Here is a 56,967-nt window from a genome sequence, read left to right as displayed (position 1 = left end):
GTGACAATCACGCCACCTTGCTCGGCACGAACGGCGGCTACCTCTGGAATTCGTTCCACGTGAACCCGGGCATGGCCGCCATCTGGGGCATCTTCGGCGCGCTGCTCTTCATCGGCGGCCTCGGCACCGTGCTCGGCGCGCGGGGCATGAACCTGCTCGTCGGGATCGTCTGCCTGTTCCTCGGGGTCTACGGATTCGTGTTCATGACCACCGGTGCGAACATCTTTGCGGCGAACGTCACCGACTGCGTCTTCCACCTCATCGTCGGTGCGATCCTCGTCCTCACGGCGCTCGGCGCCGACCGCCAGTACCTGCGAGCCATCCGCGGGGAGGCGCGCGTCACCCGCCACGTCTGATTCGAGCGACGGGGCACCCGGGCGGTGCCTCAGGCGCGGTCTGCGGGCCGCTCGAGCGCGGTCGCGACGATGCGCGGCGCCTCCGACATGAATCGGCGGACATCGGTGTCCACGATGATGTCGCTCGGTCGGAGCGGTCGCGACATGTATAGGCCGCCGAGGTTGGTGAGGCGGCTCAGCGCCACATACGTCTGACCGGCGCTGAAGACCCGGTCCCCGAGTTCGAGCATCGCCCGGTCGTACGTGCTGCCCTGCGACTTGTGGATTGTCACCGCCCAGGCGAGCCGGAGCGGGAACTGCTGGAACTCGCCAACCGTGTCCTTCCGGAGCTCCTTCGTCGACGCGGAGTACGAGTACTTGATCTTCTCCCACACGCTCGGCTGGACCTCGAACTCTTCGCCGTCGACCTCGACCCAGACGGTGTCACGAATGGTTGTGACCACCCCGATCGTGCCGTTCACCCAGCGCTGGTCCGCATCGTTGCGGAGGAACATCACCCGTGCGCCCGGCTTCAGCTCGAGCGCTTCGTCAGCGGGGAAGGTTCGACCGCCGAAGTCGCCCGTGACCTCCGCACGCGCGGTCTTCACGCGCCCGGGGAGCCGATCGAGCGCGGCCTTGTTGATTCGGGACACCGTGTCGTTCCGCGTGGCGAGGGTGATCGCATCGTCCGGGGCCGTCCGCGCACCGGCTCGGTTGAGCTCCTCGGCGATCTCTGCGGTCACGCGTCCGTGCCGCACGGCGGTCAGCATCGCCGCGAACCGTGGATCCTTCTGCCGATGCACCGTCGCGAGTTCCACGATGTGCAGTGGGGCGTCCAGCCACACCTTCGCGTCGAAAAACCACATCGAGCGGTAGTGGTCGTGAAAGTATGCGCGCTCGTCCGCGTCGCCGGGCACCGGCGGTAGCTGATACGGATCGCCGAACATGACGATCTGCGCGCCGCCGAACGCGTCGAGAGCGCGTCCCCGCGCCTTGCGCAGCACCCGGTCGATCGCATCGACGAGGTCGGCATTCACCATCGACACCTCGTCGATCACCACGGTGTCGATCGTGTTGAGCAGCTTCCGGATCTCCGCGTTCAGCGAGATGTCGCTGTCGGCGATCAACCCGATCGGCAGCCGAAACAGCGAATGGATCGTCTGTCCACCGACGTTCAGCGCGGCGACACCGGTCGGCGCGCAGATGACGACCTGCTTGTCGGTGTGCCAGGCCAGGTGATTGAGCAGCGTCGATTTCCCGGTTCCGGCCCGGCCGGTGATGAAGACATGCTCCTTCGTCGACTCGATGAAGTCGAATACCGCCTGCTGTTCCGGCGTCAGCGCCAACGTCATGGCTCGCCCCGTTCGAACACGCCGTGCGTTGGCGCGCGCCGCACGAAGACGACCGCAAGGGTCGTGAGGACGACGAGTCCGCCCACCACGATCAGCACTGCCCCTGCTGCCGCCTGATCGGCGACCGGAGGCGCACCCCAGGTCCGCCCCATCGCCCCGTACCAGCCCGGTTCCAGCAGCCCCTGTGGACCCGACAGACCGACACCGAGCGCGATGAGTGTCCCGCCGGCGATACCGCCCGCAAGGACTCGCTCAATGCGCTCCACAGCCGCGCGGCGTGCTCCCGCGCGGAGACTGTCCTCGGTTCGTCGCGGAGCTGTCCGGAGGGACGGCGTCGCGGCGAGGACGCCCGCGATGACGGCGGTGCCAAGGGCGAGAAGCAGCACGTCGACCACGCCCCGAGCGATCCAGTTGGCAGCGATAGCGCGCAGCAGCGTCGTGTCGATCGACATCCACCACAGCAGGCCGAAGAGCACCGCCGCGGCGACTGGCGACCGAAGCGTGCGCCGGCTCCGGGACTGGGGCGACGCACGGACGAGCGGGCGCGTGCGGACCGGCCAGGACGCCACGAGCAACGCGGGCACGACGAATCCGAATGCGATCAGATCGATCACGGCGCCCGAGATGAGCACGCGACTGTACGCAACGCCGGGACCGATTGCCACCACGACCACGACGAGCACCGCGACGATGAATGGAATGAGACGGCGCGCGGCGACAGGCTGACGAGTCGTGCTGCGTTTTCGGATGATTCCACCAGCCATCACGAGCGCGATGATGGACGCTGCGATCCAACCGGGCGCCAGGCTCCAGGTGCCGACCAGTGCGTCGAACGATGGTGCGGGCGGAAGCGATCGCTCGGTGAGCACCACCGCCGGCGGCGTGTGCAGTGTCAGCGTCGGGACGGAGACGGTCGGTGACCGAACCAGCGCCACTGCGAACCCGAGCGCCGCTCCGGAGAGTGCTGGTCCCCCCGAGCGCATCAACGACCCTGCCGACCCTGCCGACCCAGCCAGCCCCGCCGACCGCGCCGATTCCGCCGACCGCGCCGAGAGCAGCCACGCGGCCACCGCCGTGACTGCGGTCGCAACGCCGACGACTGCTCCGCCGGCACTGCTCCCACGGACGATCAGTGTCGCGGCGAGCAGGACCGCGACGATGGCTGCCCACAGCGCGCTCGTCGCTCGAACCGGGTGAATCCGGGCGTCGATCGTCGCGTGCGCTGTCCGCGGGCTCCACTGCGCCGCAACCGAGCGCCCGATGACAATGCCTGCTCCGACAGCGATACCGACGAGCAGCAGCGTCCGCGCGGCTTCGACGGGATTGATCGCTGCCTTCGCGCTCGCGCCGAGCGCGAAGCCGCCGATGAGCGCGAGCGCGAGGCCGCCCACGGCAGCCGACCGGCTGCGTGCGGCGAAACAGAGGATCGTCAGAACTGCAGCGACGATCGCCGAGACGATCCACGCGGAGCCGCTGCTCGAGCCGAGGAACCGGACGAACATCTGCTCAGCAGCGGCCTGGGTCTTCGGCGCCGCTGCGGCCGCGTCCGTGAGAAATGCAGCCGCTCCGCCAACAACTGCCGCGACTGTCCACAGAGCCGACCCCGACGCTGCGGTGGCGAACAGATGGTCGCGGGCACGGCCTCCGGATCGGGCGGCGAGCACCACCACGGCGAGACTCCCGAGCACGGCCGCGACCCCGAGCCACGTGGCGAGCGTGGCGAACGCGGCCACCCACGCGGAGACGCTCCCAACGCCAACGATCGCGCCGCCCACAAGAACGGCCACGATCGACGAACCGACGAGCGTCGGAACGGCGCGTCGGCGGGAGATGTCACGGCCGGTCACCCGACAAGCCTACGGGCGGGCCATGGGCCGGCGACGCTGGGCATGCGCGCTGTGCACGGTGAGCCCCGGCGACGACGAAGGGGACGGCCGCAGCCGTCCCCTTGTCGTTCCGCCGACGCAGCGTCGGACGGGCCGAACGCCTTACTTGACAGCGGCCTTGAGCTTGCTGCCGGCGCTCACCTTGACGGAGTCGCTCGCGGCGATCTCGATCGCGTCGCCCGTCTGCGGGTTGCGACCGGTGCGCGCTGCGCGGTGGGTCTTCTCGAAGGCGATCCAACCGGGGATGGTGACCTTCGTGCCGTCGCTGACGGACTTCGAGACGACAGCGAAGAGCGCGTCGACAACGCCGTTCACGGCGGCCTGGCTCTGGCCGGACTCCGCGGCGACGGCGGCAACGAGCTCGGTGCGGTTCAGGGACTTCTCAGCCATAGGTGTCCTCCTCGGACTCTGTACGGTTTCGCCCGCCCGCTCGATGCGTTCGGACGCCGGCCGCAGACCGCGACCGGACGGAGCTCACCACGAGGCCGAGGGCCCGTGGAGCCGCAGTCAACGTACCAGCCGCATGGAGGCCCGGAGCCCGACTCGCCCGTATTTCCGGGCTTCTTTCGGGGTCAGAGTGATCTACGGGGCGGGCGTGACCAGTGATACCGGGCGACGGAACCCGTGTCACCAATGAGCTCACCCCATGGGGCTCCCCCTGAGGCGCCACCCCGCTGTGCGGAGCGCCTGTGCGGAGCGCCTGTGCGGAGCGCCTGTGCGGAGCGCGAAACGCGGCGCGCCAGACGCGACCGCGAGACGCGGAACGCCCCCGGCCAGCGGGCCAGGGGCGTTCGTTCTGTCTCGGCAGTGTCGGAAGACCTACCAGGAGCTCTTCGTGATCCCGGGAAGCTCACCGCGGTGGGCCATGTCGCGGAAGCGGACACGGCTGATGCCGAACTCGGTGATGTTGCCGCGGGGGCGACCGTCGATGGCGTCGCGGTTGCGGTAGCGTACCGGCGACGCGTCGCGCGGCAGCTTCTGCAGTCCAACGCGAGCGGCCTCACGCGACTCGTCGGTCCCGTTCGGGTCGACGAGCGCCTTCTTCAGCTCGAGGCGACGCGCGGCGTAGCGGGCGATGACCTCGGCGCGCTGGTTGTTCTTGGCGATCTTGCTCTTCTTGGCCATGCTTAGCGCTCCTCGCGGAAGTCGACGTGCTTGCGAATGACCGGGTCGTACTTCTTCAGCACCAGGCGGTCGGGGTTGTTGCGGCGGTTCTTCTTGGTCACGTACGTGAACCCGGTGCCCGCCGTCGAGCGGAGCTTGATGATCGGACGAATGTCCTGACCCTTTTTGGCCATCAGATCTTCTCCCCACGGGCCAGGATGTCCTTGACCACGGACTCGATACCGCGGGCGTCGATCACCTTGATGCCCTTGGCGCTGACGTTGAGCGTGACGTTACGACGCAGCGACGGCACGTAGTACGTCTTCTTCTGCACGTTCGGGTCGAAGCGACGCTTCGTCCGGCGGTGCGAGTGCGAGATGTTGTGCCCGAAGCCGGGAACGGCGCCGGTCACCTGGCAGACTGCTGCCATGGTCTCCTCCTGAAACGGTTACCGTGCAGCCGATCGGCTGCACCCAAGATCACTTGCCTGGTGCGAACGCGGGGGGCACGGACGCACCGCCCCGAACGGCATCCGACGAGGTCGGCCACCGAGACGGGGCGAAACAAACGAGTTCGCTGCGCGGGCGCAGAGAACCAGGCGTCTACGTTACGCGAGCGATAGCGCGCACGCAACCCGGGCCTCCGAGGCGGAGGCGCACCCGACGCCCGGCAGGTGGCCTGCGGATGTCCGCACCCGCCGTTCTCAACGCCGCAGCCCGGTCGGACGCACCAGCGTGAACTGCTCCTCGCGGATCCAATACAGGCCGGTATCTCGACGCTCCTTTCGCGTCGCGAACCGATACAGGAACATCCGCGCCCGAACCCAGCGCGGGGCCTCCCCGTCGAACGGGTCGGCCGCGAGGAGCCGGAGCGTCGGGCGGTCCGCCTCGAGCAGGCGCATCAAGAACACGCGGAACCATCGGTCATCCGCGCCGAGGGCAAGAAACCACATCAGCCAGTCGAGCCGCAGATGGTAGGGCGCGAACTGGCGAGGACGCCGACGTGGATCGCCCGGTTTGCCTTTGAAGGCGTACTCGACCCAATCCTCCGGCCCCGGCGCTGCGGCCAGCGTTCCCTCCACGACGACCTCGCTGCGCTGCTGCGTCACGCTCCCGAATGCGCCATACGCGTTGACGAGACGCCACCGGTTGAATGACGCGTTCATGAGCTGGCGCCGCGACAGCAGATTCAGCACCGGACGCCTCGACAACCACAGCAGCAGCACCCCCACGCCGACGCAGACGGCGACGAACGCGACCGGCGTCTGCGTCGGACCATGCACGAGCACCGGGCCGAGCGGCGGGATCACCGCGCTCACCGCGCTGTCCGAGACGGCCGAGAACGCGAGCACGAGGGTCAGCCAGTTCAGCCAGGCGAAGTTGCCGGTCACGACCAGCCAGGCCTGCGTCAGCAGCACGAGCGCGGCCGCGATGGATGCGACCGGCTGTGGCGCGAACAGGAAGAACGGGACCACAAGCTGCACGAAGTGACTGCCGAGCGTCTCCAGCCGGTGGACAGGTCTTGGCAGGAGGTGCGCGGTCCGGCTCATCGGGTTCGGCATCGGCTGCGTCTCGTGGTGGTAGTACAGCGCCGTGAGATCCCGCCAGGAGCGGTCCCCGCGCATCTTGATCGTCCCGGCACCGAACTCGAGGCGGAACACGATCCAGCGCATCGCCATGATCGTGATCACCGGCGGCGCGACCCGGTCAGACCCGAGAAACGATGCGGTGAACAGCGACTCGACCAGGAGCGATTCCCAGCCGAACGCCCAGAACGTCTGCCCCACGTCGCTGATCGACAGATACGCCAACCACATGAAGAGGAAGCACAGCGCAGGCACCCACCACGGGCCGAGCTGCGGCGCCCCGACAACGAGGGCCGCGGACACGATCACCCCGCTCCAGGCGAGGATGCGGAATCGGCGATCGGAGTAGCGGACCCATCGCCACACGACCGGGAGTGATCGCGCGACGCCACGGTCGAGGAATCGCGGCACGGGCAGGAGGCCGTGCTCACCCACCAGCGCAGGGAACTGCGCGAGCGCCGACAGCCAGGCGACGCACGCAATCGCGGCGATGCCGCGCTGCAGCACCTGCCGTGCCGCGTCGGCATCACCCGACGCCGCCCAGGCAGTGAGCACCGAAGCGTCCATGGCCCGGCAGCGTACGCGCGGGCGCCCTGGTCAGGGCTGCGGATGCCCGGGTCAGGACTGCGGAATCGCCTCGGCGATCAACGCAGCCAACTCCCGCGGTCGGGTGAGCATCGCCCAGTGTCCGGTGTCGAGGCCGACGATGCGCAGCGGATCCGACGCGCCAAGCTCTGATGTCCACGGCGCACCACTCGCGATGGCAGCCGTCAACGCCTCCGGAGGCATCTCGCTGATGATCACCGTGCTCGGGATCCGGTGTCGAGCCGGATCGTGAAACCGAAACGACGTCCGAGCGATGCCGCCGGGCACCGGTCGAGCAAGCGCGACAAGGCGATCCCAGGCATCGCCGTCGGTCTCGCGGAGCATTTCCGCACTGAACCCACTCCGTGCTGGGAACGGAATGACACCATCGGTCACGGGGAACTCGTCGTTCTCGTAATCGCCCTCGGGGAACGGGAAGCTGTCGACGTAAATGACTGCGCCGATTCGGTCCGACCGTCGGTCTGCCGCGACCGACACGACCGCACCGGCCGCCGAATGGCCGACCAGCGCGACGGGGCCGTCCGCGGCGTCGACCTGCGCGACGACCGCGTCGACCCAATCGTCGAAGGTCGTCTCCGCCTGGGCCGCCTCGGCGCTCTCTTGACCGGGAAGCGTGATCGCGCGGGCGTCATGGCCGGCGCCCTGGAGCAGCGGGATCACGTCCTGCCAGGCATCGGCTGCCAGCCACATGCCCGGGACGAGGAGGGTGCGCATGCGGCGAGGCTAGTCCGCCTCGCCGACACCCGCTAGCACGCTGCAGTCTGCGCAGAGCCCGAACACGTCGACCACGTGATTCGGCGCCGTGAACCCGTGGGCGGCTGCCACATCCGCGGCCCACGCCTCGACGGCGTCGGCCTCGATTTCGACCGTTGTTCCGCAGTTCCGGCAAATCAGATGGTGGTGATGGGTTCCCGGGGTGCACGCGCGGTAGAGCGACTCGCCCTCCTGCTGCAACGAGTCGGCAGCACCATCGGCGGCGAGATCCGCGAGCGCCCGATAGACCGTGGCGAGCCCGATCGTCGAGCCTTCGTCGCGCAGGTGGGCGTGCAGTGACTGCGCGCTGACGAACCCTTCGGTGTGGCCGAGCGCGGTGCGGACCGCATCGCGCTGCCAGGTGTTCCGACGAGCGCGCTGGGTGTCGTTCATGCATGCACCTCCGGGTTCGCCTCCATTGTCGCAGGGACCGAGGGCGCAGCGCCGGTCGCAGTCGCAGTGTCGGTCGCGGGAGCCGCATCCGCCAACGTGCGGGTCGACCCGTCGCCCCGGTGCGAGGCCCGAACCCCGCCCCGGCGATCGCGGCGGCCGCCGATGAGCCTGCACACGACCCAGATGAGGAACGAGATGGTCGTCACATACGGGCTGATCGGGAGGCCTCCGCCAAGCGCCAACAGGATGCCACCGACGACGGAGACGACCGCAAAGGTCATCGAGAGCACGGGCACGAGCACCGGTCGGGATGTCAGCCGAAGCGCCGCGGCCGCAGGCGTGACGAGCAGGGAGAGGACCAGCAGCGCTCCCACGATCTGCACGGAGACCGCCGTCGCAGCGCCGAGGACGAGCATGAACCCGATGGACAGGCTGCGCACTGGCACGCCGGCGGCAGCAGCGACATCAGGATCGACGCTCGAGAACATGAGTGGACGCCACATCGCGATGATCGCGACGATGACCGCAGCGCTCACGGCGAGCAGGAATCCGAGCTGCGGGTTGTCCACGGACACGATCTGCCCGGTGAGCAGCCCGAACTTGTTGGCCGCGCGTCCGGAATACAGCGCGAGCGCGAGGATCCCGAGCCCGAGTCCGAACGGCATGAGCACGGCGATCACGGAGTTCCGCTCGCGCGCCCGGGAGCCGAGCAGCCCGATGATGAGCGCTGCGACCATCGATCCGACGAGCGACCCCGTCACGATATTCACGCCGACGAGCAGCGCGATCGACGCGCCGGCGAACGACAGCTCGCTGATGCCGTGCACGGCGAACGGGAGGTTCCGCGTCACCACGAACGGACCGACGAGACCGCCGACGATCCCGAGCAGCGCTCCGGCGATGATCGAGTTGTGCACCAGGGCGACGAGCTGCCAGAAGTCCTGGAAGGAGAAGATGCTCGAAAGCACGCTCATCAGATGTGACCTCGATCCTCGTGATCGTGGGGTTCGACGGAATGGTGGTGGTGCTCGCCGAGGTGATCGTGCGTGTCGGTCGAGCCGACGATGACGATGCGTCCCATCGTGCGGACGACATCGACGGGCGTGCCGTACAGGTCGGACAGCACCTCGGGTCGGAGGACCTCGTCCGGGGTTCCGATGCGATACCGGCCGCCCGCGATGTACAGCACGCGGTCCACGACGTCGAGGATCGGGTTCACGTCGTGCGTCACGAACATGACGGCCGCGCGGCCATTGCGTCGCTGTCGGTCGATGAGCGCCGTGACCTCGCGCTGGTGTCGGAGATCGAGCGCGATGAGGGGCTCGTCACACAGCAGGAGGGCCGGGTCGGACGCGATCGCCTGGCCGACTCGGACGCGCTGCTGCTCTCCCCCGGACAGCTCCGCCACGGGGGCGTCGGCGAACGCGGTCGCTCCGACCTCGGCCACGATCGCGTCGATACGCCGACGCTCGTCGGCGCGTTCGCGCCCGATCCCCCACCGATGCCCGGTGACGCCGAGCGCGATCATGTCGCGAGCGCGGAGCGGTGTGCCTGCCTCCATGAGCCGCTGCTGCGGGATGTAGCCGATCCGGCGGTGCCCACGGTGTACCGGCTCCCCCAGGAACGAGATGGTGCCGCCGGTGAGCTGCTGCTGCCCGAGCACGGTCTTCAGCAGGGAGGTCTTGCCGGCTCCGTTCGGCCCGAGGACGGCGATGAACTCGCCAGGGCGGAGGTCGAGGTCGAGTCCGGACCACAGCCTCCGGGCACCGAAGGCAAGGTCGGCGCCGTGGAGCGACAGGACGGGATCGGTCTCGGCCGATGACGACGGGAGCGCGAGGGGGGCGGGAGCGGTCACTGGTGCAGCGCCTCCTTGACGTGATCGATGTTGGACTGCTGCCACTCGACGTAGTTCATGCCCACTGGCAGCGTCTCCGTCACGCCGACGACTGGGACTCCCGACGCGGCGGCGCGCTTTTTGACGAGCTCGGCCTCGACGCTCGATGCCTGCTCGTTGTATGCGAGGAGACGGACCGTCGAACGGCTGCTCACGAGATGCAGCATGGTATTCAGCGCTGCCGGGGGCACGTCATTGCCGTCTTCGACCGCGTGCGAGAACGCGGTCGGTGTCACGTTGACGAGCCCGATCGCGTCGAAGAGATATCCGGGCACCGGCTCGGTGTAGGCGACGGGATCGCCGTGAAACGACGCGTGCATGGCGCCCGTCTCCGCCTCGAGGTGCTGGATCTGCTTGGTCAGCGCAGCCGCATTCGATCGGAACGCTGCTGCGTGCGTGGGCTCCGTGCTTGCGAGGACCTGTTCGACCCGATCGACGAGCTTGAGCATGGTCGGATAGTTGTAGAACACGTGCTCGTTGAAGTCGGCGCTGCCGTGATCGAGCCCCGACAGCTGCACCACGTTGATCACCGGCGCCGAGGAGTGCAGCGATGACCGGAGGGTGTCGATGAACGTGTCGTAGCCGCCGCCGTTCTCGATGATGAGCTGCGCCTTCGAGAGCGCCAGCTGCACCTGAGCACCCGGCTGATACGAGTGCGGATCCTGGTCAGGCTTGGCGATGACGCTCGTCACCTGCACGTATCGGCCGCCGATCGACTCGACGATGCTGCCGTATTCACTGACGGAGGCGACGACGCGCACCGGTGACGATCCTCGGGATGCGGAGGCTCCCGCCCCACCCGTCGGCAGCCCGCTCGTACAGCCAGTCAGGACAAGTGCCGCTGTCACTGCGCCGAGTGTGATGCTGATGACGGATCGGAAACCCACAGTGGGAGGCTACGCGTACATGATAATGATTGTCAAGATCGACCGTCTCTGAACGTGCGTAGCGCATCCTGAAGCAGCGCGGCGTCGTCACGGGTTCGGCGCGACAGAAGAAGCGTGTGCCCGTTGAGTACCCGAGCGACCGGTGCTGCAGTGGGGACGCCGACAACCATCCGCAACCCTGATCGCCACGCGGCAACAAGGGAGCCGACGGCGCTGGGCTCCCAGGCAACGTCGTCAGGCCGAGTTGCCTGGACCCATGCCTGAAAGACCTCGGGCTCCCAGAACTCTGGAAAGCGGTGTTCCCAGCTCGCGGGTGCCGATTGGACCCAAGCGAGCATGGACGCGCGCGAACTGGCCTCGTCGAGGTCCAGGACCGCGGGCAGACGAGCGGCTGCCAGGATCGCTTCATCCCACGCGGAGATCCATTCGAGCGATAGCGATGGAGTATCCGGCGGACCGGGCGTCGGCGGCGGAGGCGGAACCGGTTCACCCGCTTCGCATCTCGCACCGATACCCCAGGCGGAGTTCGCGTACAGGAGTGCGAGCAGACGCTCGTCACGCCACTCCTCAACGATCAGCATGCCCTCCGGCCATGCTGCGAACCCCTCGACAATAGGACCATTCACGAGCGTCAGGACCAATTGCTCGTGGCTCGGCCCGCGAAGCAGGTAGCGCCGTTCTCCGAAAGGGCAGCCGCGCTCGCGACGGCAAGGGTGGCGCTGAACACTTTGGGGCGGGCGGACATAAGGCATCTCCTGTCGTCAGAGATGCAAAGTATCAGATTATGAGTCTGGCGCTCTAGTGTCAGTCGAGCAGCAGCGCTGGCTCCTCGATCACACTTGCGACATCGTGCGCGAACCGCGACGCGACATCTCCGTCCACGACCCGGTGGTCGAACGAGGCACCGATCGTCGTGACCATCCGCGACCGAACCTCGCCGTCGACGACCCACGGCTTCGGCTTGATCGTGCCCATCGCAACGATCGCAACCTCGCCCGGGTTGAGGATCGGCGTTCCGGTGTCCATTCCGAAGACGCCGATGTTCGTGATCGTGATCGTCCCGTCGGCCATCTCCTCGGGGGTCGTGCGACCCTCCCGGGCGGTGAGGGTGAGCTGCTCGAGCGCCTTGGCGAGTTCGAGCAGCGACATGTCCTGCGCATCCTTGATGTTCGGCACGATGAGGCCTCTCGGCGTCGCGGCAGCGATCCCCAGGTTCACGAAATGATGCACGATGATCTCGCGCTCGGCCCAGGTCGAGTTCACCGAGCGATTCCGGCGCACTGCCCAGATCACGGCCTTCGCCATGATGAGGAGCGGCGAGACCCGGACGCCTGCGAACGTGGGCGACTCCTTCAGCCGCTGCACGAACTCCATCGTGCGCGTCGCGTCGACGTCGACGAAGAGCGACACGTGGGGCGCGGTGAACGCGCTCGTTGTCATTGCGGTCGCAATCGCCTTCCGCACGCCCTTCACCGGAATCGTCTCCCGGCGGACATCGCCCCACTCGGGCGTCTCCAGGTTCCGGAACACCGTCGCCTGCGTCGCATGCCGGAGGACGTCGTCGCGCGTGACCTCCCCCGCGAGGCCGGTGGCGATCACCGTCGACAGATCCACGCCCAGATCCTTCGCGAGCTTCCGGATCGGCGGCTTCGCGACGATGGGCAGGGCCGCGATCACGGGCCGCTGCCGCGCGGGACGCCCCGGGTCTGCAGCGCCAACGACCGCAACGCTCCCGGCGCCGACACTGTCCTTCGACGTGCCTCCTTCCGCAGCGGCTGCCGCGGCGAGCGCTCGTTCGGACTCGTCACGGGTGGAGGCGCGGTCCGCCTCCGCAGCGAGGGCCGCGGCCCGTCGAGATCCGGGCTTCCGGCGCGACGGCGACGTCGTTGCCGAGCCGTAGCCGACGAGGACCGCTCCCGACGTCTCGTCGACGCCGACGATCTGTGCGGTGTCGGAGGCGACCGGGATCGAGGCGGTGACCGCTGCTCCAGTCGATGCGGCGCCGGTCGCGTCTGCACCGTCGCCGCTCGAGTCGGACCTGGCGCTGCGCGCGTCGGCGCCCTCGCTCCTCAATGGCTCGTCGGTACCGCTCGCCGCCGCATCGTCACAGTGCACCCTGATGATCGGGCATCCGACCTCGACGGTGTCGCCCTCGGCTGCCAAGAGGTGGGTGACGCGACCCGCGAACGGCGACGGCAGTTCGACGAGCGACTTCGCGGTCTCGATCTCTACGAGCACCTGGTCGACGCTGATCTCGTCGCCGAGAGCGACGCGCCATTGCACGATCTCGGCCTCGGTCAGGCCTTCGCCAACGTCAGGCAGCGGGAACTCTGCGATGGGCATGCGGACTCCTTCAGTGCCGACGGATGTCGGTTGCGGCGGTGGAACGGTCAGTACGCGAGGGCGCGGTCGACGGCCTCGAGGACGCGGTCGGCGTCGGGCAGGTGTAGATGCTCGAGCCGTGACTGCGGGAACGGGATGTCGAACCCGGACACGCGAAGCGGTGGAGCCTGAAGCGTGTAGAACGCGCGCTCCGCGATGGTGGCGCAGATCTCCGATCCGACGCTGACAAAGCCGGAGGCCTCCTGTGCGACGACCAGGCGACCGGTCTTCTGGACCGAGTCGACGATCGGGTCCCAGTCGATCGGCGAGATCGACCGCAGATCGATCACCTCGGCACTCGTACCTTCCGCCTCCGCGAGCTCGGCGGCCTGGAGGAGCGTGGCGACCATCGCGCCATGACCGACGAGTGTGACCTCGGTACCGGGTCGTGCAACCACGGAGAGGTGCATCGGAACCGCGCCCCCGACCGCGTCCACGCGCCCCTTCGGCCAGTACCGACTCTTCGGTTCGAGGAACACGACCGGGTCGTTCCCGGCGATGGCCTCCTGAATCATCCAGTACGCGTCGTTCGGCGTCGACGGACTCACCACACGGAGGCCGGGCGTGTGCGCGAAGTAGGTCTCCGGGCTCTCCTGGTGGTGTTCGACCGCGCCGATATGGCCGCCGTAGGGGATCCGAACGACGACCGGCAACGCGGCCTGGGCAGGCAGCCTGTTGAGCATCTTCGCGAGCTGCGAGGTGATCTGGTCGAACCCGGGCCAGACGAATCCGTCGAACTGGATCTCGACGACCGGCCGATATCCGCGGAGCGCGAGCCCGATCGCCGTGCCGATGATGCCTGACTCCGCGAGCGGCGTGTCCCGGACGCGGTTCGCCCCGAACCGGTCCTGCAGCCCCTCGGTGATTCGGAACACCCCGCCGAGGGTGCCGATGTCCTCACCGAGCAACAGCACGCGCTCGTCCGCGGCGAGCGCTGCCGCCAGTCCGGCGTTGAGCGCCTTCGCCATCGGCATGTCGACCGGGTCGGTCGGCGTGGTGGCTGCGTCGGGATGTGCACGAAGGGTGTAGTCGAACAGCTCCTCGGGAGTCGGCACCGACTGCGCTGCGCTCATGATGACGCTCCGAACGACGCCTCGTACTGCTGGAGCCACGCCCGCTGCTCGTCGATGCGCGGATGCGGATCGCGATACACGTGGTCGAACATCGCCTCGAGCGGCGGGTCGACGAGTGCTGGTGTTCCGGCTCGCACTTCGTGCGCGAGCTCGTCCGCTTCGGCATCGATCGCGGCGAACTCGGCGTCGCCGACGCCCCGCGATCGGAGGAAGGCCTCGAATCGGAGGATCGGATCGCGTCGCACCCATGCCTCCAGTTCGTCGTCGCCCCGGTATCGGGTTGGGTCGTCCGACGAGGTGTGTGCGCCGATCCGGTAGGTATCGGCTTCGATGAACCGCGGGCCCGACCCGGCGCGCGCGGCTTCGGCCGCGATCCGTGTCGCCGCGTAGGAGACGAGCACGTCGTTGCCGTCGATCCGGGCACTGGGGATGCCGAAGCCGCGCGGGCGGTCGACGAGCGGAGTGGGCGACTGCACTGCGACCGGCACCGAGATCGCCCAGCGGTTGTTCTGGAGGAAGAAGACGAGTGGCGCGTCCGAAGAGCGGGCGAACACCATGGCCTCGCTGACATCGCCCTGGCTCGTGGCGCCGTCCCCGAAGTAGACGACGGTGCATTCGTCGCGCGCGGGGTCGCCGGTTCCGACCGCGCCGTCGAGCTGCTGTCCCGTTGCATAGCCCGCCGCGTGCAGCGTTTGCGAGCCGATCACGAGCGTGTAAATGTGAACGTTGCCGCGTTCGTCCGGGTTCCAGCCGCCGTGTGCGAGACCGCGAAAGACGCCGATGATCTCCAACGGCTCGACGCCGCGAACGAGCGCGACAGCATGCTCCCGGTACGACGGGAACAGGTGGTCTTGCGGCCGCAGCGCGTGCGCGGAACCGACCTGGGCGGCCTCCTGACCGTGGCTCGGCACCCACAGGCCGAGCTGACCCTGCCGCTGTAGGTTCGCCGCGGCGTGATCGAAGCGACGGGTGCGAACCATGTCGCGATGCATCGAAAGCAGCATCGTCGTGTCGAAGCTGTCCACGATCGCGTGGAACTCGGCGTTGTCCTCGTTCTCGACGAGAACGCCATTCGGCTCGAGGAGGCGGATCGGGGTCGTCGCGGGGTCCGCGGCGCGGAAAGGCATGCGGGCCAATGTAATGGCCCGCACCGCCCCTACCTTGTGAGGCTCCCGACAAGACGCCGAGCGGTCGACAGGAGCTTCTCCACCGACTCGTGCTCACCGATCGAGACTCGGATGCCTTCCGGCGGGAAGGCACGCACCATCAGACCGGCCTCCTCGAATGCGTCGGCGGCGCGGGCCGTGTCGGCTCCCGTGGGCAGCCAGACGAAGTTGCCCTGCGCAGCCGGAACGTCCCAGCCTTGCTGGAGCAGGGCCTCCCGAATGTGATCGCGGCGTTGGACGATCTCGGCGACGCGGTGCAGCAGTTCGTCCTCGTGGTGAAGACTCGCGATGGCGGCCTGTTGCGCCTGCGCTGTCACGGACAGCGGAATCGCGACCGCCCGGGCCGCGTTCAGGATCCGCTCGTCGCCGATCGCGTACCCGATGCGGAGCCCGGCGAGCCCATACGCCTTCGAGAATGTACGGAGCACGACGAGGTTGGGATACCGCCCGATCAGCCCCTCGCCGTGAACGGCTGCGGGGTCGGTGACGAACTCGGCGTACGCCTCGTCGAGCACGACGAGGACGCTGGGTGGCACGGTGGCCATGAATGCCGAGAATTCTGCCGCGGTGACGGTCGGGCCGGTCGGGTTGTTCGGCGTGCAGACGACGATCATGCTCGTGCGGTCGGTGATCGCGGCGACCATGGCGTCGAGATCGTGCCCCCCATCCGCGCGGTTCGGAACCTGCACACTCGCGGCGCCGGCGACGGTGACAATGCCCGGGTAGGCCTCAAACGACCGCCAGGCGTAGAGCACCTCGTCGCCAGGGCCGCTCGTCGCCTTGGCCAGCTCATGGAGGATCGACACGCTTCCCGGTGCGACGTGCACGTTCTCCACCTGCACGCCGAACCGTGCGGCGAGGGCGGAGCGAACCTCCAGGGCGGACGCGTCCGGGTACCGGTTGTAGGCCGTCTGCGCCTGTACGGCGGCGATCACGCCCGGCAGGGGCTCAGCGGGGTTCTCGTTGCTGGAGAGCTTGAAGGCGTTGGCGGGAGCCTGTCGCCCCTGCCGATAGGCGGGCAGGGCGGCGATCTCGGGCCGGATTCGCACGGGAGTCTCGGACACGATCGTCATCGTACGGGCACTATGGGCGCATGCGCTTCTTCTCCCGCTTGGTCATCAACGCGATCGCGCTCTGGGTGACGACGCTCATCGTGCCGGGCGTGAAAGTTCTCGCGTTCGGCAGTCACTCCACGATCGACACGGTGCTGACGTTCCTGTTGGTCGCGTTCATCTTCGGTCTGGTGAACGCGGTCATCGGCACGCTCATCCGGATCGTGGCGTTCCCGATCTACATCCTGACGCTCGGGCTGATCTCGTTCATCGTGAACGCGATTCTGCTGATGATCGTCGCGGGGATCTCGACAGCGATCGGCTTCGGCCTGCAGGTGACGAGCTTCGGGTGGGGCGTGGTCGGCGCGATCGTGCTGGCGATCCTGGCCTGGCTCATCGGGCTCGTGCTCCGACCGGTGCTTCGGCAGGCGCGCGCCTGACCGACAGGGATTGGTCGGGCAACCGGCCCACGCTTCGGTTGCAGCCGCCGGTCGCGCGTCGCCGTTCGGTGCGCCATGATGTGCGCATGACCTCCGGCGCCGCTGCATCCGCGTCGTCGCCGTTCCGGGTGTCGTTCGTCTGCAGCGGGAACATCTGTCGGTCGCCGATGGCGGAGATCGTCTTCCGCTCACTGGCGGACCAGGGCGGTGTGGGTGATCGCTTCGTCATTCAGTCCGCCGGTACCGGCGACTGGCATGTGGGCGAACCGGCGGATGAGCGGACGATCGCAGCGCTCGCTGCGCGCGGATACGATGGTTCCAGGCATCGCGCCCGCCAGTTCGACCCGGACCGGTTCCCGGATCTCGACTTGGTGGTCGCACTCGACCGCTCCCACGAGCGCATCCTGCGTTCGTGGGCACCTACGATGGACGACGCCGCGAAGGTGACGCTCCTGCTGCGGTACGACTCCGCCTGGCCACAGCACGTCGACGTGCCCGACCCGTACTATGCGGATCGGCGTGAGTTCGATCGCGTTCTCGGAATCGTCGAACACGCGTGTGTGGCCCTGTTCCAGCAGATCGAGCCGGCCGTCCGCCAGGGAGTCTGATGTCACCCCTTCCTCCGCAGCCGATCAGCCCGCTCGACGGTCGGTACTTTCCCGTCGTGCACACGCTCGGCGATCACCTGTCGGAGGCGGGCCTGAACCGGGCACGCGTTCGCGTCGAAGTCGAGTGGCTGATCTTCCTGACGGATCACGCGATGTTCACGACGTCGCCACTGGCTTCCGACGATGCGGCCGCGCTGCGCCGCATCGTCGACGAGTTCGATGCATCGAGCATCGCGGACCTCGCTGAGATCGAAGCGACGACCCGACACGATGTGAAGGCGGTCGAGTACTTCGTGCGAGCTCGCCTCCACGATCTCGGCCTCGACTCGATCGCCGAGCTGACGCACTTTGCCTGCACCAGCGAGGACATCAACAATCTCTCGTACGCCCTGACGATCCGCGACGCGGTGCAGGGGGTGTGGTTGCCGGCATTCCGCGCCGTGATCGAACGTCTGCGCGAATCGGCGCTTGCGCTTCGGTCGGTTCCGATGCTCGCGCACACCCACGGCCAGCCGGCGACGCCCACGACGCTCGGCAAGGAGCTCGCCGTCGCGGTGTACCGACTCGAGCGTGTGCTGGGGCAGATCGAGGACAGCGAGTATCTCGGCAAGTTCTCCGGCGCGACGGGCACGTTCTCGGCGCATGTCGCGGCCGATCCGGAGGCGGACTGGCCGGCCCTGTCGCGGGCGTTCGTGGAGTCGCTCGATCTGACCTGGAATCCGCTGACGACCCAGATCGAGTCGCACGACTGGCAGGCCGAGCTCTATGACCGGGTGCGGCACGCGAACCGGATTCTGCACAACCTGGCGACGGACGTGTGGACCTACATCTCCATGGGGTATTTCACGCAGATCCCGCAGGCCGGAGCGACGGGGTCGTCGACCATGCCGCACAAGATCAATCCGATCCGGTTCGAGAACGCGGAGGCGAACCTCGAGATCTCGTCTGCACTGTTCTCGACGCTCTCCGAGACGCTCGTGACATCGCGACTGCAGCGCGATCTCACCGACTCGACCACGCAGCGGAACATCGGGGTCGCATTCGGGCACTCGCTGCTCGCGCTCGACAACCTCCGGCGCGGCCTCGGCGAGATCGCCGTGAACGAGTCCCGGTTGGCGGAGGATCTCGATGGCAACTGGGAGGTGCTCGCGGAGGCGATCCAGACGGTCATCCGCGCGGAGGTCACCGCCGGTCGCTCGCACATCGCGGACCCTTACGCCATGCTCAAGGAGCTGACGCGCGGCCGCCGGGTCGGCGCGAGCGAACTCGCATCGTTCGTGAACGGCCTCGACATCTCCGACGGCGCCAAGGCGCGGCTCGCACGGCTCACGCCGGCCGCATACACCGGCGTGGCGGACGAGTTGGTCGACCACCTCGACGTCTGACCGCGGGAGTCCGCTCGGCGCGCCGTGGTGAACGTGGAAGTGCACCGTGCCTGAGGCGGGTTGGCCACGCGTCTGAGGCGGCAATGCCGCGCCTGAGGCGAGTTCGCCGGGTCTGAGGCGAGTTCGCCGGGTCTGGGGCGAATTCGCCGGGCCTGAGGCGGCAAGGTGGTGCCTCAGGGGCGGCCTGCCGCGCCTCAGGCGGCCTCGCCCGACCTCAGTGGTCGTCGGGCGATGAGTCCCGGTGGCCGCCGAGCATGTCGTTGTCGTCCTGATCGCTCGCCGATGCGAGCTGCAGCATCGCCAGGACCACGACGACGACGATGAAGGCGACGCACATGAAAATGGTGCCGAGGTTGATCTGTCGCGTGGACATCAAGACCACGACGCCGACGAACACGGCGATGATTGCGGAGATGCCGAGCAGTTCGACGGGGCGGAGCCGGTCGCGGCGGGTGGGTGCGGTCATGCGGGCGGAGCTCCATTCGGGGAGGACGGCTGCGTCGCTGCCGTTCCCCACTTGTGCGAGAGACCGGCGATGATGTGGAACACCGCGGTCAGGGCGAGATAGGCGCCGAGAAACCCGACGACGATGACGGACGCGTCAAGGGTTCCCTGCACATGTTCGATGCCGCCGAGCGCCTTTCGGTATCCGGTGGGAGTCAGTGCGACGACGATCGCGAGCAGGATTCCGAGACCGCCGATCGTCTGCCAGTCGCGCGCGAAGGGGCCGTCTCGACGGCTTGCAAGTCCGTTGGCGAGTTCGAGGCCGCCAACGACCAGTCCGAACACGACGGCCACCCATTTGAATCCGGCCACCCCGGCGCCGATGAGGAGCACGGCGACGATCGCGAGGACGATCTCGATTGCGCCTTGCACGCGGTTGTTGAGTGCGTCGCGACGCGTCGGCACGCGTCCGGCCGCGACGAGTTCGAGGATCAGGCCGTCGACCACTGCGAACGTCGCGAAGAGGACGAGACCCAGTCCGGCGGCGTGATTCGCCGAGAAGGTGATGATGAGCGCGACGACCGCTGCGGGGACGGCGCGGAGCACCGGGACCAGCCAGTACCGCGATCGCGGTTCGGCGGCATCCGCGGGGTTGGTCACAAAATCTCTTTCGGGTCGATGCGGGAGGCCCGTCCATGGTACCGCCGCCGTGCTCCCTCCCAGATTCGGTCGCGTTCCGATGCTGTGCGTGCGTGCAGCGCCGCGTGATCGCACGCGCTCGCCCCGGACGAGGTCGCATGACACCGGCCGGGGCGAGCGCTTCGCCTACGAGACTCGGCGCCGCGCGCTCCATGCGAGGGCGAGGCCGATCAGCACGGCGCTCGCGGCGATCCCCCCGAGTGCGCCGAGCCCGCTGGCTCCGGTATAGGCGAGCGCGGAGGGCCGTGCTGGGGGCCGCGGATTCGTGCCTCCGTCGACGACGGGAGTGGTGGGCGTCGGCGATGGCGCTTCGGTCGGCGGCTCGATGGTTCCACCACCGTGCTCGACGGGCGGGAGCACGACCGGCTCGGACGGTTTGCCGTCGTCCGGGTCGGTCGGCGACGTGGCGGTCGCGATGTTCTCGACGTCCGACCCGTCGCCTCGGTACTCAGCATCGAGCTGCGCACGGAACCGGAACTCGTGGCGCTCACCGGGTTGGAGCGTGACATCCGACGTGCAGGTCACGAGGCGGCCGGCCGCTTCGCAGCCGCTCTCGGAGCTGATGAATGTCATCTCCTCCGGAAGCGGGTCGTGCGCGCCGACGCGCTCGAGCGGAACGCCTCCGACATTGATCGCTCCGATCGCATATTCGACCTCGTCTCCCGGGTGCAGCACCGCCGCGTCGCCGACGAGCGACACCGACTTGTCGGTCTCGAGGGCTGGTCCGGCTGTGACTGACGCGGTGCCGCGCGACACGTTGTTCGTCTCGTCGGTGTCCGCCCGCGACGGCGGGGTGGTGATAGAAGCCACCGCGTTCACGTCGGTCGACTCGGGATCGACCGTGCCCGTGACAGTAAACGTCGCGCCACTGTCGTTCTCGAGGTCGACCGTTGTCATGATCGAAGTCGAGGAGCCCAGCGCGCCGGAACTGGCCCCGCAGGAGGCGCCACGATCGGCCTGGCAGGTCCAGTGCACGTCCGACAACTCGGCCGGTGGCTCGATCTCGACGGGCGCACCGGCGGCAGCGTTCGGCCCGTCGTTGTGCACCACGACGTTGTACGAATACTGTCCGCCGGCCACGGCTTCTGGCATCACATGCTCGGACCGGAGGTCCGTCGGGACCCAGACGCTCAACTGCGCCACCTCGTGACGATTCACGAACGAACCGGTCGACGCCGACAGCCCGACGCGAAGCGTCTCGGGCAGGAGCGCCTGATCGGCGCCCTCGATCGGCACGTTGTCGAGCACCGTGAGGAGATCGTCACTGGAGGCGGATGTCACCCGGACGGTCAACCGGATGTGACCCGTGCCGTCCGGAAGCAGTGAGACACGGACAACGCGGGCGTTCGCGCGATTCTGTGTGTCGACCCCATCTGGCAGTGCCCGATTCGTGAGGAACCGATAGCCGTTCGTGCCGTCTCCACTGCCGCGAAGCGCGACGTGGTCGGGAGCCTGCCCCGGACCCGACCCGTTCAGCGACCGGGAGAAGTTGCCGTACCTGTCGAAGGCAAGCCCGAGGTACGCGCCGGGCAGGCCCGGGGTGTCGCACAACCCGAAGTCGCCGGAGGAGTCGGAGCATCCATAGCCCATCGACGCGCCGTATTCTCCGACGCCCTGCGGAGCGTCTCCGTCGGAAAGGGACAGCAGGATGCCGTCCGCGCCTTTATCGCCGCCCCACATCGCGTACCGGAACTCGATCTCGAGCCCGAGCGAGGTGGGAAAGACCCCATCCGTGGACCAGGCACCCGCCTGGTTGTGTTCGGCACCGGTGAGGAGGAGCCACCCGTCCTCCGTCCGGGCGTCGCCCGACAGCGAGCCGCCCGAGGCATCGTCGAACGTGGTCGTGAAGGGAAAGGTGAGCGCTTCGGCGCTCGCAGGTTCGACGGAACCGACCAGTGCGGGCGCGAGAACCGCAGCAGCGGCCGCCCAGGCGATGATCAGGCCCCGACGACGGCGCCGCTCGCGGCGACGTCGTGTGGTTCGTTCCGGTGGCCGTGGAGATGGGTGTGGGGTACTCATGCGCCCATGCTCGGAGACCCTCGAGGAGGGTGCGCCGGGGGCGAGGGAACATGCGGATGCGTTGCCGCGCCTCCAGAGTGTGGAGGAACAGCGGAGCGGGCTCGTCGCTAGTCGACCATCCAGACCGTCGTCTCACCCGGGAGGAGGTTGCCGACGACGGGGCCGGACGACAGCGCCACGCGACCGGGTGGCAGCGGGACGGGGTTCACCCCGAAGTTCGTGTAGCTTCGCCAGCCGTCGTGCCGCGCGAACGCGACGACCTGGGGATCCGCGTCGAGCCAATGCAGCTCCTCGCCCCGCTGCAGCTCGCGTCTCAGCGCCAGCGCGGACCGGTAGAGGTGCAGTGTCGAGTGCGGTGACTGCTCCTCCGCCTCGACGCTGCTCCGACCGAAGTCCGCGGGCTGCGGGAGGTGCGGTGCGACCGATCCGAACCCGAACGACGGACCGCTGCGAGTCCACGGGATCGGCACACGGCAGCCGTCCCGCCCCTTGCGCTGATGCCCGGTGCGGATCCAGATCGGATCCTGCAGATCCGCGGGTGGGATGGCGGCCGCCTCGTGGAGACCCAGCTCCTCGCCCTGATAGTGGTAGGAGGACCCGGGGAGCGCGAGTTGCAGCATGGACGCCGCCCGGGCGCGCCGCAGGCCGCGCGCCGCGTCCACGGGCGGCACGGTTCCATCGGAGAGCAGCCACGCCGTGGTGTCCGTCCCCTCGGGCAGGCCGTACCGCGTTGCATGGCGGATGACATCGTGGTTCGAGAGCACCCACGTCGTCGATGCGCCCGACTGCTCGGCCATCGCCAGATTCTGCGCGATGATCGTCCGGAATTCGGAGGGATCGAACGGCGCCTCGAGCAGATCGAAGTTGAACGCCTGACCGAGCTCCGTCTTCCGTGCGTACAGCACTCGGCGTGGCGCCGGCACCCACGCTTCCGCGACAGCATTGCGAGGAGGCTCGTACTCGTCGAACACGCGCCGCCACGTTGCGAAGATGTCATGCACCGCGTCACGGTCGTACAGCGGGTCCGTCCCGTTCAGCGGCAGGTGGTCTTGGTCGGAGGGGCGATAGGGAACGGTCAGGTCCTTTGCCAGTCCGTGCGCCACATCGACTCGGAATCCGTCGACGCCACGATCCGACCAGAACCGGATCGTCTGCTCGAAGTCGGCCCTGACTTCCGGGTTCGTCCAGTCGAAGTCGGGCTGCTCGGGTGCGAACAGGTGCAGGTACCACTGACCGTCCGGCACCCTGGTCCACGCGCTCCCGCCGAAGTTCGAGACCCAGTCCGATGGCGGCAGACTCCCGTCGGCTCCCGCGCCGTCCCGGAAGATGTAGCGGGCTCGCTCCGCCGAGCCGGCTCCGGCGGCGAGCGCCTCCTGGAACCACGCGTGCTGATCCGACGAATGATTCGGAACGACGTCGACGACGACGCGGATGCCCGCTTCGTGACACGCGGAGACCATTGCGTCGAAGTCGTCGAGCGTCCCCAAGCGGGGATCGACGTCACGGTAATCCGCGACATCGTACCCACCGTCCGCAAGCGGCGACGGGTAGAACGGGCTCAGCCAGATAGCGTCCACGCCGAGCGCCCGCAGATACGGGACACGACTGGTGACCCCGCGGATATCGCCCAGTCCATCCCCGTTCGCGTCGGCGAAGCTGCGCGGATAGACCTGGTAGACCACGGCTTGTCGCCACCAGTCGGCATCGGGACGGATCCCGCTCGACGCGGAGGTCATTGCAGACGCTTGGGAACTCACGCGGCTACCGTACCGGGCCGAGACAACGAGGCGACACAGCCCGAGAAGACGGCCCCTGGCTGACACGAAGCGCTGGGGCAACCCGAACTGGTGCACGGGCACGCGCAGATTCGGGATCCGGCCGCTTCCCTAGATCACCTAGCAACCAGAAGGTCTACGATACTTGCATGTCAACGCAGGAGACGGTCGGAGCCTCTGGGTACTGGTACCCGCCGGACGATTCGACCCGTCGCAGCGTTGATGTCCTCAACGCCCTACGTCGATATCGTGCCGCCGAGACAGCGATGCGGCGCCGGACGCGCGACTCCATGCGCATGGGCGAAACCGACCTTCTCGCCGTGCGGTACCTCCTTTCGGCGCAGCGCGCCGGGCGCGCCGTCAGTCCGAAGGACCTCGCGGCATATCTGAAGATCTCGTCGGCCTCGACGACGATCCTCATCGACCGACTCGTGAAGAGCGGCCACGTGCAGCGCCAGCCGCATCCCACGGACCGCCGCGCGCTCATCATCGTCGCGACATCCGAGACGGACGCCGAGGTACGGGCAACGCTCGGACCCATGCACAAACGGATGATGGGCATCGCCGAATCGCTCTCCCCGACGGACGCGGCGATCGTGGCGTCGTTCCTCGAGCGCATTCGCGACGCGGTCGACGCGGTCGAGCCCTCCGCAGAGTAGCGAGCACAACGCGCATTGGGCGCTGGCCGGCCGGACTACCGCGCCGCTCGGCCAACCCTGCCGTTCGCTCCATTCTGATATTTTACATGGGACATGTTTGCCCGTCCGGGGCGAACCGCGATGAAAGAGATCCCATGTTCCTTCGACGACGAACCGCCCGCGGGGCGATCGCGCTGCTCGTCAGTGGCGCGACCCTCCTGGGCGCGCTCGCCAGCGGCCCGCCTGCGGTCGCCGCCCCTGCCACAGATGCCACTGTGGTCCCCCGCTCCTCAACCGAATGGACCGTGCGCGAGTCGCTCCACGGATCCCTCACCTGCTCCGCGAACGGCGTTCTCGTCGCGCGGTCGCACGCGGGCGACGAGAACGGTACGACGACGTACCGGTGCGCGGACGTGTTCGTTGGCACAGCCAAGGCGGTCGTCTCCGATGCGTCTTGGACCAGCGTGGGCCGAGAGAGTTGGTCCGACTTCACCTGTCCGGACGACACTGTGCTCGTCGGCCGCTCGCACGTCGGTGATGAGAACGGCGAGACGCGCTACCAGTGTGCAACGCTGCAGGTCGCGGGCGCATCCCTGAAGCGGTCCGATGTCCAGGCTGCGCCTGCGGTCAAGGAGTCCGGGCACGCGTTCGATGCTCCGACCGGCGCAGTACTCGCCGGGCGTCGACACGACGGTGACGAAAACGGGGCGACCATCTATCGCTCGGCGACGCTCACGACTCGGCCGACGTTGCCCGTCGTCAAGCCGACGATCACGCTCCTGGAGCAGGTCGGAGCATCCACAGACGTTCTCATTGGTTGGAGCCGGAATCCGTTTCCGATCCAGGGCTATGAAATCCTCCGCGACGGGGAGGTCGTTCGGTCCGGGATCGGCCAGGGCTCCGTGTCCGTGACAGTGCGAGGCCAAGAGCCCGGGAGGGCGTACTCGTTCGCAGTACGGGCCGTTCGTGCCGACGAAACCGCAACCTCCGACGCGCAGACGCTGACGATTCACGGGGACGTCCTGCACGCGGACGATGGAGAACCGGTCGCACTCGATCGAGCTGCACCGACCGCGGTTCCGTTCATCCTCTCGGTGAGGGCGCCGCTGACGTCGCTGGATGCCACGATCCGCGTGTCTGCCGCTCCCGGCGCGCGAATCAGCGCCGACCAGTCGTTCGTCGTGCTGAACTACCGGAAGCCCGGCGAAACAGGTTGGTCGCCGGCGAGAAGCGCAACGGTCACCGCATCGGTCGCCGAGAACGGTGACACCGCCTCGTTCCGCATCACGACGAGTGGGAGCTTCGCCCTGCCGACCGACGCACTCTTCCGCCTCGATCCTCGATTCGATGTCACCGCGGGAGCGGCCCAGCAGTCGAGCCGCGCCGAATTCCATTTGACCGGATCAACAAACGCGGGCGCGTCCGACGCTAGCGCCGCGACCGAACTCGTCATCCCCCAGGGGGAACCCCTTCGGCCGATCGACGCCGGTCCGGTGACCCTCGACCGATCCGGAACGACGTCGGTACCGGTCACCGTCGCCACGAACGATGCGATCACCGCGCTCTGCATCACGATTGTCGGGACCGCACCGGACAATGCCCGGTTCGGCACTGCCGTCAATCCTGTCGCCGTCATGTTCCGGCGCCCCGGTGCCTCCGGCTGGTCCTCGGCGCCGGCGACGGCCTCCGGATTCATCAACGAAGACGGCACGCGAGCCGAGTACCTCCTGCGCACTGCCCCCGAGTTCAGCGTGCCGAGGAACACCGAGATCCGGATCCGACTCGCCGTCAACGTTCCGGACGACGCGACGCCGGGCACCGGCGCACTCGCCTTCACCGTCACCGGCTCGACCAGCGCCGGTGAGACCGACATCACCGGCCAGACCTCGACCCTGGTCACCGGCGTCGAAGCCGCGCAGGCGGTGACCGCAGGTCCGATCGCGCTGAGCCACGAGGCGGGAGCACCGGTCCCCGCCACGTTCCGCGCGATTCGGCCGATCACGTCGCTCGACAGTGTCGTAACGCTCAATGCGCCCGACGGAGCCCGGTTCGTGACCGATCAGCCGGTGCCGCCGGTGGAATACCGACTCCCGAACACGGAGGAGTGGCGACAAGCCGCTTCCGCCACAGCGACCGGAAGCATCGCTCTTGACGGTCGCCGGGCCGAGTATCGAATCCAGACGCGGAGCGGGTTCTCGCTGCCGAGGCAGGCGGAGTTCCGCATCGCGCCAACCGCGATCGCGGACGCTCAGGGACGACCCGGCGACGCGGAGGTCTCCTTCTCGGGAGTCGGCTCCACCAACCTCGGTCCGACCGATACCGCCGGGCGAACGACGGTGACGATTCCGGCTCGTCTGCTTCCACCGACGACGCCGGACGGGGTCGTCGCGGGTCAGTTGGGCATCGTGCATCAGGACGACGTCACCGTGTTCTGGGATCCGTCGACCGACCCCGACGGATCGGTCGTCGCATACGAGCTGCGAGAGATCGGTCTCACGGACGGATCACTCCAGGAGCGCCATATCGATGCGGAACCCGAACCGCAGTACACGTTCGACACACCGCACATCGCCGCTGGTCGCTATCGCTATGAGATCCGCGCGATCGACAACGACGGCTTGACGTCGGAGTGGGGCATCATCGACGAGCCGTACCAGGTCGTCGACATCACCGCACCGAGCATTCCGACGAATGTGCACGGCGAGAATCCAACGCAGAACACGGTGGACCTCGTCTGGGACCCCTCGCGCGACAACGTCGGCGTGGTCGGCTACCTCGTTCAGGTCGACGGCACGCCCCTTCGCGAACCGGTCCGTGACACGCGCGTGACGCTCACGGGGCTCCAGCCAGGACGCTCCTACCTGGTCGCCGTCTCCGCTTACGACGCCGCCCAAAACGTGTCGTCTCGCAGCTACGCGACGGTCTTCACAGCCGATCCGATTCTCACCCCCGGAACGCCGACGAACATCGCTGTGGCGAGCCGCCATGACCTCGACCCTGCCCAGTGGCAGGTGACGTGGACGCAGCCTGACGATCTGGCGGTCTCCTGGCGCATCCGCGTGCGCCGAACGGCACCGGGAGGCTACGACGAGACGTTCACGGTTGCGCGACGGCCCGGCGCACCGCTGCAACACCTGTTCGCCGATGCCCCGCTGGAGCGCGGCACCGACTACTCCGTGAGCGTCAGCGCCATCGGCGCAGACGACAGTGCATCTCCGGAAAGCGAGGTGCGTCACTTCACGACGGCGAACCCCTGATCTGTCGAGCTTCGGCTGCAGCCCGCGGCGCTGTCCTCCCGTCCCAGGGGTGGGGGACAGCGCCGCGGTGGTCACTGGGCGCGCACCAGGCCCGCGCGAGTAGACCGAACGGGCCGAGATCCGGCACCGCACCCGCACCCAGGCTGCGGCCGTCTCCGCCTGACCAGCAAAGGAACGACTATGGACCTCGGAATCTCCGGCCGCACGGCGCTCATCTTCGGAGGTGACTCCGGGATCGGCTGGTGCACCGCCCGAGTTCTTCTGCAGGAGGGCGCCACGGTCATCCTCTCGGACGTCGACCAGGACGAACTCGATGCCGCCGCGCAGAAGCTTGAGGCGAATCCGGGCCGGCTCTTCGCGATGGCCGCGGACGTGACAGACCCGGCGAGCCTCGCGCGCCTCCATGCCGACATCGCCGAGCGCGTCGGCGCGGTGGACATCCTCGTGCAGTCATCCGGAGTGACCGGTGCTCAGGGTCAGTTCCACGAGATCGACGAGGACGGGTGGCGCACGACGATCGACATCGATCTCCTCGGCCCCGTGTGGATCACTCGCGAGTTCCTGCCCGATCTTCGGGCCGGAGGCTGGGGTCGCCTCGTCTACCTGGTCAGCGAGGATGCTGTGCAGCCCTACGACGACGAGCTGCCCTACTGCGCGGCGAAAGCGGGTGTCCTGTCCATGGCGAAAGGACTGTCGCGGAGCTACGCGACGGAGGGTCTTCTTGTGAATACCGTCTCTCCCGCGTTCATCCACACCCCGATGACCGACGCGATGATGGAGAAGCGCGCGGAGCAGCTCGGCTCCTCCTTCGACGACGCGGTCGACTCGTTCCTCGACGAGGAGCGGCCGTTCCTCGCCCAGCACCGTCGCGGTGAGCCGGAAGAGGTGGCGAATGTGATCGCGTTCTTGTGCAGCGACCGATCCTCGTTCGTGAACGGCTCCAACTACCGGGTCGACGGCGGGTCGGTCGCCACCATCTGAGCGCAGGACTCAAGACCCAACCGACGATCACCGCGCGAAGAGTATGACGGCGGTATGAGCGACTACACGTACCTGATCATCGGCGGGGGGATGGCCGCGGACGCAGCCGCCCGCGGCATTCGCGAGATCGACGCGGATGGCAGAATCGGGATCCTCAGCGCCGACATGGACCCGCCCTATGCCCGACCTGCCCTGTCGAAGAAGCTCTGGACCGACCCGGACTTCTCGTGGCCGGATCAGGTCGATCTGCACACTGCGGACGACACCGGCGCCGACATCCGACTGCAGACCGTCGTCACCGCCATCGATCGCGACGCGCACGTCGTCGCGACGGCGGGCAGTGATCGGTTCGGATACGAGAAGCTGCTGATCGCCACCGGCGGCCGTCCGCGTTCGCTGCCGGGCCTCGAACCGTCGGACCGTGTCATCGCCTACCGAAGCGCGCACGATTATCGACGGGTCCGCGAGCTCGCCGCCGCGCACGCCACGATTGCCGTGGTCGGGGGCGGATACATCGGGTCGGAGATGGCATCGGCGCTCGCGCAGAACAACGCGCAGGTCACGTTCATCACACCCACCGAGCGGGTCGGCGCGCAGATGTTCCCCAGGGACCTCGCCGAAGCATTCCATCAGCACTTCGTCGACGCAGGCGTCGATGTGCGCGCCGGCCGCCGAGTCGTCGATGCCTCCGAGGGGGCGGAAGACGTCACGCTGACACTGGACGATGGGACGACGGTCCGGGCAGCGGCGGTCGTCGTGGGATTCGGCATCGACCCGATCGACGACCTCGCGGCCGCAGCGGGGCTCGCCGTCGACGATGGCGTGATCGTCGACGATCGACTCCGGACTGCGGACCCGGATATCTTCGCCGCCGGCGATATCGCCCACTACCCGGACATGCTGCTCGGCGAGCGACGCGTCGAGCACGTGGACAACGCTCAGCACCAGGGCCGGCAGGCGGGCCGCAACCTCGCCGGAGCGAATGAGCCGTACGCGTACACGCCGATGTACTACTCGGACGTCTTCGACATGGGCTACGAAGCGGTCGGTCGCCTAGACGCGTCCCTGGAGACGGTGGAGGACTGGGCCGACCCGACGAAGCAGGGGGTCGTCTACTACCTCGACGACGGGGTCGTCTGCGGCGTGCTGCTCTGGAACGTCTGGGACAAGACGGACAACGCCCGGCAGGTCATCGCTGAGGCGAACGCGCTTACTGCAGACGATCTTCCGGGGACGATTCCGTTCGACTGACGGCGTCCGGCTCCGACGAGGCACGTCCGAACCGCTCGCGCACGCGGTCCCGGAGGATCTCCCACCGCTCGGATCCCGAAAGCGTGTCGAGGGAGGCGTCCGCGCTCTCCTCCCCGACGCGCTGCAGCGATGCCACCCCGCGATCCTCGATCGCTCCATCGGCGAACGCCACGATGAGGGCCGCGACAGCGGTCGGTTGCGACGCCGACGCGTAGTGCCCGGCGCCGATGACCTCGCGGATCACGCCGTATGGAAGGGCGCGGGCGAGTTCGCGCAGCGCGGACCGCGGGACGACGGCATCGTGTTCGCCACGAATCAGCAGAACGCGCGAGCGAATCGTCGGCGCACAGGCGCCGATGTCGAAGCGAAGACTGCGGACGAGGAGCCGTATCACGGGGAAGCGGAGCAGCAGGAGCGCGACGAACGCAGTCCACCGGATACGTGCCGGTTCACGTCGCACGCTCTGCGCAAGCCGGACCAGCGTCTCGCTGACGGTGCGCGCCTCCGGATCGACGCCGGGAGCGATCATCACGACGTCGTTCCAGTCGGACCGACGCGCTGCGACGGCCGCAACGCACGCCGCTCCCACGGTCTCCCCGACGATGATCGGGTCGGTGATTTCCAGCGAATCGATGGTGGATTCGAGCGCGGTCGCGACGGTCTCGACGGAGAGGTCACGACCGCCGGGCGGGAGCGGCTGCGCCCCGAACCCCGGGAGCTCGACGCTGAATACCGGGTGGCGCTCGCCCAGGAGCTCGACGAAGCGATCGGCATCCGTCACGCGGGCTGCGGTTCCGCGAACGAGCACGATCGGCCGTCCGCGTTCCGCGCCGGTTCGCTCGACGACAAGGGCACCCGCCGGGGTGGGATCGGTCACAATGCCTCCGAAGTAGGTGGAGGGCGATCCTACCGAGCGCTCCCCCGGACGGGTGTCATTCGAATCGGCGGGCCCGACAGGTGTCATTCGGGACGGCGGGCCGGACGGGGGTCATTCGAATCGGCGGGTCGGGACGCGGACGGCGGCAGTCATGCTGCGAATCGGAAGGCGGGCCTCCCGTGCACTCGCGTCGGCACGGCATACACGGAGCCAGCCGTCGGATGGCGCTCCAGGTGCTCCTCCGTCAGGTTTTCACGCGACGACCCGATGAACAGGGTCGACATGTCGTCGCCGCCGAACGCGACGGAGGTGACGCCGGAGACGGGCACCTCGACCGTCTCAAGGTGCGAGCCGTCCGGCCCGAACCGCTCCACGCGGGAGCCGCCGTTGATGGCGCTCCAGAAGCAGCCCTCGTCATCGCGCGCGAGTCCGTCGTGCTTGCCGGCGGTGATGAAGGGTTCGAGTTCGCCGAGGTCGCCGTCGGGCCCGTAGTCGGCCCGATAGATCGTCGACGTCTCGGTGTCGGTCACGTACATGGTGGCGCCGTCGTCCGACCACTCGAAGCCGTTCGTGATGCCGAACCCGCCGCGCAGTACCCGCACCGCACCATCCGGCTCGACCGCGTAGAGCGCCGCGTTCGGCGCCTCCTTGTCGATCACCATGCTGCCCACGACGAACCTGCCGAACGGATCGCATTTACCCTCGTTGAGTCGCATGCCCGGCGCGGCGTGTTCGATCGTGGCGATCGTCTCGACCATCGCACCGGCAGCGTCCGTGAGGATCACGCGATCCTGCAGTGCTGCGACGAACCCGCCGGCAGCGCGGGGTTGGAACGATGCCAGCGGTGGCGGCAGCGGACTGCTCCCCGCGATCGTGCCCGCGGAGTCCGTCGCGTGCAGGACACCGAGCCCGATGTCGGTGAACCACAGCAGGCTCCGTTCCGGGTCCCACACGATGCTCTCCGAGATCGTCGACCGGGAATCACAGAACAGCCGGACTGATCCGGTAATCGCACGCTCCATGCTTCTGGTGTACCCCCACCGCCACGCATGCACTCGGAGCGGAGTTGCATAGAGCGCATGCAGACATATCCGAATGAGGCCGAGCGCAGCGCAGACGGTGATGTCGAGTCACGGGTGGACGGGTACGCGCCGATTCGCTCCTACGCGGCGATCGGGGATGGCCGCACGATCGGCCTGATCGCGCGCGACGGTCGTGTGGATTGGCTGCCGGTCCCGTCGCTGGACGCACCGCCCGTCTTCGCCGCGATTCTCGACAGCGAGCACGGCGGACACATCGCACTCCGGCCCACGGGTCCCGCATCCGTGGAGCGGCACTACCACCCGGGCACCAACGTGCTCGTCACCACCTGGACGACCGACACCGGGTCCTGCACCGTCACCGACGCGATGATCACCGGCGTCGCCGGGCGGCTCCCGTGGCTCGAGTTCGGTCGATGCGTGCAGGGCGTCGACGGTGAGGTCGAGCTGGAATGGGCTGTCGAGCCGGGCACCATGCTCGGAACGGCGACCCCGGTGCGCCACGACACCGGGAACGGTCCGGTCGTCGCGATCGACGGGGTCACCATCGCGATCGTCGAGCGCGGGTTCGAGCCGGTCCACGAAGACGGGCCTCGGTTCTCGGGCCGCTTCCTCACGCAGGCGGGATCGCAGCACATCTTGACCATCGTCGGAACACGCGACGAGCCGGTGTATCGACCTGACCCCGGCGACAGCATGCGCGGAATCGACCGCACCCTCCAGAACTGGGAGGACTGGTCTCGAGAGTTCTCCTACACCGGACCGTGGGCGGAGGCGGTGCAGCGGAGCGCGCTCGCCCTCAAGCTGCTGATCTACGCACCCACCGGAGCAATCGCGGCGGCCGGAACCACGAGCCTCCCGGAGAACGAGCACGGCGGCAAGAACTGGGACTACCGATTCGCCTGGGTGCGCGACCTGTCGTTCACCGTTCGGTCGCTCTATTGGTTCGGCCTCCGGGAGGAGCCGCACGCGGCAGTGTCCTGGGTCCTGCGCACCATTGCCGAACACGGCGACGGCATGCCGATCTTCTACACGCTGGAAGGCGAGAAGGCCGACGGTGTGCACCACAGGGACGTGCCCGGCTGGCGGGGTATCGGACCCGTCGTGGAAGGGAATGCCGCGTCGCATCAACTGCAGCTCGGCGTCTACGGCGACGTGTTCGAGGTGATGCGGGGGTACGTCGCGAACGGCAACGTGCTCGACCGCCACACGGCCGACGTGCTCGAAGGACTTGCGGACGACGCGTGCAAGCGCTGGCCCGAGAAGGACAGCGGGCTCTGGGAGCTCAGCGAGCAGCAGCACTATGTGTCGAGCAAGATCGGCTGCTGGCAGGCGCTCGACGCGGCAATCGAGTTGCACGATAAAGGCCAGCTCCACGGTGACCGCGAGGGGTGGGTTCGGAACCGCGAACTCATCGAGGAGTGGGTCAGCGAGCATGGGTGGAGCGAGGAACGGCAGAGCTACGTCATGTACGCCGGGTCCGACAAGCTCGACACGTCGATGCTCCTGCACTCGGCGGCATTCGATCGGGGGGCGCGGATGAACGCGACGATCGACGCGATCCTCAAGGAACTGAGCGTGGGCCCCTTGGTCTACCGCTACTCGGGAATGGCGGCGGAAGAGTCGCCGTTCGTCGCCTGCTCCTTCTGGCTTGCGAGCGCGATGGCGAGCGTCGGGCGCATCGACGAGGCGGTCGCGCTGATGAACGCGATGATCGACCAGGCGAACGATGTCGGCCTGTATAGCGAGATGATCAGTGCCGACACCGGCGCGTTCATGGGGAACGTTCCGCAAGGGCTGTCCCACCTCGCGCTCATCCACGCGGCTATCCACATCGCGGACGAGGCCGAGGAGGCTCGCCACAAGGAAGCCGATGCAACGAGCGACGGCCAGAAGGACGGGGAGAAGATAACGGCGTGAGCGATCTCGTCATCCCAGCCCCGAGCCTCCCGACCGTCCCGACGACCACGGGAGGCGCGTTCCCCGTCCGGCGCATCTATTGCGTCGGCCGCAACTACGCCGCCCACGCTCGTGAGATGGGCCACGACCCGGACCGTGAGCCGCCGTTCTTCTTCACAAAGCCTGCGGACGCGATCGTCGTGCATGGCGAGGCCGTGCCATATCCGCCGCAGACCGCGCAGCTCGAGTACGAGATCGAGCAGGTGGTCGCCATCGGAGTCGGCGGGTCGGATATCGCAGCGGCGGACGCACTCGCACACGTGTGGGGCTACGCGGTCGGAATCGATCTGACCCGCCGTGACCTTCAGGCGGAGGCGAAGCGGCTGGCGCGCCCGTGGGACCTCGCGAAAGGCTTCGACGCCTCGGCGCCGATCGGCGCGCTTCGGCCCGCGAACGGAGTCGACCCGGCGCGGGGGGCGATCGAACTGCGTGTCGACGGTGTCGTCCGGCAGCGCGGTGACCTGGCCGACATGATCTGGCCGGTCGCCGATGTGATCGCCGCGCTCTCGCGCACGGTACGGCTCGAACCCGGTGACCTCGTGTTCACGGGGACACCGGACGGCGTCGGGCCGGTCACCCCTGGGCAGGAGCTCTCCGGGTCGCTCGATGGTGTCGGAACCGTGCACGCCCGAATCGTGTGAACGCCAGCCGGCGGGCGGGTGACGGCGTCTCGCAGCCCCGCTCCCAGGTCGCTGCCCGGGCCGCACCTGCGTTTCGGTGCGGTGACTGGACGCGGACTCAGGAAGAGCGGGTAGACAGAGCGACCGTGGGCGCCGTCAGGTGGCGACCGCGAAACTGGGGAGGCCGCCGTGGAAGAACACGACCTGCTCGCGACCGCGTGGACGACAGCGGGCGGCGTACGCCCCGGTGACGCCGACGAGCGGTGCGCGATCCCGATCGAGATCCGTATCGCCGAGGTCGCCGCGGCCGGATTCGCGGGCATCGGTCTCGGCATGCACGACCTCCACGCGCTCCGCGGCTCCATCGGCTTCCGCGCGCTGCAGCGAATGCTCGATGACGCCGGCATCGTCTGGGTGCAGCTCGGCACGCTCGACCACTGGTGGGCCGACGGGCCGCTCCGCGACCGGAGCGACGCCGACCGCGGAGTGCTGTTGGAGGCCGCGGCGACGCTTCGTGCCTCCCACGTGATCGTCGCCGCAGACACGTCGCCGACCCCGAGCACGCCCGACGCGATGCTGCACGCGTGGCACCATCTCGCCGCCCAGGCCGAGACGGTCGGCGCCCAGCTGGTGCTGGAACCGGTGCCGTGGTCGAACCTGCCGACGATCGAACGGGCCGCCCGCTTCGTGCGGAGCGCCGACCACCGGAACGGTGGCCTGCTCGTCGACGCCATGCACGTACTGCGCGGCGGGTCGACGCTCGCGTCGCTGCGCGACGCCCTCGACCCGCGGTCCGTGTTCGCGGTGGAACTCTCAGACGGTTTGCTGTCCACCCCGAGCGGGCTGACGCTCGCGGACGAGAGTCGCGATGCGCGCTACGTGCCCGGAAGCGGGGCGTGGGATCTGCCCGGGTTCATCCGCACGATGCGGTCGCTTGGGTTCGATGAGCCGTGGGGTGTCGAAGTCTGCACGCCAGCGCACCGAGCCATGCCGCTCGAGCAGTCGCTGCGAACCGTCGCAGCGGCGACGCGCGCCGTACTTGACGCTGCTGACGCGATCGGGGGCCCGGCCGCCCCGCCGATGCCGTCGACGCCCGCCCCGACGTCAGCGGTGGACTTCGACGTCCATCAGCGCCCCGCGCGATAAGGAGCCCGCTGCGACCATCGCAGTCGCATCGGTGGCGGATATCAAGGCGTCAGGTCACGACGCTCAGGAGGCCCGCGACCGCGATTTCGCGGTGCGCGGCTTCGCGTCCGCCGCGTCGCTGGACTTCGCTCGCGCCTTCGATCCCCCGCGCGCTGACGACTTCTTCGTGTCGGACGGTCCGGCACCGGCTGCCGTGCTGCCCGCGGAGCGTGAACCGCTCGCCCGCCCACCCGACGACCGCGAGGCGGACTTCTTTCCGCCAGACGATGCGTCGGCGGCCGAATTGTCGGAATCGCCGGAATCGTCGGCCGAGTCGGCACGCGCGCTCCCGCCGGATCGGCTCGACGACGACCCGGACGACTTGGCGCGCTTCCGATCGACCGAAGCGCGAAGGGCTGCCATGAGGTCGATGACGTCGCCGCCGTCGTCAGCGCTCCCCTCCGCGCGCTCGCCGAACGTCTGGGCGGTGTCGACGTCGTCGCCCGCTTCGAGCTTCGCGTCGATGAGCTGCTGCAGCTCGACCTGATATTCGTCCGTGTACTTGTCCGGTTCGAAATCGGACGACATGCTCTCGACGAGCGACGACGACATCTTCAGTTCGTTGGCGCTCACCTTCGTGTCGCCGCCGAGCGCAGGGAAGTCGGCCTCGCGCACCTCGTCGGACCAGAGCAGCCCCTGGAGGAGCAGGACGTCGCCGTGGACGCGGAGGGCGCCCAGGCGCGTCTTCTGCCGAAGCGTGAACTGCACGATGGCCGTCCGGTCCGTGCGCTCCAGGGTTTCCCGCAGGAGGACGTACGCCTTCGGCGAGCGCGAATCCGGTTCGAGGTAGTACGACTTCTCGAACAGCATCGGGTCGACCTGCTCAGTGGGCACGAACTCGAGGACCTCGATCTCGTGCGACTGCTCCTCTGGTAACTGCTTGAAATCGTCCGGCGTCAGGATGACCGTCTTCTCGCCGTCGTCATACGCGCGCTGGATGTCGCCGTAGTCGACCTCGTGCCCGAACTCGCAGACCCGCTTGTACCGGATACGGCCTTTGTCCTCGGCATGCACCTGGTGCAGGGACACGTCGTGCGTCTCCGTCGCGGCGTACACCTTGATAGGGACGTTCACCAGCCCGAACGCGATGGATCCCTTCCAGATCGACCTCATGACGGCCATGATCCTCCAGCGCGCCCGGGAGCGCCGGAATCCGAGTGGGCCCGGAAGACGCTGGCACGAGCGCGCGGAACCGCGTCTGGACCGCGGCGGCGCATCAGCAGGGAACGTCAGCAGCGCCGCAGCGGCAGCATGGGGCAATGAGCAGCAGTGGACAGCGGGTGCTGATCGCCGGGCGCTCGCTCACCCTGACCAACCTGGACAAGGTGCTGTATCCGGCCGCGGGCACGACGAAGCGCGACGTCATCGCCTACTTCGAAGCGATCGCGCCGTGGATGATCCCGCACGTCAAGGACCGCCCGGTGACTCGGAAGCGGTGGGCGGACGGCGTGGACGGCCCCGTCTTCTTCGAGAAGAACCTGCCGCGCGGGGCCCCCGACTGGATCGCGCACCACACCATTCACCATGAGCATCACGACCTCGAATACCCGGTCGCCGATGATCTCCCGACGATCGTGTGGCTGGCGCAGCAGGCCGCGCTCGAGCTGCACGTGCCGCAGTGGCGCTTCGACCGTGACGGTCAGCCGCAGTTTCCCGACCGGCTCGTCCTCGATCTCGATCCGGGCGACGGCGTGGGGCTCCGCGAGTGCGCCGAGGTCGCGGGAGCGGCTCGCGAGATCCTGCATGGCATGGGCCTGGATCCGCTCCCGGTGACCTCCGGCAGCAAGGGGATCCACCTGTATGCCCCGCTCGACGGGACGTCGTCGACGGCCGACGTCAGCGCGGTCGCGCACGAGCTCGCGCGCGCACTCGAACAGGACATGCCCGATCTCGTCCTGTCGACCATGTCGCGGGCGGAGCGCGCCGGGAAGGTCTTCGTCGACTGGTCGCAGAACAACGGCAACAAGACAACGATCGCGCCGTATTCGCTTCGGGGCACGAGCCTCCCGACCGTCGCGGCACCGCGGCGATGGGACGAGCTGACCGAGCCCGGCCTCCGGCAACTGCGATACGAGGAGGTCCTCGAGCGCGCGCAGGACCACGGGGACCTGCTGCACCCGGTGGCTGCGGCCGCACTCGCCGTGGGTCGTCCGGATCACGGGCGGTGGCACTCCGACGACGGGACGGAGCGGGCGGACGCGACTCGCGCCTCCCATGACGATCACGGGGGCAGTGCCGCTGATGATCGGCTGGCTCGGTATCGGTCGATGCGGGACCCGGAGCGAACCCCGGAGCCGGTACCGGTCGACGTGCCGACGGTCAGACAGGATGGAGCACCCACCTTTGTGATTCAGGAGCACCACGCGACGCGGGACCACTACGACTTCCGCCTCGAGCACGATGGCGTGCTCGTGAGCTGGGCGTTGCCGAAGGGTGAACCCACGGACCCTGCGGCGAACCATCTCGCGGTGCAGACCGAAGACCACCCGCTCGAGTACGGCGGCTTCGAGGGCATCATTCCCGCGGGCGAATACGGCGGGGGGACCGTCACCATCTGGGACAGCGGCACGTACGACTGCGAGAAGTGGCGAGAGGGCGCCGAAGTCATCGTCACCCTGCACGGTCGGACCCGCGGAAGTCGACGCGTCGCGCTCCTCCATACCGGCGGGCGCGGCGGCCGGGAGACGAAGAACTGGCTCATCCACCGCACGAAGGAGCAACCCGACGCGCTCGATCCGCCTCCCGCGACGCGCCGCACAGCAGCGTCCGGCGAGCGTCACGGCCAACGGTCCACGCTGGCGCCCTTCGCGGAGCGGCGCCCGATGCTCGCGACACCCGCGCGCACGCGGAGTCCGCTCGATCCAGGCGACTGGGCGTTCGAGATGAAGTGGGACGGCATCCGCGCGCTCGCTGCGGTGGGCGGCGATGGCGTCCAGCTGCGCAGCCGAAACGGCAACGATCTGACCGATCAGTATCCGGAGCTGCAGGCGCTGGCCGACCATGTCGGCGTCGACGGCGTGCTCGACGGCGAGATCGTGGCGCTCGACGAGCATGGTCGCCCGAGCTTCGGGCAGCTGCAGGGACGCATGGGCCGAACCGGCGCCCGCGAGATATCGGCAGCGGCACGAACCGCGCCGGTCCGCTTCATCGTCTTCGATGTGCTCGCTGCGGACGGCCACGACCTGACACGGCTGTCCTATACGCACCGTCGGGAGGCACTGGCGACGATCGTCGACCCGGGCGATGTGATCGAGGTTCCGCCCGCATTCGACGGGACACTGGATGACGCGATGACCGAATCGCGGTCGCTCGGACTGGAGGGTGTGGTCGCCAAACGCCGATCGTCGCGGTACGCAGAGGGTCGCCGCTCCGATGCGTGGCTGAAGTGGAAGCATCACGCCACCCAGGAGGTCGTCGTCGGTGGTTGGCGCCCCGGCGCGGGACGGCGAGCAGGTGGGGTCGGCTCGCTCCTGCTCGGCGTGCCGGGAGCGGACGGACTCGCGTACGTCGGGAAGGTGGGCACCGGGTTCCGCGACCGAGACCTCGACGACATCGAACGCATGCTCCGGCCGTTGCGTCGCGTGACGTCGCCGTTTAGCACCGACGTGCCGCGCGCGGATCAGGCGGACGCGCACTGGGTCACACCACGCTACGTCGCCGAGGTCGAGTTCACGGAGTGGACTGCGGGAGGGCGGCTGCGGCATCCGTCATGGCGTGGTTGGCGACCGGACAAGCGTCCCGAGGACGTGGTGCGCGAGCCCGCCGCGGAGATGCGCGAGCTAGGCGCGGAGGCGTGAGGCGCCTCCCCCGTATCCATGCCAACGCATCGGCTCTGCTGTCAGCGAAATGCGGTCCCCCATTTGGTTCCCGCTCGGGGGACGATCCGCGCAGAACCCTGCGCGCCGCCTGCTTGGCCCGCTAGCGTCAGGAGCGACGAAAGCAGGAACCATGACGCCCAGCAACTACCTGCCGCCGTTCACGCCGGAGCAACGCGCCAGCGCGGGGGGAATCCACACGCCGCACCGTCAGCAGGTGCCTTGTCTCGACCCGGAGCCCGAAGTGACCTATGCGGACTTTCTCGGCGACGAGGTCGACGACTGATCGGAGCCACCCGGCATCGGATGGGGCACGTGTGAGTCGTACACCTCAGTCGACGCCGGGGCCGGACGACCCCGCCGACGCCCCCGCCTCGGCGAACGCGACGATGTCCGCGAACGTGGGATAGGACGGCTGCGCACCCTCGCGGGTAGCCGCGAACGCGCCGACAAGCGTCGCGTATCGCGCCGCTGCCAGGAGGCTGTCGCCGTCAGCGAGGCGAGCCGCGACCGCGCCCATGAAGGCGTCGCCGCAGCCGGTCGTGTCCACCGCATCGACCGTCGGGGCCGGAACGTGCACCGGCTCGGTGTCGCCGTCATACACGTGACAGCCGGCTGCGCCGGACGTCATGATCCATCGCCGCACGCCGTGGTCACCGAGTTGTGCGGCCTCGTGCTCGTTCACGAGCAGCACGTCGGTGGACTCGAGGAGCGCTGCCGGCACGGGCCCGAAGGGCGAGAGGTTCGTCACGACCAGGCCCTGCGCCTTCCGCATCCGCTCGGCGGCGGCGACGACGACCGGCATCGGTACCTCGAGACAGAGCCCGAGCACGGCGGCGCCGTCGAACGACGCTGCGGAGACGTCCGCCTCGGTCAGGTGGCCGTTCGCGCCCGGTGAGATCACGATCGTGTTCTCGCCCCGGGCGTCCACGGTGATGATTGCGGTCCCCGTGGCGATGCCATTGAGCACACGCACGTCGGCGGTGTCGACACCGGCCGCGGACGCCGACTGGAGGAGCAGCGAGCCGTTCGCGTCGGCGCCCACGGCACCGACGATGCGGACGTCGGCCCCGAGCCTCGCCGCGGCGACCGCCTGGTTTGCGCTCTTGCCCCCCGGAAGGACACGCAGATCGGAACCGTGGACGGTCTCGCCCGGCGACGGAAACCGGTCGGTTCGGACGACGAGATCGGCGTTGAGCGACCCGACGATGATCACGCCGCGACGTCGACCGTCGGTGGCGGGAGCGTTGGGGTCCGATGCTGCGGACGGGAGGCTCGTGGTCACGACCCACAATCCTCACACGTCCGCAGCACGCCCGAGCACGTTCGCAGCACGGCGCGAGCCGTCCGGAGCACGCCCACAGCATCGCGTTGCGCTGCCGGGCGAACCGACTGCCTGATGGCGCTCAGAGCGTGACGGTCGTGCCCGGCTCGAGGATGTCGGTCTGGACGCCGCCGAGGCCTTCCGGTCCGAGCATGCGCGCGGTCGACTTCTGGCCGAGCTCGGACAGCATCGCCTCATGGATCTGGATCGCACGCTTCGGAGCGACGGCCCGGATGTAGTCGACGCCCATCGCGGTCGATGACCACGGCCCGCTCGTCGGGATGAGCAGAGTCTCGACGGGCACGCCGGGCTCGAGGTACGCGTCCCCGGGATGGAAGACCGAGCCGTCCACGAGGTAGCCGACGTTCGCGATCGTGGGGAGGTCGCGGTGGATCACCGCGTGTCGCTCGCCGAATACCTGCACGGAGAACGGACCGACCCCGAACGCGTCCCCCGCGTGCACGGTGTGGACGCGGTCGGCCGCACCCAGCTGGTCCGCGACGCCTTCTGGTGCGTAGACGACGAGGTCCGGTGCCGCCTGGAGCGCCCGCTGCACCGCGTCGACGTCGAGGTGGTCGCCGTGTTCGTGGGTGACGAGGACCGCGGCCGCCGTGCTCGCGAGCTGCTCCGCCTCAGGGGTGAAGGTACCGGGATCGATGACGATGGTGACGTCGTCCTTCGTGAGGACGACCGTTGCGTGCGTGTACTTGGTCAGCTGCATGGATCCAACCTACGAGCGCTCACGCTGCATCGTCTCGGAGTGCGACCCAGACGGGGAAGGCTGCGGCCGCACTCCACGCCTGTGGGCGGCAGGCTGCAGGATACGGCGCTGGCCGTCCGCCGCGAGCAGCGGGGTCGCCGGAGTGCAGTTCCGGCATGCGGAACTCGAACGCGACGGCCGCACGGAGCAGCCCCTCGGCAAGGAGCCGTGCCTCGGCCCGGAAACCGGAGCGCGTCAGACCGACGATCGCGATCGCGGTGTCGTGGGTCCAGACGCTGCCGCCGTGGTAGCTCAGCGGCCAGTAGCCGGACGCCTCGGAGGACATCGTGCGCAGTCCGAATCCGCTGCTCATGTCGTCTTCGACGAGTCGGCTGGCGACCTCGCGCTCTTCTGCGGTCGACAGGAGCCCGGTTCCGAGCAGATGGCCGATATTGCTCGTCACCGTGTCGACCGGCCGCTTCGCGGCATCGAGCGCGATCGCGGGATAGCGTCCGCGCGGTCCGGCGAGCCAGAACGCGGCGCGGAACCGCTCGGCCAGCCGCGCGGCCCACGAGCGCCACGCGTCGCCACCTGCGCGCCCGAACGCGTCGAGGAGCTCGGCGCCGTGCACTGCTGCCTCATACGCGTAGGCCTGGACTTCGCAGAGTGCGATGGGACCCGTGGCGAGCGTTCCGTCCTGCCACTGCACGCTGTCGCCCGAGTCCTTCCAGCCCTGATTCGACAGTCCGCGGCCGGACTCGTCGACGTACTCGAGGAGTCCGTCGTCGTCGGAATCGCCGAAGTCGCGCATCCATGCGAGCGCGCGCTCCATCGCGGGCAGGAGTTCCCGCACCGCAGCGTCCGGCATGCCGGCCTTCCACGCGTCGTAGAGCACACAGATCCAGAGCGGGGTCGCGTCGACCGTGCCGTAGTACAGCGGCGGCAGCGACATCGACGGGTTGTCGATCGGCAGCGACGCCTGCCGAATCTCGTGCATGATCTTGCCCGGCTGTTCCGCCGTCGAAGGGTCGACCTGTGAGCCCTGCAGCTCGGCGAGGACGCGCAGGGTCGACGCCGCGAGGCGCCAGTCGACGGGGAGCAGGAATCGTGCCGCCCAGAGCGAATCACGGCCGAACAGCGTGAAGAACCACGGCGCACCGGCGGCGAAGAATTCGTCCTCGCCCGTTGCTCGCCGCATGCGCAGCGCGTCGAGGTCCGTGGACGCGCGTGCGAGCCACCGGGACAGCCGGTCGTCGCCGACGTCGTCAGGAACGCTCCAGGGTACGGCCGAGTCTGCACCGCGCACCACCGCATCGGGTGTTGCTGCGGTGACGGTCCAGGTGCAGGACACCGGGGCTCCGGCGGATGCGGTCGCATGCCACCGCAGGACGATGGTGCCCCCGACCACTGTCGCCGTCGCGCCCTGAACCTGCAGCACCACCTCGGTGCCACCCGACCGCCATCGGGCGCCGTCGGCCGTCGGCGTCGGATCGGCGGAGAGCGCTTCAGCCCCCTGCTTGACCGGGTCCATCCCGGTGGCGTCCGGCTGGATTCGGACGGTCACGTCGACGGGGGCGCCCGGTGCGAGCCGCGTGCTGACGGTCAACGTCTCGTCCACCCCATCCGCACGGACCTGCCGACGACGATCGAGACGCACGTCGGGGTCCGCACCCGGCGCGTCGAGTCCGCGGAGCAGCGCCGAGAACGTCGTCTCGTCCGCGCGATCCGCGACGACGTCCAGCGGCTCGATGGCTGAGCGCGCGACGGAGACCGTGATGCGCGAGACGACGCGCTGATCGCCGACCCAGTAGCCGTGTACGCCGCGTCCGTCGATGTCGCCGTGCCGGTCCGACCACACCTGCGCGGGAGCGCGCAGCGTGACGATCGCGTCGTGCAGAAGCGGCTGGAGCGGCGCCAGTCGAATCGGAGCAGTGGTCGTGGTGGTTGTTGGGCCGGTCATTCCTTGACGGCTCCTTCGCTGGTGTTGAGCAGGCGCTTCTGAAAGATGAAGAACGCGAGCGCGACCGGGATCGTCATGACGAATGCGGCGGCGAGTTTGACGGGGTACTGGTTTCCAGCGGACAGCGCACCGCTCGCGAGCGAGGCGACGCCCTTCGTGAGCGTGGTGAGCTGCGGCGAGGACGACGACACGATGAACTGCGACAGCTCGTTCCACGATCCCTGGAACGACAGGATCGTGATCGTCACCACGGCCGGTCGCGCCATGGGCAGCACGATCGACCAGAACACGCGGAACGTGCCCGCGCCGTCGATCCGCGCCTGCTCCTCGACACTGACCGGGATCGACTCGAAGTAGTTCTTCATGATGAACACGCCGGCTGCGTCCACGAGGAGCGGAAGGATCATGCCCGCGTACGAGTCGTAGATGCCGAGTTCGTTGATCACGAGGAACTTGGGGATGAGCAGCACGACGTTCGGCACCGCCATCACCGCGATGAGGGCCGCGAAGATCACGCCGCGCCCCCGGAAGCGCAGGCGAGCGAGCGCGTACCCGGCGAGCGAGTCGAAGAAGATCCGCCCGAGCGTGACGAAGAACGCGACGATGAAGGAGTTCTTCACCCACACCGGGAAGTCCGACGCACCGAAGAGGGTCGCGAACGCTGCGCCCGACCACGTGGCCGGCAGCGCGAGCGGGTGCAAGGATGCGTCCTCGTCCGTCTTGAACGAGTTGATGATGTCGACGTAGAACGGCAGCAGGTAGATCACTGCGATGAGTGCGAGCAGCGCGTAGAGGACGATGCGGCCGATGCGCTGACGCGGTGTGCGGGTTCGGCGACGTTCGGTCGCGGCGGTGAGACGGGCCGCGCTGGGTCGTGCGCTGATCGCGGTCATGGGCGAGCCTCCCTGTCGGGGTGCGGGGGCGTCTGGTCGGAGGCTGCGGGCAGCGTCGCGACGGACGGTCCGGCAGCGGCCGCCCGCGTGATCCATCGCATGCGGCGCCGGGACACCTTCCGGTCGCGGAGCACGATGCGCTGCAGGATCGTGAGGATCACGATGATGCCGAAGAGGATGAAGGCGATCGCGGACCCGATCCCCCATTGCTGATTGTTGAAGGCGTCCACGTACGAGAGGTACGCGGGCGTCAGCGTCGTGTTGGCGGGCGCGCCCTTCGTGCCGGTGTAGATCTGGTCGAACACCTGCCACGTTCCGATCAGCCCGAGGGTGAGCACGGTGAAGAGGGTCGGCCGGAGCTGCGGGAGGGTCACCCGCCAGAATCGTGCCCAGGACCCCGCACCGTCGAGCATCGCGGCCTCGTCGATGTCGGTCGACAGGTTCTGCAGCGCCGCGAGGAACAGCAGCATGAACGTGCCTGAGGTTGTGAAGACGCCCATCAGGATGTACGCGCACATGGCGATCGATGGCCCGGCGAGCCAGTCGGAGTAAGAGAGGCCGAGGAGCGTGTTCCCGGTCAAGAGCGCGGGCCCGTGATGGATTCCGAGGGCGCCGCCGATGACCTGGAAGAGTCCGGCGGGCTGATTGAACCAGTTCGGACCGTTGATGCCGAGCCAGCTGAGGATGCCGTTCACCGCTCCCGTGGAGGAGAAGAGAAAGAGCCACAGGACCGTGATCGCGACGGAGCTCGTCACGGACGGGAAGTAGAACGCGGTCCGGAAGAACCCGCGCCCTCGGACGACGGCGGCATTCACGAGGACCGCGAGCGCCAGGCTGAGCGCCGTCTGCAGCGGCACCACGAAGACCACGTACCAGAGGTTGTTGCGCAGGGAGGTCGCGAAGTCGACTTCGGCGAGCGAGCCACCGGACAGGAGTTGCGCGTAGTTCTTGCCGCCGACGAATGAGACGCTCGAGGAGAACGGGTTGTTGACGCCGCTCCAGTCGGAGAGGCTCACCCAGGCGGCCATGACCACGGGTGCCGCGAGGAAGATGCCGAGAACGATCAGGGTCGGCGCAGTGAAGATCCAGCCGGACACCGCCTCCGCGCGCCGCGCACGACCGTGGTGTCGTGCGCGGCCCGCGAGGGGTCCGCTGGTGGCGGTGGCGGTCACTGCTTGAGGGCGGCGGCCATGTTCTTCTGGACGCCGTCCAGCAGGGTGGTGGGATCGGTCGACGACAGGCTGCTCAGCTTCTGATCGAAGTCGCTGATCACGGCTGCGGTCCCGGCCTTGGTCGGCACGCCCTGGGCGCTCGACACCTCGTCGAGGAACGGCGCGTACTGCGGGTATTCCTGCTTCCACTGCGCGGCAGCGGACTTCACGCTCGGCATGACACCGAACGCCTTCGCGAACTGGAGTTGCTGCTTTGCGGTCGTCAAGTACTCGACCAGCTTCAGCGCGTTCTCCTGCTTCTTCGACTGGGAGGCGATTCCCCAGCAGTTGGTGAACTGCAGCGTTCCGGGGCCCGCGGGACCGGTCGGCATCTGCACGACCTTGTAGCTGACGTTCGGGTAGGTTGCGGACATCGCGCCGGTGAGCCAGTTGCCCTCCACGGTCATCGCAGCCTTGTTCTTGCCGAATGCGTCACCGCCCCAGCTCTCGCCGAGGTCGCTGGAGAACTTCATCGAGCCTGCGGACTGGAGCTGCTTGACGTAGTCGAGCGCCTTGATGTTCGCCGCGGAGTTGACCGTGGCCTTTGTCTGTGACGCATTGGTCAGCGAACCGCCGGCCTCCGCCATGAACGCGCCGAGGCGCTCCCACTGCGGGCTCATCGTCAGCCCCACCCGGCCGTCCATGGTCAGCTTCTTCGAGACGGTCGCGAGCTGGTCCCAGGTCTTGGGGATGTCGGCGTCGGTCAGACCGGCGGCCTTCCAGTCCGCGGTGTTGATGAACAGCGCGAGGGTGGAGAAGTCCTTCGGCGCGCACATGAACTTGCCGTTGTAGGTGAACGAGCTCTTGAGGGTCGAGTAGAAGTCGTTCTTGTTGCTCAACTGGTCGCCGTATGCCAGGAGCGATCCGTTCTTCGCCCATCCCGTCATCTCGGCGGTCGATGTGTAGAAGACGTCGGCCGGCTTGCCGGAGGCGAATCCCTGCGCCATCTGCTGGTCGAGCGAGCTCGCGTTCTGCACGCTCACGGGAACGCCGCTCTGCTTCGACCATGCAGCGGCTGCCGCCTTGACAGCATTCGTCTCGGCCGGACCGGACGATCCGATGAGCATGTTGATCTGCCCACTGCCGTTGGTGAGCTTGCTCGAACTGCTGGAGCCGCTCGAGAATCCGGAGCCGCTGCTGCACGCGCTCAGCGCGAGCGCGGCGGCCACGGCGAGAGCGCCTGCGCTGAGCAGGCGTGTGGTGCGTCGTTGCATGTAGGGAACTCCTCGTCGAGTGCTGGTGCAGTCCGGCCTCTGGCGGGGGGACCGAGACCGGACTGGGTTTGATCGTTCAATTTGATCGATCAAACGTGACGACCATACACCGAAGAGGCGGTACCGTAAACCGCATGTCTCGGTCCGCCACCGTCGTCGACGTCGCTGCCGCAGCCGGCGTCTCCCGGCAGACCGTGTCCAACGTGCTGAACGCACCCGACGTCGTCGCGCCCGCAACCCGAGAACGGGTCGAGCGGGCAATCGCCACCCTCGGATATCGTCCGCACGCGTCCGCGCGACGCCTGCGGACCCGGCAGAGCTCCACGCTCGGCGTTCGGCTCGATCCTGTCCTCAACGGCATCTCCGGCGCGGTGCTCGACCGGTTCCTGCACGCACTCGTCGAGTCCGCAGACGGCCGCGGCATGCGCATCCTGCTCTTCACCGCCGCGGACCCCGCAGACGAGATCGAGCAGTTCGGGCGCCTGGTGGACGGCTCCGATGTGGATGGGTTCGTGCTGACGTCGACGTTCCACGATGACCCCCGAACATCGTGGCTGCTGGAGCACGACATTCCGTTCGTGACGTTCGGGCGCCCCTGGGGTCTTCCCGACATGGAGTCCGCGCCGTTCCCCTGGGTGGATGTCGATGGCGCTGCGGGACTCCGGGACGCAACCCGGCACCTCCTGCAGCTCGATCGCCACCGCATCGCGTTCCTCGGCTGGCCCGCGCCGTCCGGCCAGGGCGATGAACGCCGCCGCGGATGGCGGGACGAGATGCGCGTTCGACTGCCAGCATCCGAGGCCGACCAGCTCGACCTCGCGTGCGAGGACGACGTCACCGCGGCCGCGCGGACCGTCTCCGAGGCGATCGCCCGCGGGCGGTCGTTCGACGCGGTGGTCTGCGCCTCGGACACGCTCGCGATCGGTGCGCGCATCGCGACCGGAGGCTCGGTGCCCGTCGTCGGCTACGACAACACGCCCGTCGCCGCTGCACTGGGACTGTCGAGCATCGAACAACCGCTCATCGAGGCGGCCCGCTCGGCGATCGAGCTGCTGATGGGCGCGTCGGGGCGTTCCGTCCTGCCTCCGACGGCGGGCCATCGGCTGCTCGCGCCAAGGCCGGTCTGGCGCACCTGAGCTCGAGACGCGGTGGACGTCCCCCCAAGAACACGTCCACCGCGCGCGGCGACACTTCCCCCATGCCGCCACCCCGGCTCTGGTGAGAGCATTTCACAGGACGGGCATCCAGGCAATATGACGCTCGGAAACGCACTGCGCAGAATGCGCAAAACACCGCGGAGCCGAGGCTCGTCGAACCGGTCGACGGGCGCTACGGTTGCTCCACATGGGCGTGCGGGAGGATCAACGGCGGCGGACGCGGCATGCGATCCTGCTTGCCGCCGCCCACGAGTTCGAGCGCGACGGCTACGAGTCCACCTCGTATCAGGCGATCGCGGCTCGAGCGGGCGTGATGAAGAGTCTCGTGAGCTATCACTTCCCGTCGAAGAACGACTTCGTCCGGGCGATGTTCGATGCGGCGTTCCGCGAGCAGCGCTACCCATCGCCCTCGATGCCGCCGCTGCCTCCGCTCGACGACCTCGCCTTCACCACCGTGCATTCCGCTGCGCAGGAGCAGCGGAATCCGATTGTCCGCGCGGCGATCCGCCTCCAGCGCGAGTCCGATCGGATCCCCGACGTCGCGATTCCAAAGCCATTTGTCCTGTGGCTCCACCGGTGCGAGCGGATGATCGGCGTTGCGGCAACGCGGGGCGAGGTTCCGGTGCATGTCGACGTGCTGTTCGAGGCGCAACTCCTCGTCGCCCAATACGTGGGTCTCCGCGATCTCGCAGCGGCGGCCGGCTCGTACGACACGTTCGTCGAACAGACCGCGATCGGCACGCTCGACCGGTTTGCAGCGATGGGTGCGACTCACGACGCGCTCCGGTCGGCCACGCACCGCACCGTAGCGGAGATGACCGGCCTGCACAGCGCCGGAGTATCCCGGGTGGCCGCCCGACTCTCGAGCTGAGCGCCGCCGAGGCGGGAGCGGGTCCCAGGGAAGACCCGCTCCCGCCGAAAACCGTAGCCCGTGCTCGACGCGCGACGCACGTCGGCACTTCCGCCGACAGACTGCGCCGTTCGTTCCACACCGTCCACCCACGCTGCAGACTGGACGCGTGGCCTCAGATACCGACGCACCCCGGCTGAACCGGATCGAGCCGGGCGGCCTGGACCCGATCGACGACGAGGAGTTGGGCGAACTGCTCTCGGGTGACCTCCTCGAAGGCCGGAGTGGTGCGAACGTCGACCTGGATGGTCGCGTGCTCCGCGACCTCGCGATCGAGGAATGCACGTTCGCGGGTATCCGTCTCGACGGGACGGAGCTGCAGGGCGCGCGATTCCGGGAGGTTCTCATCGACCGGCTCGACGCGTCCGTCCTTCGGGCGGCTCGCACGACGTGGCACGGCGTGCGGGTGGAGGGCGGTCGCGTCGGATCGGCAGAGCTGTACGACACTCGCTTCGACGACGTCGTCGTGTCGGAGGCGCGGCTCGGCTTCCTGAATCTCCGCGCCTCCCGGCTGCGCGACGTCCTCTTCCGCGGATGCCGGATCGACGAGCTCGACGTGGACGGCGCAGTCTTCGAGCGCGTCGCATTCGATGGGTGCACCATCGGTGCGATTGCCGGTACGGCTGCTCGCGTCGCGCACGTCGACCTGCGAGGGGCCGACCTCGATCGGATCGACCGGCTCGAGGGGCTCCGCGGTGCGACGCTCTCGGATGAGCAGGTCTGGTCGCTCGCTCCCCTTCTCGCCCGCGAGGCGGGATTCCGCGTCGGCTGAGCGGATACGGCGACCAGCGCAGCCTTCCGTCACCGGCACCGGGTAAGACTGACGTGTCAACGTCCTTCGAGAAGGGAATCCCTATGCCCACGCGCACCGCACGCACCGCCTGGAACGGTGGCCTGAACGACGGCAGCGGCCAGGTCGAGCTCACGAGCTCCGGGCTCGCGACGTTCGACGTCTCGTTCCCGAAGCGCGCTGCCGATGACGCGAACGGCGCGACGAGCCCGGAGGAGCTGATCGCCGCAGCGCACTCCTCCTGCTACGCGATGCAGTTCTCGGCGCTGCTCGGCGAGGCCGGCGGCACGATCGAGGCGCTCGACGTCTCCGCGGAGGTCTCGCTCGGGCCGGACAGCGCCGGCGGCTTCAAGCTGACCGGCATCGCGCTGAAGGTCCGGGGAGAGGTCACCGGCATCGACGAGGCGACCTTCACGAAGGCAGCCGAGGACGCGAAGGCGACCTGCCCCGTCAGCAAGGCGCTGTCCGGAGTGGACATCACGCTGTCCGCAGAACTCGAGCAGTAGCGGGCGACCGTCTGGCGAATGGGAGGCGCGGCGCCGGCTGGTGCGCGCCTCCCGTTCGTTACTTGGTCCAGTCGTCGACGGCCCAGGTGGCCAGACGGGCTTGCACAGCGGGCTCGTACCGCTCCATCCAACCGCGCTCGAGCCGGGCGATCGCCCGATCGAACGCTGGGACGAGCTCGAGCTCGGGACGCAGCAGCGCTTGCAGCTGGAGCCCCTCGTAGAGGGCGATGAGCTGCTCGGCGCCGCGACGCGGGTTCATCGTGTGCGGGGCGCGCCCGGTGGCGACGTCGTGCTCGAGGCCCCTGCGGATCTGCGAGTAGAAGAGCTGGTAGCGCGAGCGGAGATAGCTCGACATGGGGTGATCGGGATTGCCCGCGACGCTGAGGAGCGCGACCATGAGGCGCATCAGCGCCGGGTCTTCGACGTTGCTGGCGACGATCGCGCGAAGAAGTTCCACCGTGCTGCGGCCGGCCGCTTCGGCCGCGACAGCGTCCATCCGGGCACCGTTCCAGCGATCGAGTGCCGCAAGGACCAGTCCGTCCCAGGACGGGAAGTGCTGCTGCATCTCTGCGACCGTGAGCCCCATGCGGTCGGCGACCATCTCCGGGCGTGCCTCGTGAAACGGGACGTCACGGAGCAGGTCCACTGCGGTTCCGACGATCTTGATGCGTAGGCGCAGGGTCGCGGCGGCGGCAGCGGCCGTCTCGGCGCTGGTCTCTTCGATCATCGTGCCCCTCCATGGGCTCGGCAGCGCCGGAGTGGTGATGTCCTGCGTGCGGTGGTGCGAACGGCGACCCGTTCGCTCGCCTCAATCAAACCGTGAGGTTCTCTCTCGGTCAGCCCCCGGAATGGGTGTCGGCACTTTGGTGGACACGCGGAGGCGAGTGCACGGAGAAGAATGGGGTCGTGACTCCTGACCATCCGACCGCGCAAGGACTTGCCACCATGGCGAGCGCCGGATTCGAATTCGGTGGCTCGTCCGCCGAGGTGGAACGGGACATCCGCGCCATGTGGCACCACCTCGGTTCCCCGGAGGGGGCGTTCGAAGCTGCGGCCGATGCGGTCGGTCTGCTTCCGCAGCGTCCTGAGGTACCGGTGTCCGAGATGCCTCGTCGGGCCGCGTTAGAGCGAGCATTCGGCATCAATCCCGTGGAGGTGGAGCTGGCTGCAGCGATGGCCGCACGGGAACTGCTGCAGTACCTCGCTTCGTGCGGCGCTCCGAGATAGCGAGCGTCGCTCGAAGGTCACGCCGGGATCACAGCCGCGCTCCAGTTCGATAACAGCGCCGGTTCCGCGTCACACGGCCCCGTAGCGTCGAGGGGTGGTATCCCGGCCTGTCCTGATCGTGTGTGCTGCCGCAGTGGTGGTCGCCGCGGGCTGCACGGTCGGCGCGCAGATTGTTCCGGGCTCCGGAGGCGCGGGCTCAGCGCCGAGCAACCGGACCGCTCCGGGGACTCTCGCGTCACCCGCAGCAGCGGGGGCATCGGTGGCTGCGACGAGCGGCTCCGCGGCGACGAACGGCGCCGCGGGCACGAAGCGCGTCGCCCCTCCTGCCTGGATCGGATCCGTCGACACCGTCGCGCTCGGGCCGGAGAGCATGTCGTTCCGACACGGCAGCGATGTCGATGCCACGATCTCACTCCGCGACGCGTCGACGATGGTCCGGCTCCTTGGTGACCTCCTCGGGACCGCATCCCGGTCGACGACACAAACTGGCGATGGCGGCGTGTGTCTGCCGGCGAGCACGTCGTACATATGGCACGACGCGGTCCGCGCCACTGCACTCGCCAGTCCGGCGCCCGCCGGCAACGAGGTGGAGATCCGGTTCCTCGCGTCGACCGTTCGCGCGGCCTCCGGGCACGCCGTTGCGCTTGAGGGGCCGGGTGGGGTGCGGGTTGGCGGCGATATCAGCGCACTGCTCGCGAGCGGGCCGGCCTCGGACCGGGTCCAGCTCGCCTCCGGCGCAGAGACGGCTTGGCAGGTCGTGCTCGCACCGGGCTGGGCCTCCGCCGACCGGGGACAGGAGGTCAACGGTGCGGCCGCGCTGACATCAGGGTCGACGGTCACCGTGATCGGTGCGCCGATGCCCATCCGGACGACCGACGGCTGCTGACCGCTCGACGATCAATTGACCGCTCGACGATCAGTTGACCGCTCAACGATCAGTTGACCGCTCAACGATCAGTTGACCGCTCAACGATCAGTTGACCGCTCAACGATCAGTTGACCGCTCGACCATCAGTTGATGCAGGTGCCGCTTTGGCCGTACGCCTTCGTCGACGCGCTCGGTGTCGCCGCGGGTGCTGCAGCGCTCGACGTCGGCGCTGCCGGGGCGGCTGCCTGTGACGAGGGTGCAGTGGAGGGCGCAGCCGGAGCCGACGACTGCACGCTGTGGCCGTCGGAGCCGAGCAGCAGGGTGACCTGGGTCACGGTCGTCGACAGCACCGGAATGGCGCCCGGCACCACGTTCACGACGGCCTTGGCCTGTGCTTCCATGCCCGCCGGGTACTCGACGCTCGTCGTCGATGTGTTCTCTGAGGCGTCGATCGCCGCGCCCGTCTTGAAGCCGAGCGCCTGGAGCGCGCTCGTCGCCTTCAGCGCTGCTCCGGGCACGCCGCTGCCGTTCTCGGCAACGACCTGAACGCTCGAGGGAGCCGCCGCGGTCGCGTTCGTGTAGGCCGCGGGCGGGCCGACGATGGATTCGATGAACGCCGGGATCGCGGCGGTGTCGAGCGCGACGGTCGACACGGCGACACCTCCGACATAGATCGTGGGTGTTCCGGACGTCGGGATGGTCGCGGAGCGGATGTTCGACACGCTGAGATGGCGCAGCGAGGTACCGAGGCCGATCAGGTCCGACGAGCTCATGTCCGTTTCGATGGAACTGCCGATGCTGTCGAGCACCTTGGTGAGCTTGATCGGGTTGAGCAGGGTGCCGGCGGACAGGATCTTCTTCGCCTCCTGGGAGAGGAAGTACTGCTGCCGCACCTCACGGTCGAGGTCGCCGTTCGGAAGCCCGTGGCGCTGACGGACGAAGGCGAGCGCCTGCGAGGCATTCAGGGTCGAGACACCTGCGGGCAGATTGACGCCCGAGTAGTGGTCGTAGACGGCGTGGTTGAGGCAGACCTGCACCGGACCGAGCGTGCCGACGATCTGGTAGAAGCCGAGCAAGGAGACCCGCATGTAGTGGTCGATGCTCAGGCCGCTGATGTTCTCGATGGTCTGGATCAGGAGGCGCGCACCGCCGGCTGCTCCGCCCCCGTTCGACTCGCCATCGGCGAAGGCGCTGTTGAGCTTCCCCTTGCCGAACCCGGGAATAGTCACCCAGCTGTCGCGCGGGAACGAGATCATCGTCGCGGACTGACCGTCCGGTGCGATGTGCAGAACGATCATGGTGTCGGTGTTCGTCGAGCCGCCGTCCTGCTGGGTGCCGAGCTGCTGGAGCTCTGCCTGCGTCGCTCCGGCAGGGCGATGGTCGTCTCCGATGAGGAGGATGTTCTGCGCACCGGTCGCGGCGGCGGCCGCCGACTTCTGCGAGTGCGGAATGGCGTTCGCGATCTGCGTGATGCTGCCGGTCAGTTGCGTGTACGACCACGCGACATACCCGCCGCTCAGGACGATGATCATCACGACCACACCCGCGATGGCGGGGAGGATTACATGGCCGCCCCGGCGGAGTCGGCCGTGTCGTGGCGCGGAGTACGAACCGCGCCGGGCGCGGCGCGGAGCGGTGTCATGCTCATCGGTCACCCCGTCACGATAGGCGATGCGAGCCTCCAAAAGCCCTGACCCACGCGGGTGGATTCGATGAGAATGCGACCTGTGGCCCCGGAGAACCAGGCGGATAACGCGGTTCGATCGAATTCCGTCACGGACACGCCATTCGCAATTTACAATCAGGCGCGTGCCCGAAACCGCCCCTGACTACGACCCCGCGAATTGGCCGCTCGGCCGCCTCCTCTCGGCCGCGGCGCGTCGGGTCGAACGGCGGTGGGACGACCGGTTGCTCGCGATCGATCTCACGCATGCGGCGGTGATCGTGCTCGACCACCTGATCCGGGGCGGAGCGACGGGCGCCGACGCGCTGTCGGCGGCCGCACGCGTCAAGCCGCAGACGATGTCGAAGACCCTCGACCGGATGGAGCGGGACGGGCTCATCGAGCGCACACCGGACCCCGATGATCGCCGGCGTCGGACCGTTCAGGCGACCGATCGCGGGCGCGACGCGTTCGCCTCCGCGCAGCATCTGGAGCAGGAGATTCTCCCTGACGACCCGGAGCTCCGGAGCGCGCTGCTGCGGTTGATCGAGCGCTAAGCGGAGCAGCATCGATCGGTCACTGACCGACGACAACGGCCTCGGTCATAAGACCGAGGCCGTTGTCGTCGCGTGTCACGCGCAAGGCGCCTGCACCGAAGGGTGCCGTGATCAGGCGGGGAGCTGGAGCACCTGTCCCGGGAAGATCAGGTTGGCGTTCGGGACGGCAGTCCGGTTCGCCTCCTGGAGCTCTTCCCATCCGCCCTTGACGCCCAGCTTGGTCGCGATGGCGCTGAGGGTGTCGCCCGACTGGACCGTGTAGGTCTTGCCGCTGAGCGCGACAGTCGTCGGGGCCGCCACGTGCCGGGGGGCCGCAGCCGGAGCGGGCGTTGCAGCGTGGGTGACCGGAGCCGGGGCGGCGGCGTGGACGACGGGAGCCGCGGCCTGCGCAGGGATCGCGCCGGGGGCGGCACCAGCGGTGCCGTACAGGCCAAGCTTGGCGGAGCAAGCGGGCCATGCACCCCAACCCTGGCCGGCGAGAACGTGCTCGGCGACCGCGATCTGCGTGGCCGCGCTGGCGTTTGCGGGGTTACCGGTGCCGCCGTAGGCCTGCCACGTGCCGAGGGTGAACTGCAAACCCCCGTAGTAGCCGTTCCCGGTGTTTGCGGCCCAGTTGCCGCTGCTCTCGCACTGTGCGAGCGAGTCCCAGGTCGAGGTGCTTGCCGCGTTGGCTGGCGCTGCGGCCAGGCCAACGCCCGCGGCTGCGAGTCCGGCGAAGGCGATTCCGCCGAGAACAGCGCGGGTTCGGGTCTGCTTCTTCATGTCGGTGTTCACTCCTGGGGGCCGCGTTCCGCGCAACGATCAGTCGCGCGTCCGCTGCCCACCCCGTCCGATATCGGTCGGTTCGATGCATCCACCGAGAGGCAGCGGCTCGCGCCGGTGGACATGGGGCACAACCGTAGGCAACCCCTGGCCGTTATCAAACCGAGACAGAGCGTTCTATGCCGTTACCAAATCGATATGCAGCAGAAGGCACGTTGCCACATCCCCGTGCTAGTGCGGATGTGCGTCCACAAATGTTCTACCTTGCAAATTCACTGAGAATCGCAACGGAACGCCGAAAAGTCGGCGTACGTCCACCGGTCAACCACCGGAGGCCGAGGTGGTGCTCAGGTCACGTCCAGCATCGAACGGCGAGGCCGGCTCTGTTTCTGCAGCAGTCACGTCGCCGGCGCCCCGGGCCGGTCACGCTCCCCGCGCTCCAGCAGCGTCACGTCGCTCGTCCCCGACGCGCGTCACGCTCCCCGGCGCTCCACCAGCGTCACGACTTCAACGTGGTCCGTCTGCGGGAATATGTCGAGCATCCGGGCGGAAGTGACCCGCCATGACGGCATCGCCTCGAGGTCCCGGACGAGGGTCGTCGGGTTGCAACTCGAGTAGACGACCGTCTGCACCGTCGAGGTGTCGAGCCACGCGGCGAGATCTGCGCCGATCCCCCGCCTCGGAGGATTCACGATCACGAGTTCCGGGACGCGGTCGGGCTTCGCATGGACCGCATACTCGGTTGCGTCAGCAGCGATGAATCGCACCTGCGGGAGGCCGCGCTCGCGAGCCGACATGGTGGCCGACGCCACCGCCTCCCGACTGGTCTCGATCCCGAGCACCGTGCGCCCGGCGCGGGCCGAGTGCAGCGCGAAGCCGCCGACTCCGCAGTAGAGATCCCACAGCGACCGAGGATTCGCGACGTCCACCCACTCCGCAACCTGCCCATACAGCTGCTCCGCGACGGTGCTATTTGTCTGGAAGAAGCTCTGCGGTCGGAGATGCAGCAGGGTGCGCCCGAGGGGCATCGGAAGCGTGTCCGATTCGGTGAGGACGATCTCACGGTCCCCCTCGGTCACCGCCTTGTGTTCCGGCAGAAGGTTGGCGGTGATCACGGTGGCGTTGGGGAGCGCCTCCTGCAAGACGCCGAGATGCTTCCGCAGTGTAGGCAGTTGCCCCTCGGAACGGAGCACGAAGCGGACCATCAGCGCGCCTGAGGGCGACTCGGTGACGAGAACGAACTTCAGTTCGCCCCGGCGCTTCGGCACGTCATAGGGAATGAGCCCCGCAAACGCGATGAAGTCGGCCAAGACCGGAAGCGCCCGTCGGATACCCGGCGTGCAGATACCACAGGCGCGGAGATCGACGCCGCGCTGCTTGTGGTCCAGAATGCCGATCGTCGGATGCTGCACCGAGCCTCCGACGACCATTTTCGCCTTGTTGCGATAGCCGGACTCGGGGCTCGTGATTGCCGGAAGCCAATCGATCGGTGCAGGCGCCGATGTCGCCGTTCCGTCCTCGGCGGCGGAGGCTGTGCCGACGGTTGCCAACATCTCGCGGAGCCGTATCTCTTTGTCGAGGATCTGGTCCGGATACGGCACGCCCATGAGGGTGCACGAGCGGCACACTCCCGCATCGAAGTAGCTGCACTGCATCGTGGGGACAGTGTACGTGCGGGCGGAGCGCGGGGAGCGGGTCGTGGGGCGTGGCACGCGGGGCGCGGGGCGCCGGGCGCGGGGCGCGGGGCGTGGGTCGTGGGGCGTG

General features: G+C 68.4%; 53 protein-coding genes (1 of these 53 only partly in view). 20 read left to right on the top strand and 33 right to left on the bottom strand.

Annotated features, from left to right (window positions below; all coding sequences use genetic code 11):
* A protein-coding gene (locus tag CAM01S_RS13360; RefSeq protein WP_169795879.1) for a DUF4383 domain-containing protein crosses the window boundary here: on the top strand, positions 1 to 356 show its 3' portion. It extends 106 nt beyond the left edge of the window; 356 of the gene's 462 nt are visible here — the last part of the coding sequence; the start codon falls outside the window, past its left edge; its stop codon occupies positions 354 to 356.
* 29 nt (positions 357 to 385) lie between these two features.
* Here the strand turns inward: CAM01S_RS13360 and CAM01S_RS13355 are convergent, their stop codons facing one another.
* From CAM01S_RS13355 to CAM01S_RS13275, 16 genes are all read right to left on the bottom strand, one after another.
* On the bottom strand, positions 386 to 1,687 hold the full coding sequence (locus CAM01S_RS13355; protein ID WP_066522794.1) for an ATP-dependent DNA helicase: 1,302 nt from the start codon (positions 1,685 to 1,687) through the stop codon (positions 386 to 388).
* A complete protein-coding gene (locus CAM01S_RS13350) occupies positions 1,684 to 3,534 on the bottom strand; it encodes a cytochrome c oxidase assembly protein (protein WP_066522792.1) in 1,851 nt (616 codons plus the stop codon). Before CAM01S_RS13350 ends, CAM01S_RS13355 begins: the two co-directional genes overlap by 4 nt.
* 141 nt (positions 3,535 to 3,675) lie before the next feature.
* Complete coding sequence (locus CAM01S_RS13345) at positions 3,676 to 3,963, bottom strand: HU family DNA-binding protein (RefSeq protein WP_066522790.1); 288 nt, start codon at positions 3,961 to 3,963, stop codon at positions 3,676 to 3,678.
* 429 nt (positions 3,964 to 4,392) lie between these two features.
* Positions 4,393 to 4,698 (bottom strand): 30S ribosomal protein S14, encoded by a 306-nt coding sequence (gene rpsN / locus CAM01S_RS13340; protein WP_066522788.1) that lies wholly within the window; start codon positions 4,696 to 4,698, stop codon positions 4,393 to 4,395.
* 2 nt (positions 4,699 to 4,700) lie between these two features.
* Positions 4,701 to 4,871: a 50S ribosomal protein L33 gene (gene rpmG / locus CAM01S_RS13335; RefSeq protein ID WP_017886456.1), complete on the bottom strand. Its 171-nt coding sequence runs from the start codon at positions 4,869 to 4,871 to the stop codon at positions 4,701 to 4,703.
* The gene (gene rpmB / locus CAM01S_RS13330; protein ID WP_066522785.1) at positions 4,871 to 5,107 is read right to left on the bottom strand and encodes a 50S ribosomal protein L28; all 237 of its coding nucleotides are present in this window, start codon (positions 5,105 to 5,107) and stop codon (positions 4,871 to 4,873) included. Before rpmB ends, rpmG begins: the two co-directional genes overlap by 1 nt.
* 273 nt (positions 5,108 to 5,380) lie before the next feature.
* Positions 5,381 to 6,829 (bottom strand): lipase maturation factor family protein, encoded by a 1,449-nt coding sequence (locus CAM01S_RS13325; protein WP_066522783.1) that lies wholly within the window; start codon positions 6,827 to 6,829, stop codon positions 5,381 to 5,383.
* A gap of 51 nt (positions 6,830 to 6,880) precedes the next feature.
* A complete protein-coding gene (locus CAM01S_RS13320) occupies positions 6,881 to 7,582 on the bottom strand; it encodes an alpha/beta fold hydrolase (protein WP_066522781.1) in 702 nt (233 codons plus the stop codon).
* Positions 7,583 to 7,591: 9 nt separating this feature from the next.
* Positions 7,592 to 8,014, bottom strand: coding sequence for a Fur family transcriptional regulator (locus CAM01S_RS13315; protein WP_066522779.1), 423 nt, complete (start codon positions 8,012 to 8,014; stop codon positions 7,592 to 7,594).
* Positions 8,011 to 8,988 carry a metal ABC transporter permease gene (locus CAM01S_RS13310; RefSeq protein ID WP_083528055.1) on the bottom strand — a complete coding sequence of 326 codons (978 nt, stop codon included), beginning with the start codon at positions 8,986 to 8,988 and terminating at the stop codon, positions 8,011 to 8,013. The genes CAM01S_RS13315 and CAM01S_RS13310 overlap by 4 nt, the downstream gene beginning before the upstream one ends.
* The gene (locus tag CAM01S_RS13305; protein ID WP_066522771.1) at positions 8,988 to 9,869 is read right to left on the bottom strand and encodes a metal ABC transporter ATP-binding protein; all 882 of its coding nucleotides are present in this window, start codon (positions 9,867 to 9,869) and stop codon (positions 8,988 to 8,990) included. Before CAM01S_RS13305 ends, CAM01S_RS13310 begins: the two co-directional genes overlap by 1 nt.
* A complete protein-coding gene (locus CAM01S_RS13300) occupies positions 9,866 to 10,669 on the bottom strand; it encodes a metal ABC transporter solute-binding protein, Zn/Mn family (RefSeq protein ID WP_245631648.1) in 804 nt (267 codons plus the stop codon). Before CAM01S_RS13300 ends, CAM01S_RS13305 begins: the two co-directional genes overlap by 4 nt.
* A gap of 930 nt (positions 10,670 to 11,599) precedes the next feature.
* Complete coding sequence (locus CAM01S_RS13290) at positions 11,600 to 13,138, bottom strand: dihydrolipoamide acetyltransferase family protein (protein WP_066522766.1); 1,539 nt, start codon at positions 13,136 to 13,138, stop codon at positions 11,600 to 11,602.
* A gap of 47 nt (positions 13,139 to 13,185) precedes the next feature.
* Positions 13,186 to 14,151 carry an alpha-ketoacid dehydrogenase subunit beta gene (locus CAM01S_RS13285; protein WP_066522880.1) on the bottom strand — a complete coding sequence of 322 codons (966 nt, stop codon included), beginning with the start codon at positions 14,149 to 14,151 and terminating at the stop codon, positions 13,186 to 13,188.
* Positions 14,152 to 14,246: 95 nt separating this feature from the next.
* Entirely contained in the window at positions 14,247 to 15,377 is a 1,131-nt protein-coding gene (locus tag CAM01S_RS13280) for a thiamine pyrophosphate-dependent enzyme (protein WP_066522765.1), read from the bottom strand.
* Between the two features lie 29 nt (positions 15,378 to 15,406).
* Positions 15,407 to 16,489: a histidinol-phosphate transaminase gene (locus CAM01S_RS13275; RefSeq protein ID WP_083528054.1), complete on the bottom strand. Its 1,083-nt coding sequence runs from the start codon at positions 16,487 to 16,489 to the stop codon at positions 15,407 to 15,409.
* 20 nt (positions 16,490 to 16,509) lie between these two features.
* Here CAM01S_RS13275 and CAM01S_RS13270 point away from each other — a divergent pair, with 20 nt between their 5' ends.
* The 3 genes from CAM01S_RS13270 to purB all read left to right on the top strand — a co-directional run bounded on the left by CAM01S_RS13270 (position 16,510) and on the right by purB (position 18,901).
* Positions 16,510 to 16,908 (top strand): phage holin family protein, encoded by a 399-nt coding sequence (locus CAM01S_RS13270; RefSeq protein ID WP_066522761.1) that lies wholly within the window; start codon positions 16,510 to 16,512, stop codon positions 16,906 to 16,908.
* An 86-nt stretch (positions 16,909 to 16,994) separates the two neighbouring features.
* Positions 16,995 to 17,516, top strand: coding sequence for a low molecular weight protein-tyrosine-phosphatase (locus CAM01S_RS13265; protein ID WP_066522760.1), 522 nt, complete (start codon positions 16,995 to 16,997; stop codon positions 17,514 to 17,516).
* Positions 17,516 to 18,901, top strand: a complete 1,386-nt coding sequence (gene purB / locus CAM01S_RS13260) for an adenylosuccinate lyase (RefSeq protein WP_066522754.1) — start codon at positions 17,516 to 17,518, stop codon at positions 18,899 to 18,901. The genes CAM01S_RS13265 and purB overlap by 1 nt, the downstream gene beginning before the upstream one ends.
* 214 nt (positions 18,902 to 19,115) lie before the next feature.
* Here the strand turns inward: purB and CAM01S_RS13255 are convergent, their stop codons facing one another.
* The 4 genes from CAM01S_RS13255 to CAM01S_RS13240 form a co-directional block, all read right to left on the bottom strand.
* The gene (locus CAM01S_RS13255; RefSeq protein ID WP_066522753.1) at positions 19,116 to 19,367 is read right to left on the bottom strand and encodes a hypothetical protein; all 252 of its coding nucleotides are present in this window, start codon (positions 19,365 to 19,367) and stop codon (positions 19,116 to 19,118) included.
* On the bottom strand, positions 19,364 to 20,005 hold the full coding sequence (locus CAM01S_RS13250; protein ID WP_066522751.1) for a hypothetical protein: 642 nt from the start codon (positions 20,003 to 20,005) through the stop codon (positions 19,364 to 19,366). Before CAM01S_RS13250 ends, CAM01S_RS13255 begins: the two co-directional genes overlap by 4 nt.
* Positions 20,006 to 20,170: 165 nt before the next feature.
* Positions 20,171 to 22,063: a DUF11 domain-containing protein gene (locus tag CAM01S_RS13245; RefSeq protein WP_066522745.1), complete on the bottom strand. Its 1,893-nt coding sequence runs from the start codon at positions 22,061 to 22,063 to the stop codon at positions 20,171 to 20,173.
* A gap of 107 nt (positions 22,064 to 22,170) precedes the next feature.
* The gene (locus CAM01S_RS13240; protein ID WP_066522743.1) at positions 22,171 to 23,799 is read right to left on the bottom strand and encodes a glycoside hydrolase family 13 protein; all 1,629 of its coding nucleotides are present in this window, start codon (positions 23,797 to 23,799) and stop codon (positions 22,171 to 22,173) included.
* A gap of 188 nt (positions 23,800 to 23,987) precedes the next feature.
* On the opposite strand from CAM01S_RS13240, the gene CAM01S_RS13235 reads away from it, so the two are divergent.
* From CAM01S_RS13235 to CAM01S_RS13220, 4 genes are all read left to right on the top strand, one after another.
* On the top strand, positions 23,988 to 24,497 hold the full coding sequence (locus tag CAM01S_RS13235; RefSeq protein ID WP_066522740.1) for a MarR family winged helix-turn-helix transcriptional regulator: 510 nt from the start codon (positions 23,988 to 23,990) through the stop codon (positions 24,495 to 24,497).
* Between the two features lie 134 nt (positions 24,498 to 24,631).
* Entirely contained in the window at positions 24,632 to 27,733 is a 3,102-nt protein-coding gene (locus CAM01S_RS13230) for a fibronectin type III domain-containing protein (RefSeq protein ID WP_066522737.1), read from the top strand.
* A gap of 180 nt (positions 27,734 to 27,913) precedes the next feature.
* A complete protein-coding gene (locus CAM01S_RS13225; protein ID WP_066522736.1) occupies positions 27,914 to 28,714 on the top strand; it encodes an SDR family NAD(P)-dependent oxidoreductase in 801 nt (266 codons plus the stop codon).
* A 54-nt stretch (positions 28,715 to 28,768) separates the two neighbouring features.
* Positions 28,769 to 29,965 carry an NAD(P)/FAD-dependent oxidoreductase gene (locus CAM01S_RS13220; RefSeq protein WP_066522734.1) on the top strand — a complete coding sequence of 399 codons (1,197 nt, stop codon included), beginning with the start codon at positions 28,769 to 28,771 and terminating at the stop codon, positions 29,963 to 29,965.
* Here CAM01S_RS13220 and CAM01S_RS13215 read toward each other — a convergent pair.
* Positions 29,925 to 30,842 carry an alpha/beta fold hydrolase gene (locus CAM01S_RS13215; protein WP_066522733.1) on the bottom strand — a complete coding sequence of 306 codons (918 nt, stop codon included), beginning with the start codon at positions 30,840 to 30,842 and terminating at the stop codon, positions 29,925 to 29,927. The two genes, CAM01S_RS13220 and CAM01S_RS13215, sit on opposite strands and share 41 nt — an antisense overlap.
* A gap of 149 nt (positions 30,843 to 30,991) precedes the next feature.
* Positions 30,992 to 31,864, bottom strand: coding sequence for an SMP-30/gluconolactonase/LRE family protein (locus CAM01S_RS13210; RefSeq protein WP_066522730.1), 873 nt, complete (start codon positions 31,862 to 31,864; stop codon positions 30,992 to 30,994).
* Between the two features lie 57 nt (positions 31,865 to 31,921).
* Between CAM01S_RS13210 and CAM01S_RS13205 the strand changes: the two genes are divergently transcribed.
* The 3 genes from CAM01S_RS13205 (at position 31,922) to CAM01S_RS13195 (ending at position 35,607) form a co-directional block, all read left to right on the top strand.
* Positions 31,922 to 33,802, top strand: a complete 1,881-nt coding sequence (locus CAM01S_RS13205) for a glycoside hydrolase family 15 protein (protein ID WP_083528052.1) — start codon at positions 31,922 to 31,924, stop codon at positions 33,800 to 33,802.
* Between the two features lie 116 nt (positions 33,803 to 33,918).
* Positions 33,919 to 34,482 carry a fumarylacetoacetate hydrolase family protein gene (locus tag CAM01S_RS13200; protein WP_373277712.1) on the top strand — a complete coding sequence of 188 codons (564 nt, stop codon included), beginning with the start codon at positions 33,919 to 33,921 and terminating at the stop codon, positions 34,480 to 34,482.
* A gap of 168 nt (positions 34,483 to 34,650) precedes the next feature.
* Positions 34,651 to 35,607, top strand: coding sequence for a sugar phosphate isomerase/epimerase family protein (locus CAM01S_RS13195; protein ID WP_066522724.1), 957 nt, complete (start codon positions 34,651 to 34,653; stop codon positions 35,605 to 35,607).
* 63 nt (positions 35,608 to 35,670) lie between these two features.
* On the opposite strand, the gene ku is transcribed toward CAM01S_RS13195, so the two are convergent.
* Positions 35,671 to 36,759 carry a non-homologous end joining protein Ku gene (gene ku, locus CAM01S_RS13190; protein WP_066522873.1) on the bottom strand — a complete coding sequence of 363 codons (1,089 nt, stop codon included), beginning with the start codon at positions 36,757 to 36,759 and terminating at the stop codon, positions 35,671 to 35,673.
* Between the two features lie 146 nt (positions 36,760 to 36,905).
* On the opposite strand from ku, the gene CAM01S_RS13185 reads away from it, so the two are divergent.
* Complete coding sequence (locus CAM01S_RS13185; protein WP_066522871.1) at positions 36,906 to 39,443, top strand: ATP-dependent DNA ligase; 2,538 nt, start codon at positions 36,906 to 36,908, stop codon at positions 39,441 to 39,443.
* A gap of 151 nt (positions 39,444 to 39,594) precedes the next feature.
* Positions 39,595 to 39,747, top strand: a complete 153-nt coding sequence (locus tag CAM01S_RS14750) for a hypothetical protein (RefSeq protein ID WP_157071579.1) — start codon at positions 39,595 to 39,597, stop codon at positions 39,745 to 39,747.
* A 45-nt stretch (positions 39,748 to 39,792) separates the two neighbouring features.
* Here CAM01S_RS14750 and CAM01S_RS13180 read toward each other — a convergent pair whose 3' ends face one another.
* From CAM01S_RS13180 to CAM01S_RS13155, 6 genes are all read right to left on the bottom strand, one after another.
* Complete coding sequence (locus tag CAM01S_RS13180) at positions 39,793 to 40,746, bottom strand: ribokinase (RefSeq protein WP_083528051.1); 954 nt, start codon at positions 40,744 to 40,746, stop codon at positions 39,793 to 39,795.
* 121 nt (positions 40,747 to 40,867) lie between these two features.
* Positions 40,868 to 41,506: an MBL fold metallo-hydrolase gene (locus tag CAM01S_RS13175; RefSeq protein ID WP_066522722.1), complete on the bottom strand. Its 639-nt coding sequence runs from the start codon at positions 41,504 to 41,506 to the stop codon at positions 40,868 to 40,870.
* A gap of 19 nt (positions 41,507 to 41,525) precedes the next feature.
* Positions 41,526 to 43,445, bottom strand: coding sequence for an amylo-alpha-1,6-glucosidase (locus CAM01S_RS13170; protein WP_066522719.1), 1,920 nt, complete (start codon positions 43,443 to 43,445; stop codon positions 41,526 to 41,528).
* A complete protein-coding gene (locus tag CAM01S_RS13165; protein WP_066522716.1) occupies positions 43,442 to 44,338 on the bottom strand; it encodes a carbohydrate ABC transporter permease in 897 nt (298 codons plus the stop codon). The genes CAM01S_RS13170 and CAM01S_RS13165 overlap by 4 nt, the downstream gene beginning before the upstream one ends.
* Positions 44,335 to 45,510 (bottom strand): carbohydrate ABC transporter permease, encoded by a 1,176-nt coding sequence (locus CAM01S_RS13160; protein WP_066522711.1) that lies wholly within the window; start codon positions 45,508 to 45,510, stop codon positions 44,335 to 44,337. The genes CAM01S_RS13165 and CAM01S_RS13160 overlap by 4 nt, the downstream gene beginning before the upstream one ends.
* Entirely contained in the window at positions 45,507 to 46,763 is a 1,257-nt protein-coding gene (locus CAM01S_RS13155) for a sugar ABC transporter substrate-binding protein (protein ID WP_066522709.1), read from the bottom strand. The genes CAM01S_RS13160 and CAM01S_RS13155 overlap by 4 nt, the downstream gene beginning before the upstream one ends.
* 134 nt (positions 46,764 to 46,897) lie before the next feature.
* On the opposite strand from CAM01S_RS13155, the gene CAM01S_RS13150 reads away from it, so the two are divergent.
* The 4 genes from CAM01S_RS13150 to CAM01S_RS13135 all read left to right on the top strand — a co-directional run bounded on the left by CAM01S_RS13150 (position 46,898) and on the right by CAM01S_RS13135 (position 50,126).
* On the top strand, positions 46,898 to 47,899 hold the full coding sequence (locus CAM01S_RS13150; protein ID WP_066522707.1) for a LacI family DNA-binding transcriptional regulator: 1,002 nt from the start codon (positions 46,898 to 46,900) through the stop codon (positions 47,897 to 47,899).
* Between the two features lie 208 nt (positions 47,900 to 48,107).
* On the top strand, positions 48,108 to 48,791 hold the full coding sequence (locus CAM01S_RS13145; protein WP_066522704.1) for a TetR family transcriptional regulator: 684 nt from the start codon (positions 48,108 to 48,110) through the stop codon (positions 48,789 to 48,791).
* A 148-nt stretch (positions 48,792 to 48,939) separates the two neighbouring features.
* Positions 48,940 to 49,602, top strand: a complete 663-nt coding sequence (locus CAM01S_RS13140) for a pentapeptide repeat-containing protein (RefSeq protein WP_066522699.1) — start codon at positions 48,940 to 48,942, stop codon at positions 49,600 to 49,602.
* An 83-nt stretch (positions 49,603 to 49,685) separates the two neighbouring features.
* Positions 49,686 to 50,126 (top strand): OsmC family peroxiredoxin, encoded by a 441-nt coding sequence (locus CAM01S_RS13135; RefSeq protein WP_066522693.1) that lies wholly within the window; start codon positions 49,686 to 49,688, stop codon positions 50,124 to 50,126.
* 58 nt (positions 50,127 to 50,184) lie between these two features.
* Here CAM01S_RS13135 and CAM01S_RS13130 read toward each other — a convergent pair whose 3' ends face one another.
* Positions 50,185 to 50,853, bottom strand: coding sequence for a TetR/AcrR family transcriptional regulator (locus CAM01S_RS13130; RefSeq protein WP_066522691.1), 669 nt, complete (start codon positions 50,851 to 50,853; stop codon positions 50,185 to 50,187).
* Between the two features lie 179 nt (positions 50,854 to 51,032).
* Between CAM01S_RS13130 and CAM01S_RS13125 the strand changes: the two genes are divergently transcribed.
* Complete coding sequence (locus tag CAM01S_RS13125; protein WP_157071578.1) at positions 51,033 to 51,353, top strand: hypothetical protein; 321 nt, start codon at positions 51,033 to 51,035, stop codon at positions 51,351 to 51,353.
* Positions 51,354 to 51,447: 94 nt separating this feature from the next.
* Positions 51,448 to 52,239 (top strand): hypothetical protein, encoded by a 792-nt coding sequence (locus CAM01S_RS13120; RefSeq protein ID WP_157071577.1) that lies wholly within the window; start codon positions 51,448 to 51,450, stop codon positions 52,237 to 52,239.
* Positions 52,240 to 52,364: 125 nt separating this feature from the next.
* Here the strand turns inward: CAM01S_RS13120 and CAM01S_RS13115 are convergent, their stop codons facing one another.
* Positions 52,365 to 53,876: an LCP family protein gene (locus CAM01S_RS13115; RefSeq protein WP_245631647.1), complete on the bottom strand. Its 1,512-nt coding sequence runs from the start codon at positions 53,874 to 53,876 to the stop codon at positions 52,365 to 52,367.
* Between the two features lie 154 nt (positions 53,877 to 54,030).
* Here CAM01S_RS13115 and CAM01S_RS13110 point away from each other — a divergent pair, with 154 nt between their 5' ends.
* Complete coding sequence (locus tag CAM01S_RS13110; protein ID WP_245631646.1) at positions 54,031 to 54,441, top strand: MarR family winged helix-turn-helix transcriptional regulator; 411 nt, start codon at positions 54,031 to 54,033, stop codon at positions 54,439 to 54,441.
* A gap of 111 nt (positions 54,442 to 54,552) precedes the next feature.
* On the opposite strand, the gene CAM01S_RS13105 is transcribed toward CAM01S_RS13110, so the two are convergent.
* Together CAM01S_RS13105 and rlmC are read right to left on the bottom strand one after the other, a co-directional pair.
* Positions 54,553 to 55,203: a LysM peptidoglycan-binding domain-containing protein gene (locus CAM01S_RS13105; protein WP_066522862.1), complete on the bottom strand. Its 651-nt coding sequence runs from the start codon at positions 55,201 to 55,203 to the stop codon at positions 54,553 to 54,555.
* A gap of 473 nt (positions 55,204 to 55,676) precedes the next feature.
* Positions 55,677 to 56,858: a 23S rRNA (uracil(747)-C(5))-methyltransferase RlmC gene (gene rlmC, locus CAM01S_RS13100; RefSeq protein WP_066522676.1), complete on the bottom strand. Its 1,182-nt coding sequence runs from the start codon at positions 56,856 to 56,858 to the stop codon at positions 55,677 to 55,679.
* Between the last annotated feature and the right edge of the window lie 109 nt (positions 56,859 to 56,967).

The organism is Curtobacterium ammoniigenes NBRC 101786, from assembly GCF_001571045.1.
Classification (GTDB): Bacteria; Actinomycetota; Actinomycetes; order Actinomycetales; family Microbacteriaceae; genus Curtobacterium; species Curtobacterium ammoniigenes.
The sequence above is the reverse complement of the archived record's forward strand: the minus strand, read 5'-3'. Positions and strand labels throughout refer to the sequence as shown.

Bases quoted from the DNA above. Each gene is read 5' to 3' on its own strand.
- CAM01S_RS13355 (WP_066522794.1), bottom strand. From the start codon at position 1,687: ATGACGTTGGCGCTGACGCCGGAACAGCAGGCGGTATTCGACTTCATC.
- CAM01S_RS13345 (WP_066522790.1), bottom strand. From the start codon at position 3,963: ATGGCTGAGAAGTCCCTGAACCGCACCGAGCTCGTTGCCGCCGTCGCC.
- rpsN (WP_066522788.1), bottom strand. From the start codon at position 4,698: ATGGCCAAGAAGAGCAAGATCGCCAAGAACAACCAGCGCGCCGAGGTC.
- rpmG (WP_017886456.1), bottom strand. From the start codon at position 4,871: ATGGCCAAAAAGGGTCAGGACATTCGTCCGATCATCAAGCTCCGCTCG.
- rpmB (WP_066522785.1), bottom strand. From the start codon at position 5,107: ATGGCAGCAGTCTGCCAGGTGACCGGCGCCGTTCCCGGCTTCGGGCAC.
- CAM01S_RS13325 (WP_066522783.1), bottom strand. From the start codon at position 6,829: ATGGACGCTTCGGTGCTCACTGCCTGGGCGGCGTCGGGTGATGCCGAC.
- CAM01S_RS13320 (WP_066522781.1), bottom strand. From the start codon at position 7,582: ATGCGCACCCTCCTCGTCCCGGGCATGTGGCTGGCAGCCGATGCCTGG.
- CAM01S_RS13315 (WP_066522779.1), bottom strand. From the start codon at position 8,014: ATGAACGACACCCAGCGCGCTCGTCGGAACACCTGGCAGCGCGATGCG.
- CAM01S_RS13310 (WP_083528055.1), bottom strand. From the start codon at position 8,988: ATGAGCGTGCTTTCGAGCATCTTCTCCTTCCAGGACTTCTGGCAGCTC.
- CAM01S_RS13290 (WP_066522766.1), bottom strand. From the start codon at position 13,138: ATGCCCATCGCAGAGTTCCCGCTGCCTGACGTTGGCGAAGGCCTGACC.
- CAM01S_RS13285 (WP_066522880.1), bottom strand. From the start codon at position 14,151: ATGCCGATGGCGAAGGCGCTCAACGCCGGACTGGCGGCAGCGCTCGCC.
- CAM01S_RS13280 (WP_066522765.1), bottom strand. From the start codon at position 15,377: ATGCCTTTCCGCGCCGCGGACCCCGCGACGACCCCGATCCGCCTCCTC.
- CAM01S_RS13275 (WP_083528054.1), bottom strand. From the start codon at position 16,489: ATGACGATCGTGTCCGAGACTCCCGTGCGAATCCGGCCCGAGATCGCC.
- CAM01S_RS13270 (WP_066522761.1), top strand. From the start codon at position 16,510: ATGCGCTTCTTCTCCCGCTTGGTCATCAACGCGATCGCGCTCTGGGTG.
- CAM01S_RS13265 (WP_066522760.1), top strand. From the start codon at position 16,995: ATGACCTCCGGCGCCGCTGCATCCGCGTCGTCGCCGTTCCGGGTGTCG.
- purB (WP_066522754.1), top strand. From the start codon at position 17,516: ATGTCACCCCTTCCTCCGCAGCCGATCAGCCCGCTCGACGGTCGGTAC.
- CAM01S_RS13255 (WP_066522753.1), bottom strand. From the start codon at position 19,367: ATGACCGCACCCACCCGCCGCGACCGGCTCCGCCCCGTCGAACTGCTC.
- CAM01S_RS13245 (WP_066522745.1), bottom strand. From the start codon at position 22,063: ATGAGTACCCCACACCCATCTCCACGGCCACCGGAACGAACCACACGA.
- CAM01S_RS13240 (WP_066522743.1), bottom strand. From the start codon at position 23,799: ATGACCTCCGCGTCGAGCGGGATCCGTCCCGATGCCGACTGGTGGCGA.
- CAM01S_RS13235 (WP_066522740.1), top strand. From the start codon at position 23,988: ATGTCAACGCAGGAGACGGTCGGAGCCTCTGGGTACTGGTACCCGCCG.
- CAM01S_RS13230 (WP_066522737.1), top strand. From the start codon at position 24,632: ATGTTCCTTCGACGACGAACCGCCCGCGGGGCGATCGCGCTGCTCGTC.
- CAM01S_RS13225 (WP_066522736.1), top strand. From the start codon at position 27,914: ATGGACCTCGGAATCTCCGGCCGCACGGCGCTCATCTTCGGAGGTGAC.
- CAM01S_RS13220 (WP_066522734.1), top strand. From the start codon at position 28,769: ATGAGCGACTACACGTACCTGATCATCGGCGGGGGGATGGCCGCGGAC.
- CAM01S_RS13210 (WP_066522730.1), bottom strand. From the start codon at position 31,864: ATGGAGCGTGCGATTACCGGATCAGTCCGGCTGTTCTGTGATTCCCGG.
- CAM01S_RS13205 (WP_083528052.1), top strand. From the start codon at position 31,922: ATGCAGACATATCCGAATGAGGCCGAGCGCAGCGCAGACGGTGATGTC.
- CAM01S_RS13200 (WP_373277712.1), top strand. From the start codon at position 33,919: ATGGGCCACGACCCGGACCGTGAGCCGCCGTTCTTCTTCACAAAGCCT.
- ku (WP_066522873.1), bottom strand. From the start codon at position 36,759: ATGAGGTCGATCTGGAAGGGATCCATCGCGTTCGGGCTGGTGAACGTC.
- CAM01S_RS13185 (WP_066522871.1), top strand. From the start codon at position 36,906: ATGAGCAGCAGTGGACAGCGGGTGCTGATCGCCGGGCGCTCGCTCACC.
- CAM01S_RS14750 (WP_157071579.1), top strand. From the start codon at position 39,595: ATGACGCCCAGCAACTACCTGCCGCCGTTCACGCCGGAGCAACGCGCC.
- CAM01S_RS13175 (WP_066522722.1), bottom strand. From the start codon at position 41,506: ATGCAGCTGACCAAGTACACGCACGCAACGGTCGTCCTCACGAAGGAC.
- CAM01S_RS13170 (WP_066522719.1), bottom strand. From the start codon at position 43,445: ATGACCGGCCCAACAACCACCACGACCACTGCTCCGATTCGACTGGCG.
- CAM01S_RS13165 (WP_066522716.1), bottom strand. From the start codon at position 44,338: ATGACCGCGATCAGCGCACGACCCAGCGCGGCCCGTCTCACCGCCGCG.
- CAM01S_RS13155 (WP_066522709.1), bottom strand. From the start codon at position 46,763: ATGCAACGACGCACCACACGCCTGCTCAGCGCAGGCGCTCTCGCCGTG.
- CAM01S_RS13150 (WP_066522707.1), top strand. From the start codon at position 46,898: ATGTCTCGGTCCGCCACCGTCGTCGACGTCGCTGCCGCAGCCGGCGTC.
- CAM01S_RS13145 (WP_066522704.1), top strand. From the start codon at position 48,108: ATGGGCGTGCGGGAGGATCAACGGCGGCGGACGCGGCATGCGATCCTG.
- CAM01S_RS13135 (WP_066522693.1), top strand. From the start codon at position 49,686: ATGCCCACGCGCACCGCACGCACCGCCTGGAACGGTGGCCTGAACGAC.
- CAM01S_RS13130 (WP_066522691.1), bottom strand. From the start codon at position 50,853: ATGATCGAAGAGACCAGCGCCGAGACGGCCGCTGCCGCCGCCGCGACC.
- CAM01S_RS13105 (WP_066522862.1), bottom strand. From the start codon at position 55,203: ATGAAGAAGCAGACCCGAACCCGCGCTGTTCTCGGCGGAATCGCCTTC.
- rlmC (WP_066522676.1), bottom strand. From the start codon at position 56,858: ATGCAGTGCAGCTACTTCGATGCGGGAGTGTGCCGCTCGTGCACCCTC.